The sequence below is a fragment of the Bradyrhizobium sp. 2TAF36 genome (genome assembly GCF_052114925.1).
GTDB lineage: Bacteria > Pseudomonadota > Alphaproteobacteria > Rhizobiales > Xanthobacteraceae > Bradyrhizobium > Bradyrhizobium barranii.
On sequence record NZ_JBFRFR010000042.1, the window covers coordinates 1 to 56,291 of the forward strand.

General features: G+C 64.6%; 54 protein-coding genes and 1 tRNA gene (1 of these 55 running past the window's edge). 29 read left to right on the plus strand and 26 right to left on the minus strand.

The annotated features are described in order from the left end of the window. Positions 1-302 precede the first annotated feature (302 nt). The 4 genes from AB4Z51_RS23785 (at position 303) to AB4Z51_RS23800 (ending at position 3,725) form a co-directional block, all read left to right on the plus strand. Entirely contained in the window at positions 303-791 is a 489-nt protein-coding gene (locus AB4Z51_RS23785) for a TerB family tellurite resistance protein (RefSeq protein ID WP_028151070.1), read from the plus strand. Between the two features lie 230 nt (positions 792-1,021). Continuing rightward, complete coding sequence (locus AB4Z51_RS23790) at positions 1,022-1,801, plus strand: SDR family NAD(P)-dependent oxidoreductase (RefSeq protein WP_441498091.1); 780 nt, start codon at positions 1,022-1,024, stop codon at positions 1,799-1,801. A 191-nt stretch (positions 1,802-1,992) separates the two neighbouring features. Further along, complete coding sequence (locus tag AB4Z51_RS23795; protein ID WP_135213913.1) at positions 1,993-2,787, plus strand: glutamine amidotransferase; 795 nt, start codon at positions 1,993-1,995, stop codon at positions 2,785-2,787. 125 nt (positions 2,788-2,912) lie between these two features. Next, the gene (locus AB4Z51_RS23800) at positions 2,913-3,725 is read left to right on the plus strand and encodes an enoyl-CoA hydratase (RefSeq protein ID WP_441498092.1); all 813 of its coding nucleotides are present in this window, start codon (positions 2,913-2,915) and stop codon (positions 3,723-3,725) included. Positions 3,726-3,963: 238 nt separating this feature from the next. On the opposite strand, the gene AB4Z51_RS23805 is transcribed toward AB4Z51_RS23800, so the two are convergent. Continuing rightward, positions 3,964-4,039 (minus strand) — tRNA-Ala (locus tag AB4Z51_RS23805). 184 nt (positions 4,040-4,223) lie between these two features. On the opposite strand from AB4Z51_RS23805, the gene AB4Z51_RS23810 reads away from it, so the two are divergent. From AB4Z51_RS23810 to folD, 3 genes are read left to right on the plus strand one after another with little or no spacing between them, the layout of a single operon-like run. Next, positions 4,224-4,514 carry a YggT family protein gene (locus AB4Z51_RS23810; protein ID WP_007598721.1) on the plus strand — a complete coding sequence of 97 codons (291 nt, stop codon included), beginning with the start codon at positions 4,224-4,226 and terminating at the stop codon, positions 4,512-4,514. A gap of 15 nt (positions 4,515-4,529) precedes the next feature. After that, positions 4,530-4,898, plus strand: coding sequence for a DUF167 domain-containing protein (locus AB4Z51_RS23815; protein ID WP_063980343.1), 369 nt, complete (start codon positions 4,530-4,532; stop codon positions 4,896-4,898). Between the two features lies 1 nt (position 4,899). Further along, complete coding sequence (gene folD / locus AB4Z51_RS23820; protein WP_135213911.1) at positions 4,900-5,784, plus strand: bifunctional methylenetetrahydrofolate dehydrogenase/methenyltetrahydrofolate cyclohydrolase FolD; 885 nt, start codon at positions 4,900-4,902, stop codon at positions 5,782-5,784. 71 nt (positions 5,785-5,855) lie between these two features. On the opposite strand, the gene ppa is transcribed toward folD, so the two are convergent. Both ppa and AB4Z51_RS23830 read right to left on the minus strand, forming a co-directional pair. Continuing rightward, positions 5,856-6,392, minus strand: coding sequence for an inorganic diphosphatase (ppa, locus tag AB4Z51_RS23825; protein WP_014490715.1), 537 nt, complete (start codon positions 6,390-6,392; stop codon positions 5,856-5,858). 178 nt (positions 6,393-6,570) lie between these two features. Next, on the minus strand, positions 6,571-7,080 hold the full coding sequence (locus tag AB4Z51_RS23830; protein WP_014490714.1) for a GNAT family N-acetyltransferase: 510 nt from the start codon (positions 7,078-7,080) through the stop codon (positions 6,571-6,573). Positions 7,081-7,341: 261 nt separating this feature from the next. Between AB4Z51_RS23830 and AB4Z51_RS23835 the strand changes: the two genes are divergently transcribed. The 4 genes from AB4Z51_RS23835 to AB4Z51_RS23850 are packed head-to-tail and all read left to right on the plus strand — an operon-like array spanning position 7,342 to position 10,495. Further along, the gene (locus tag AB4Z51_RS23835; protein ID WP_441498093.1) at positions 7,342-8,241 is read left to right on the plus strand and encodes a dienelactone hydrolase family protein; all 900 of its coding nucleotides are present in this window, start codon (positions 7,342-7,344) and stop codon (positions 8,239-8,241) included. Further along, entirely contained in the window at positions 8,238-8,705 is a 468-nt protein-coding gene (locus tag AB4Z51_RS23840; RefSeq protein WP_441498094.1) for a DUF2269 family protein, read from the plus strand. The genes AB4Z51_RS23835 and AB4Z51_RS23840 overlap by 4 nt, the downstream gene beginning before the upstream one ends. Positions 8,706-8,713: 8 nt before the next feature. Continuing rightward, positions 8,714-10,027 (plus strand): SDR family oxidoreductase, encoded by a 1,314-nt coding sequence (locus AB4Z51_RS23845; RefSeq protein WP_441498095.1) that lies wholly within the window; start codon positions 8,714-8,716, stop codon positions 10,025-10,027. A gap of 60 nt (positions 10,028-10,087) precedes the next feature. Then, positions 10,088-10,495, plus strand: a complete 408-nt coding sequence (locus AB4Z51_RS23850) for a thiol-disulfide oxidoreductase DCC family protein (protein WP_441498096.1) — start codon at positions 10,088-10,090, stop codon at positions 10,493-10,495. 7 nt (positions 10,496-10,502) lie between these two features. Here the strand turns inward: AB4Z51_RS23850 and AB4Z51_RS23855 are convergent, their stop codons facing one another. The 4 genes from AB4Z51_RS23855 to AB4Z51_RS23870 form a co-directional block, all read right to left on the minus strand. Next, the gene (locus AB4Z51_RS23855) at positions 10,503-11,336 is read right to left on the minus strand and encodes a DUF3883 domain-containing protein (protein WP_441498097.1); all 834 of its coding nucleotides are present in this window, start codon (positions 11,334-11,336) and stop codon (positions 10,503-10,505) included. A gap of 106 nt (positions 11,337-11,442) precedes the next feature. Next, positions 11,443-12,690: a flavin monoamine oxidase family protein gene (locus AB4Z51_RS23860; protein ID WP_441498098.1), complete on the minus strand. Its 1,248-nt coding sequence runs from the start codon at positions 12,688-12,690 to the stop codon at positions 11,443-11,445. A 216-nt stretch (positions 12,691-12,906) separates the two neighbouring features. Next, positions 12,907-14,733, minus strand: coding sequence for a translational GTPase TypA (typA, locus tag AB4Z51_RS23865; protein WP_135213907.1), 1,827 nt, complete (start codon positions 14,731-14,733; stop codon positions 12,907-12,909). 289 nt (positions 14,734-15,022) lie between these two features. Beyond that, positions 15,023-15,799, minus strand: a complete 777-nt coding sequence (locus AB4Z51_RS23870) for a Crp/Fnr family transcriptional regulator (RefSeq protein WP_135213906.1) — start codon at positions 15,797-15,799, stop codon at positions 15,023-15,025. A gap of 136 nt (positions 15,800-15,935) precedes the next feature. Here AB4Z51_RS23870 and AB4Z51_RS23875 point away from each other — a divergent pair, with 136 nt between their 5' ends. Then, the gene (locus tag AB4Z51_RS23875; RefSeq protein WP_441498099.1) at positions 15,936-16,370 is read left to right on the plus strand and encodes a response regulator; all 435 of its coding nucleotides are present in this window, start codon (positions 15,936-15,938) and stop codon (positions 16,368-16,370) included. 24 nt (positions 16,371-16,394) lie between these two features. On the opposite strand, the gene AB4Z51_RS23880 is transcribed toward AB4Z51_RS23875, so the two are convergent. After that, positions 16,395-17,936: an alkaline phosphatase D family protein gene (locus AB4Z51_RS23880; protein ID WP_441498100.1), complete on the minus strand. Its 1,542-nt coding sequence runs from the start codon at positions 17,934-17,936 to the stop codon at positions 16,395-16,397. 165 nt (positions 17,937-18,101) lie between these two features. Next, positions 18,102-19,547, minus strand: coding sequence for a TAXI family TRAP transporter solute-binding subunit (locus tag AB4Z51_RS23885; protein ID WP_085402976.1), 1,446 nt, complete (start codon positions 19,545-19,547; stop codon positions 18,102-18,104). Positions 19,548-19,698: 151 nt separating this feature from the next. On the opposite strand from AB4Z51_RS23885, the gene AB4Z51_RS23890 reads away from it, so the two are divergent. Together AB4Z51_RS23890 and AB4Z51_RS23895 are read left to right on the plus strand one after the other, a co-directional pair. After that, the gene (locus tag AB4Z51_RS23890; RefSeq protein ID WP_028152804.1) at positions 19,699-20,001 is read left to right on the plus strand and encodes a 4a-hydroxytetrahydrobiopterin dehydratase; all 303 of its coding nucleotides are present in this window, start codon (positions 19,699-19,701) and stop codon (positions 19,999-20,001) included. Positions 20,002-20,092: 91 nt separating this feature from the next. Then, positions 20,093-20,476 carry a YkvA family protein gene (locus AB4Z51_RS23895; RefSeq protein WP_441498101.1) on the plus strand — a complete coding sequence of 128 codons (384 nt, stop codon included), beginning with the start codon at positions 20,093-20,095 and terminating at the stop codon, positions 20,474-20,476. A gap of 253 nt (positions 20,477-20,729) precedes the next feature. On the opposite strand, the gene AB4Z51_RS23900 is transcribed toward AB4Z51_RS23895, so the two are convergent. From AB4Z51_RS23900 to AB4Z51_RS23910, 3 genes are all read right to left on the minus strand, one after another. Then, positions 20,730-21,884, minus strand: coding sequence for a TAXI family TRAP transporter solute-binding subunit (locus AB4Z51_RS23900; protein WP_441498102.1), 1,155 nt, complete (start codon positions 21,882-21,884; stop codon positions 20,730-20,732). A gap of 18 nt (positions 21,885-21,902) precedes the next feature. After that, the gene (locus AB4Z51_RS23905; protein ID WP_441498103.1) at positions 21,903-22,763 is read right to left on the minus strand and encodes a hypothetical protein; all 861 of its coding nucleotides are present in this window, start codon (positions 22,761-22,763) and stop codon (positions 21,903-21,905) included. Between the two features lie 395 nt (positions 22,764-23,158). Then, positions 23,159-24,133 (minus strand): NADPH:quinone oxidoreductase family protein, encoded by a 975-nt coding sequence (locus tag AB4Z51_RS23910; RefSeq protein ID WP_441498104.1) that lies wholly within the window; start codon positions 24,131-24,133, stop codon positions 23,159-23,161. 236 nt (positions 24,134-24,369) lie between these two features. Between AB4Z51_RS23910 and AB4Z51_RS23915 the strand changes: the two genes are divergently transcribed. The 8 genes from AB4Z51_RS23915 (at position 24,370) to AB4Z51_RS23950 (ending at position 33,253) form a co-directional block, all read left to right on the plus strand. Beyond that, a complete protein-coding gene (locus tag AB4Z51_RS23915; RefSeq protein WP_441498105.1) occupies positions 24,370-25,209 on the plus strand; it encodes an SDR family oxidoreductase in 840 nt (279 codons plus the stop codon). A 105-nt stretch (positions 25,210-25,314) separates the two neighbouring features. After that, positions 25,315-25,962, plus strand: a complete 648-nt coding sequence (locus AB4Z51_RS23920; protein WP_085402968.1) for an invasion associated locus B family protein — start codon at positions 25,315-25,317, stop codon at positions 25,960-25,962. A 225-nt stretch (positions 25,963-26,187) separates the two neighbouring features. After that, a complete protein-coding gene (gene rlmN, locus AB4Z51_RS23925) occupies positions 26,188-27,390 on the plus strand; it encodes a 23S rRNA (adenine(2503)-C(2))-methyltransferase RlmN (protein ID WP_071908693.1) in 1,203 nt (400 codons plus the stop codon). 169 nt (positions 27,391-27,559) lie between these two features. Beyond that, complete coding sequence (locus AB4Z51_RS23930; RefSeq protein WP_063980357.1) at positions 27,560-28,054, plus strand: hypothetical protein; 495 nt, start codon at positions 27,560-27,562, stop codon at positions 28,052-28,054. A gap of 54 nt (positions 28,055-28,108) precedes the next feature. Continuing rightward, positions 28,109-28,885: a phosphatase PAP2 family protein gene (locus tag AB4Z51_RS23935; protein WP_085402964.1), complete on the plus strand. Its 777-nt coding sequence runs from the start codon at positions 28,109-28,111 to the stop codon at positions 28,883-28,885. Between the two features lie 93 nt (positions 28,886-28,978). Continuing rightward, on the plus strand, positions 28,979-30,316 hold the full coding sequence (gene argG / locus AB4Z51_RS23940; protein ID WP_441498106.1) for an argininosuccinate synthase: 1,338 nt from the start codon (positions 28,979-28,981) through the stop codon (positions 30,314-30,316). A gap of 118 nt (positions 30,317-30,434) precedes the next feature. Then, positions 30,435-32,192, plus strand: coding sequence for an alkaline phosphatase (locus AB4Z51_RS23945; RefSeq protein WP_441498107.1), 1,758 nt, complete (start codon positions 30,435-30,437; stop codon positions 32,190-32,192). Positions 32,193-32,296: 104 nt separating this feature from the next. Further along, positions 32,297-33,253, plus strand: a complete 957-nt coding sequence (locus AB4Z51_RS23950; RefSeq protein WP_441498108.1) for a homocysteine S-methyltransferase family protein — start codon at positions 32,297-32,299, stop codon at positions 33,251-33,253. A gap of 54 nt (positions 33,254-33,307) precedes the next feature. On the opposite strand, the gene AB4Z51_RS23955 is transcribed toward AB4Z51_RS23950, so the two are convergent. From AB4Z51_RS23955 to sdhC, 10 genes are all read right to left on the minus strand, one after another. Next, positions 33,308-35,491, minus strand: a complete 2,184-nt coding sequence (locus AB4Z51_RS23955) for an OmpA family protein (protein WP_441498109.1) — start codon at positions 35,489-35,491, stop codon at positions 33,308-33,310. Positions 35,492-35,677: 186 nt separating this feature from the next. Then, positions 35,678-35,920 carry a hypothetical protein gene (locus AB4Z51_RS23960; RefSeq protein WP_441498110.1) on the minus strand — a complete coding sequence of 81 codons (243 nt, stop codon included), beginning with the start codon at positions 35,918-35,920 and terminating at the stop codon, positions 35,678-35,680. An 83-nt stretch (positions 35,921-36,003) separates the two neighbouring features. After that, entirely contained in the window at positions 36,004-36,390 is a 387-nt protein-coding gene (locus AB4Z51_RS23965; RefSeq protein WP_441498111.1) for a VOC family protein, read from the minus strand. 22 nt (positions 36,391-36,412) lie between these two features. Continuing rightward, entirely contained in the window at positions 36,413-37,237 is an 825-nt protein-coding gene (locus AB4Z51_RS23970; RefSeq protein ID WP_441498112.1) for an FkbM family methyltransferase, read from the minus strand. A gap of 165 nt (positions 37,238-37,402) precedes the next feature. Next, positions 37,403-39,361 (minus strand): ABC transporter ATP-binding protein/permease, encoded by a 1,959-nt coding sequence (locus AB4Z51_RS23975; RefSeq protein WP_441498113.1) that lies wholly within the window; start codon positions 39,359-39,361, stop codon positions 37,403-37,405. 52 nt (positions 39,362-39,413) lie between these two features. Continuing rightward, positions 39,414-41,570: an ATP-binding protein gene (locus tag AB4Z51_RS23980; RefSeq protein ID WP_441498114.1), complete on the minus strand. Its 2,157-nt coding sequence runs from the start codon at positions 41,568-41,570 to the stop codon at positions 39,414-39,416. Positions 41,571-41,761: 191 nt separating this feature from the next. Beyond that, complete coding sequence (locus tag AB4Z51_RS23985; RefSeq protein WP_441498115.1) at positions 41,762-42,544, minus strand: succinate dehydrogenase iron-sulfur subunit; 783 nt, start codon at positions 42,542-42,544, stop codon at positions 41,762-41,764. 25 nt (positions 42,545-42,569) lie between these two features. After that, positions 42,570-44,405 (minus strand): succinate dehydrogenase flavoprotein subunit, encoded by a 1,836-nt coding sequence (sdhA, locus tag AB4Z51_RS23990; RefSeq protein ID WP_063980368.1) that lies wholly within the window; start codon positions 44,403-44,405, stop codon positions 42,570-42,572. Positions 44,406-44,408: 3 nt separating this feature from the next. Continuing rightward, positions 44,409-44,813 carry a succinate dehydrogenase, hydrophobic membrane anchor protein gene (sdhD, locus tag AB4Z51_RS23995; RefSeq protein ID WP_028151915.1) on the minus strand — a complete coding sequence of 135 codons (405 nt, stop codon included), beginning with the start codon at positions 44,811-44,813 and terminating at the stop codon, positions 44,409-44,411. After that, the gene (sdhC, locus tag AB4Z51_RS24000; RefSeq protein WP_028151914.1) at positions 44,810-45,208 is read right to left on the minus strand and encodes a succinate dehydrogenase, cytochrome b556 subunit; all 399 of its coding nucleotides are present in this window, start codon (positions 45,206-45,208) and stop codon (positions 44,810-44,812) included. The genes sdhD and sdhC overlap by 4 nt, the downstream gene beginning before the upstream one ends. A 507-nt stretch (positions 45,209-45,715) precedes the next feature. Between sdhC and AB4Z51_RS24005 the strand changes: the two genes are divergently transcribed. Next, the gene (locus AB4Z51_RS24005; protein ID WP_441498116.1) at positions 45,716-46,576 is read left to right on the plus strand and encodes a sulfite exporter TauE/SafE family protein; all 861 of its coding nucleotides are present in this window, start codon (positions 45,716-45,718) and stop codon (positions 46,574-46,576) included. Positions 46,577-46,756: 180 nt separating this feature from the next. Here the strand turns inward: AB4Z51_RS24005 and AB4Z51_RS24010 are convergent, their stop codons facing one another. After that, a complete protein-coding gene (locus tag AB4Z51_RS24010; protein WP_441498117.1) occupies positions 46,757-48,286 on the minus strand; it encodes a malonate--CoA ligase in 1,530 nt (509 codons plus the stop codon). 94 nt (positions 48,287-48,380) lie between these two features. On the opposite strand from AB4Z51_RS24010, the gene AB4Z51_RS24015 reads away from it, so the two are divergent. The 4 genes from AB4Z51_RS24015 to AB4Z51_RS24030 all read left to right on the plus strand — a co-directional run bounded on the left by AB4Z51_RS24015 (position 48,381) and on the right by AB4Z51_RS24030 (position 51,680). Beyond that, entirely contained in the window at positions 48,381-49,142 is a 762-nt protein-coding gene (locus tag AB4Z51_RS24015; protein WP_135213890.1) for an SDR family oxidoreductase, read from the plus strand. A 316-nt stretch (positions 49,143-49,458) separates the two neighbouring features. Beyond that, positions 49,459-50,013: a fasciclin domain-containing protein gene (locus tag AB4Z51_RS24020; RefSeq protein ID WP_014490676.1), complete on the plus strand. Its 555-nt coding sequence runs from the start codon at positions 49,459-49,461 to the stop codon at positions 50,011-50,013. A gap of 182 nt (positions 50,014-50,195) precedes the next feature. Then, positions 50,196-50,825, plus strand: coding sequence for a cytochrome b/b6 domain-containing protein (locus tag AB4Z51_RS24025; protein WP_441498118.1), 630 nt, complete (start codon positions 50,196-50,198; stop codon positions 50,823-50,825). A gap of 72 nt (positions 50,826-50,897) precedes the next feature. Beyond that, positions 50,898-51,680 carry a molybdopterin-binding protein gene (locus AB4Z51_RS24030; RefSeq protein WP_063980374.1) on the plus strand — a complete coding sequence of 261 codons (783 nt, stop codon included), beginning with the start codon at positions 50,898-50,900 and terminating at the stop codon, positions 51,678-51,680. 98 nt (positions 51,681-51,778) lie between these two features. On the opposite strand, the gene AB4Z51_RS24035 is transcribed toward AB4Z51_RS24030, so the two are convergent. Continuing rightward, positions 51,779-52,981, minus strand: coding sequence for a YbfB/YjiJ family MFS transporter (locus AB4Z51_RS24035; protein WP_441498119.1), 1,203 nt, complete (start codon positions 52,979-52,981; stop codon positions 51,779-51,781). A gap of 131 nt (positions 52,982-53,112) precedes the next feature. Here AB4Z51_RS24035 and leuB point away from each other — a divergent pair, with 131 nt between their 5' ends. Together leuB and AB4Z51_RS24045 are read left to right on the plus strand one after the other, a co-directional pair. After that, entirely contained in the window at positions 53,113-54,225 is a 1,113-nt protein-coding gene (leuB, locus tag AB4Z51_RS24040) for a 3-isopropylmalate dehydrogenase (RefSeq protein WP_231143761.1), read from the plus strand. 140 nt (positions 54,226-54,365) lie between these two features. After that, positions 54,366-55,004 carry a DapH/DapD/GlmU-related protein gene (locus tag AB4Z51_RS24045; RefSeq protein WP_441498120.1) on the plus strand — a complete coding sequence of 213 codons (639 nt, stop codon included), beginning with the start codon at positions 54,366-54,368 and terminating at the stop codon, positions 55,002-55,004. Positions 55,005-55,077: 73 nt separating this feature from the next. On the opposite strand, the gene AB4Z51_RS24050 is transcribed toward AB4Z51_RS24045, so the two are convergent. Together AB4Z51_RS24050 and AB4Z51_RS24055 are read right to left on the minus strand one after the other, a co-directional pair. Further along, positions 55,078-55,464: a hypothetical protein gene (locus tag AB4Z51_RS24050; protein ID WP_028158592.1), complete on the minus strand. Its 387-nt coding sequence runs from the start codon at positions 55,462-55,464 to the stop codon at positions 55,078-55,080. A 157-nt stretch (positions 55,465-55,621) separates the two neighbouring features. After that, positions 55,622-56,291, minus strand: the 3' portion of a protein-coding gene (locus AB4Z51_RS24055) for a hypothetical protein (protein WP_441498121.1). 119 nt of this gene lie beyond the right edge of the window; the window shows 670 of its 789 coding nt (coding positions 120-789); its start codon lies beyond the right edge, outside the window; its stop codon occupies positions 55,622-55,624.

Sequence of the window (56,291 nt, forward strand, 5' to 3'; positions counted from 1 at the left end):
AAAGCCAGCCGCACAAACTCGTGGCGCTGATCCATCACTGACACCTCGCTCCAAGGCATGGACGGCCTCCCGAATCGGACCAATCCAGCCAATGTTGATGTGTCAGCTATGTCTCCGAACACCCGTCAGTGATCTGTCCGGGCTAAACAACTAGCCCGGTCATGACGGTAACCAGCTCGTCCAGATTGCAGAAAGGTAATGCCCGCGCGGAGCTGACGCACGTTGCGGCGGTTGGGTTTCCCGCTCATATAATGCTGGTGGCGGCCGCACTCCCGCGGCTTCATCGTTTTTGGTAGGATCCTATGCTCGACGGCCTGCGCCAATTCATCGCCGACATCGTGGCCCCTCATGCCGGGGATCGCGCATTCGGCGATGGCGATTACCGGCTTGCGGCCACCGCGCTGCTGGTTCACGTGGTCTCGCTGGACGGTCAGCCGACGGCGACCGAGCAGCGCAAGCTGCACAGCCTGATCGAAAGCCATTTCGGGCTGGATCGCGGTACCGCCGACCGCCTGATCGCGGACGCCACCCAGGTCGAGGGCGAGGCCGTCGACCTCTATCACTTCACCAGTGTCATCATGCGCTCGCTCGACGAAGAGGGCCGCAAGCGCATCGTCCAGATGATGTGGGAGCTGGTCTATGCCGATGGCCAGGTCTCCGAGTTCGAGGACAACGTCGTCTGGCGCGCCTCCGACCTGCTCGGGATCGCCCAGCGCGACCGGATCGACCTCAAGCATGCGGTCGCAAACCGCGCCGGTGGTCAGGTCAAGGACGGTGCCGTCGGGGGTTGAACCGTCTCGACGCGGTATTATCGGCGGTTGTGCTGACCACATGACGAAACTTTAATATACACCCGTCGGCCAGCCCGGCCCGGATTTCCCCGTAAAATCCGTGGTTTTCCTGCTTCCCTGTTGCCCGCTCAAGCAGCCATGCTGCCGGTGACGCTTGCCTGTCGCGCTCGGYCTATGCTCTCGTTCCGCCATTGCGGGGCCAAAAAACTTCAATTCAAGAGACTTCGATCGTGACTKAGCGGGTAACATTGATCACCGGTGCGTCGGCGGGCATCGGCACGGAGCTGGCGCGTGTGTTCGCCGCCAACGGGCATCGCCTCGCGCTGACGGCGCGACGGGCGGACCGGCTGGAGGCGCTTGCGAACGAGCTCGCCGCCAAGGGCGGCAAGAAGCCGATCGTGATCGCCTGCGACCTGCAGGAGGCAGATGCGGGTGACAAAATCGCCGCCGCGCTCGCCGCCGAAGGTGTCGAGCTCGACCATCTCGTCAACAATGCCGGCTTCGGCGTGTTCGGCGATGCGATCGAGCGCGACCGCGTCGAACAGGTCGGCATCGTCGATGTCAACGTCCGGGCTCTGACGGATCTGTCGCTGCGCTTTGCCGATCAGCTGATCAGGAACAAGGGCGGTCTTCTCAATGTCGGATCGGTCGCGGGCTTTCTGCCCGGCCCCGGCATGGCCGTGTACTACGCGTCCAAGGCCTATGTGATTTCCCTCACCGAGGCCCTGCGGGCGGAGCTCGCGCCGCGCGGCGTTCGCGTCACCGTACTTTGCCCGGGTCCGGTGCCCACCGAATTCCAGGCGCGCGCCGGCGTCGGGTCCGGGCATGACACAACTCTTCTCAACGTGTCTGCCGCCGATGTCGCGCAACAAGCCTATCGAGGCCTGATGGCCAACAAGCGGGCAGTGCTGCCTGGTCTCGGCATCAAGATCGTGCCGTTCGCGCTGCGTTTCTTCCCGCGCGGCTTCATCCTGTCCGCCACCAGCCGGTTCCAGAGGCAGAGGCACTGATTTCTTGTTTTGACGCGTTTTCTTGACGCGAACCGGTATCCACTTCGCTCGAAATCGCTTTGAAGAAAGCTCAAAGCTCCGTAGTGGCCCGGAGCTTGCTTCAATATCGGGACGTGTGTGCGCGAACTCACACGATGTTAACTACCGCTTAGCTATGCTGGCGGTCTGAACCGATAGCACTCGCAGAGGCCATGTCGTTCCGGACGGACAGGTTTGGTGGCGCAGAATTGGTGCCCTTCCCCAGAAGGACGCCGAGCGCCGCCGCCTCCGAAGCCCGGTTGCCGGTTCTGATCATCCTGCATCAGGAATCCTCGACGCCCGGCCGCGTCGGCAATGCGCTGCGCGCGCTCGGCCATCGCCTCGACATTCGCCGACCGCGCTTCGGCGATCCCCTGCCCGATACGCTCGATCAGCATGCCGGCGCTGTTTTTTTCGGCGGTCCGATGAGCGCAAACGATTCCGACGACTACATCCGTCGCGAGATCGACTGGATCGAAATTCCGCTCCGCGAACAGCGACCGTTCCTCGGCATCTGCCTCGGCGCGCAGATGCTGGCGATGCAGTTGGGGGCCCGCGTCGCGCCGCATGCGGAGGCGCTGACCCAGATCGGCTACTATCCGATCCGCCCGACCGCCGCGGGCCACGCGCTCTGCCCGAATTGGCCGGCGCAGGTCTATCACTGGCATCGCGAAGGATTTGAACTGCCCGTCGGCGCTGAGCTGCTTGCGGAAGGCGATGATTTTCCGATCCAGGCGTTCCGCACCGGCAATGCTTTCGGGGTGCAGTTTCATCCTGACGTGACCTGCGCGATGATGCATTGCTGGACCACGCGCGGCTATGACGGCCTCAGCGCGCCTGGCGCGCGCGAGCGGCATCATCATTTCGGGGACCGTGCCGTCTACGACGTTGCGGAGCGGGCCTGGCTCGATCATTTCATCGACGGCTGGCTGGCGCGCCGGCGGGTGCTGGCGCAAGCCGCCGAGTGATCGCGCCTCTGCGCAAGGCCTTCGCGCAAGGCCTTGGCACAAGCTCTTGCCTCACCGTTGGATATGCTAGGCTCGTTCCTAACGAGCGCGCGCGAACGCGTGCCGGCAGACACAGGGAGAGCGTCATGGCCTACGAACACATTCTGTATGAGGTGAGCGACAAGGTCGCGACCATTACGCTCAACCGCCCTGATCGCATGAATGCGTGGACGCCGACGATGGAGCGCGACGTGCGTCACGCAATGGAAGCATCGAGCGCGGATGACGATGTCCGCGTCATCGTGCTCACCGGCGCGGGCCGCGCCTTCTGCGCCGGCGCCGACATGGATGCGCTGAAGGGGCTCGACCCCAACGACGTCAGGCGTGCCTCGAACCTGCCGCCCTTCGACATGAACCGCCGGCCGGACTGGCAGACGCGCTACGGCTTCTATCCGTCGATCGGAAAGCCCGTCATCGCCATGCTCAACGGCGCGACCGCCGGCATCGGCCTCGTGCACGCGCTTTATTGCGACCTGCGCTTTGCCGCCGACAATACCGTCTTCACCACGGCCTTTGCGCGGCGTGGCCTGATCGCCGAGCATGGCATGTCCTGGATGCTGCCGCGCATCGTCGGCCACGCCAACGCGATGGATCTGCTGCTCTCGGCCCGGCGCGTGTCGAGCGACGAGGCGCTGCGGATCGGCCTGGTGAACCGGCTCTGCTCGCCCGAGAAGCTGCGCGAGGAGACCTACGCCTATGCGCGCGACCTCGCCGACATGGTTTCCCCGAGCGCGATGGCCGTGATCAAGCGCCAGCTCTACGAGGTGCCGTTCCAGACCCTGGCGGAGGCGACGATCGAGGCCAACCGCGAGATGATGGTCGCGCTGAACGGCAGCGATTTCCGGGAGGGGGTCGCGAGCTTCATGGAGAAGCGGCCGCCGAGGTTTACGGGGGGGTAGGGGGAGAGGTTTCCGGATGAAGCCCGCCGTCGCCCTGCGGGCTATGGCGTGGCAGCCTTCGCTCACTTCGCTACGGGGGAGCTTGGCTGGCTTGCCTTAGCGGTAGCTCGCGAATGTCAGTGATGGTGGATGGGGTCCGCCGTCGCCCTTCGGGCTATGGCGGGACAGCCTTCGCTCGCTTCGCTACGAGGGAGCTCGGCTGGCTTGCCTAGCCGTAGCTCGCGAAGCGAGCGAAGGCTGGTGGAGCCAGGCGGGATCGAACCGCCGACCTCGTCATTGCGAACGACGCGCTCTCCCAGCTGAGCTATGGCCCCGTTTGGCGGCCGCTCTGGTGAATGCGGCCGACAACCGGGCGCCATTTAAGTCCCCGCCAAGGTCAAGTCAAGGACGGGTGTGACCCGGTTTTAACCATCCCCGGCACCGACTTCCCTTGTTTGGGCCGGGGGGAACCGATATCTAGCAAAAAGCGTCAATCCCGACCGAAAGCCAGAGTCTTCAATGCGTGCCGTTCTCGACATCGTCATCATCGTGCTCGACCTCTACGTCTGGCTGCTGATCGCCTCCGCGATCCTGTCCTGGCTGATCGCTTTCAACGTCGTGAACACCCGCAACCAGTTCGTTTCGGCGGTGGCGGAGTTCCTGTACCGGATCACCGAGCCGGTGCTGGCGCCGATTCGCAATTTCCTGCCCAGTCTCGGCGGCCTCGATATCTCGCCGATCATCCTGATCCTGCTCATCATGTTCATCGAGCGGGTGATCCTGTATTACATCTACCCGAACGTGATCTAAGCAGGCGGGAGCGCCTTGGTTGCGAAAGAGGCCTTCAAGGAACCCTGGCGCTATTCGGTCGCAGGAATCAGCATCGCGCTGCGGGTGACGCCGCGCGGCGGCCGCGACGACATCGACGGGATCGAGCAATTGGCCGACGGCCGCAGCGTGCTCAAGGTGCGGGTGCGCGCGATCGCCGATGGCGGCGAGGCCAACAAGGCCGTTCTGGTGCTATTGGCGAAATCGCTCGGCGTCCCCAAGGCCAGTGTAAAGCTGCTATCCGGTGCCACCTCGCGGCTGAAGCAGATCGCGGTCGACGGCGATCCGGCGCGACTCGGCGAAGCCCTGCGCAAGCTCGCCCAAGCCAGATCGGCAGACGCCAAACCGACAGACCAAGGGAACTGACATGACGGCCAAGATCATCGATGGAAAAGTCATCGCTGCGGAACTCCGCGCGCGCGTCGCTGACGAGGTTGCCCGCGTCAAGCGCGAGCACAATCTGGTGCCGGGCCTCGCGGTGGTTCTGGTCGGCAACGACCCCGCCAGCGAGGTCTATGTCCGCTCCAAGCACACCCAGACCCAGGCGGCCGGCATGGCCTCGTTCGAGCACAAGCTGCCGGCCGACGTGTCGCAGGCCGATCTGCTGGCCGTCGTCGCCAAGCTCAACCGCGATCCGGCCGTGCACGGCATTCTGGTGCAGCTGCCGCTGCCGAAGGGCCTGAACACCGAGGCCGTCATCAACGCCATCGATCCCGCCAAGGATGTCGACGGCCTGCATCCGAACAATGCCGGCCGGCTCGCCGGCGGCTTTGAAGCGCTGTCGCCTTGCACGCCGCTCGGCTCGATCATCCTGACCAAGAGCGTCCACGCCTCGCTCGAAGGCATGAATGCCATCGTCATCGGCCGCTCCAATCTGGTCGGCCGTCCGCTGGTGCAATTGCTGCTCAACGAGAATGCCACGGTGACCATCGCGCATTCGCGCTCGCGCGATCTGCCCGGACTCGTGAAGCGCGCCGACCTCGTTTATGCCGCGGTCGGCAAGCCCGAGATGGTGCACGGCGACTGGCTCAAGCCGGGCGCGACCGTGATCGACATCGGCATCAACCGCATCCCGAAGGACGACGGCAAGACGCGTCTCGTCGGCGATGTCGCCTATCAGGAAGCACTCGCCGTTGCCGGCGCGATCACGCCGGTGCCGGGTGGTGTTGGCCAGATGACGGTCGCCTGCCTGCTGGTGAATACGCTGCGCGCGGCTTGCGCGATCGCCGGGCTGCCGAAGCCGGCGGTTTAACTCCAGGTCTCGCGCCCCGGACGCTGCGCAGCGCATCACTTCGTGATGCACCGCGTCCGGGACACGCAATCTCACGCCTTCTTTTTCTTCTCGCGCTCGATGCCTTCGAGGATCAGCTTCTGCGCGTCTTCCGGGCCGCCCCAGCGCAGAATCTTCACCCACTTGCCCTTCTCGAGATCCTTGTAGTGCTCGAAGAAGTGCTGGATCTGCTGCAGCGTGATGTCGGGCAGGTCGGAGTACGACTTCACCTTGTCGTAGCGCTGCGTCAGCTTCGACGACGGCACCGCGAGAATCTTCTCGTCGCCGCCGGCTTCGTCTTCCATGAACAGCACGCCGACCGGGCGCACGCTCATGACGGCGCCGGGGATGATGGCGCGGGTGTTGATGATCAGCACGTCGCAGGGATCGCCATCATCGGACAGCGTGTGCGGGATGAAGCCGTAGTTACCGGGGTAACGCATCGGCGTGTAGAGGAAGCGGTCGACAACGAGCGTGCCGGCTTCCTTGTCCATCTCGTATTTGATCGGTTCGCCGCCCACGGGGACTTCGATGATGACGTTGACGTCGTGGGGTACGTTTTTTCCGATCGAGACCGCATCGATACGCATTCAAGGCTCCGTTGTTGCCGAGGTTAAATCGCGCCCGGCAGCGATTTTGGCGCTGTCATACGCGGGCTTGGCGCGCCAATCCATCGTGTTTTTGTGAAATAATGAATCCAGCGACTACCGGCTCAAAAGGCAACGGTATCGACGGATGGGAAGCGCTGCCGGCTAGACTTTCAGCAGCTCAATTGGTCCAAGCGAAGGCAACCTTGTCGAGCGACTTCGGCCCGAAACGCTCGGAGGAGCGCGCCACCATGCGGCCGCCCAAGGCGCGGTAGAACTCGGTCGCCGGATCGTTGTCCGAGAGCGCCCACACGACCATGCTCTTCAGGCCGCTCTGCATCAGGTCGCGGCGGGCTGCGGTGAACAGGCGGCGGCCGAAGCCGAGACCCTGGAATTCCGGACGCAGATAGAGCTCGTAGATCTCGCCGTCGAAGTGCAGGCTGCGGGCGCGGTTGCGGCCGTAATTGGCATAGCCGGCGATCTTGTCGCCGAACACGAGCACGCTGACGCGGCTGCCTTTGCGAATCGCACTGTCCCACCACTGCGGACCGCGGCGGTTGATCAGCTTTTCCAGCTCGCCGCCGGGAATGATGCCCTGATAGGCGGAGCGCCAGGCTTCGTCATGGGTGGACGCCACCGCAGTTGCATCTGCAGCTTTGGCCGGCCGGACCTCGATCAGGGTTGTGCTCATGGAGACGATCAAACCAAGTCGCCGCGCCGGCGGCAAGACCTATCGTTAATTATCGGTTAACGTGTGGATTTTGTGCATCAGTATTTTAACCATGTTGTACCGAAAGAAGACAAGACGCCATCTCGAACGGCACCGGCCTGCCATTGCCGGTGCAAAACTGCCCTGCGGCAACCAATGAACCGCGATGGCAACGCAAAAAGTCCGCCGAAAATGATTCGTTCCTGCAGATCCGTTGCTGTCCGTGTTCGCCTGCGGCGATTCATGCGCCTCTTCAACATCTTCGCCCTCCTGCCTCTGCTGCCCTTGCTGATGGCGTCGCCTCTGTGCGCACAGGTCACGTTTGGGTCATCGGGTGAGGAGGGCGAGCCGTTTCGCCGGCAACAATGGCGCGTGCCATCGCCGGATAAAGACATTGCCGCGCATGCGCTGCTGTTTCGCCCCGTCGGCGCCGGTCCGTTCCGGCTTGCGGTGATCGCACATGCCTCGACGCAAAATGTGCTGCGCCGGGCGCAAATGCCGCAGCCTGAATACCGCGCGCTGGTCGCGTTTCTCGTCGCGCACGGCTTCGCCGTGCTGGTGCCGGAGCGGCTCGGCCATGGTGCGACCGGCGGCCGCTRTGTCGAGGACCAGGGCGGCTGCGACGAGGCGGATTACGCGCGTTCGGGCCGCGCGACGGCCGCCGAAATTTTGCTCACGCTGGATTTTTTGCGAAAGCAGGATTTCGTTCGTCAAGACTCGGTCGTCGTGCTCGGCCATTCGGCCGGCGGTTGGGGGGCGTTGGCGCTCGCGAACGCCGATCCGAACGCGATCTCCGCGATCATCGCGTTTGCGCCGGGGCGCGGTGGCCACGCCAATGATGAACCGAACCGGATCTGCGCGCCGCAGACGCTTCTCGCCGCGGCGGCCGAGTTCGGCAAGGCGGCGCGCATTCCCGTCACATGGCTCGTGGCGACCAATGACAGCTATTTCGCGCCGGCGTTCTCGCGGCAATTGGCGGATGCGTTTCGCGGCGGAGGCGGCAGGGTGGACTTCCGCACATTGCCGGTCGTCGGCAGCGAAGGGCATTGGATGATCGAGAGCGAAGCCGGCGTCAAAGCCGCCAGCCGCGAGCTCGGGCTTGCGCTGAACCAGTCCAAACCGGCGGCGGCCAAGAAGCCATGACGCTGTATCTCCTGGTCAAATACCTCCATGTGCTGGGCGCCATCGTCATTCTCGGCACCGGCACCGGCATCGCCTTCTTCATGCTGATGGCGCATCGCACGAACGACGCCGAATTCATCGCGCGCACCGCTTCGGTGGTGGTGATTGCGGACGCGATCTTCACGCTGTCGGCCGTGATCCTCCAGCCGGTGACGGGCGGCGTGCTGATGATGCTTTCGGCCATGCCGATCACGGAACGCTGGCTGCTGGCCTCGCTTGGGCTCTACGTCTTTGCGGGCCTGTTCTGGGTCCCCGTCGTCTTCATGCAGATCGAGATACGCGATCTCGCGCGCAAGGCGGCCGAGCAGCGCGGCGCTCTGCCTGAACGCTACTTCGTGCTCTACCGCCGCTGGTTCGCGTTCGGTTTCCCCGGCTTCGGCGCGACGATGTTGATCCTGTGGCTGATGATCGCGAAACCGTTTTGAGAGATGCGATGACCCAGCAAACCGTTTTGGTGCTCGGCGCCTCCGGCCTGATCGGGCGCTTCGTCACCGACGATCTGCGCGTGCGGGGATTTCGCGTGGTCGGCGTCGCGCGCAGCCTGTCGCCCGCGCAGAAGATGAGCGCGCTGGACATCGGGCAGCCGATCTTGTCGCTCGGTGCAGCCGCGCTGATGCGCCTCTTCAGCGAGCACGCCGTTGACGTCGTCGTGAACTGTCTCGGTGTGCTCCAGGACGGTCCCGGCAGCGACACCGGCGCAGTGCATCGCGATTTCGTCGCGCGTCTGCTTCAGGCGATCGCCGACAGCGGCCGCGCGATCCGGCTGGTGCACATCTCGATCCCCGGGACGGCGGAGGCGGATCGCACCGCCTTCGCGACGACCAAGCGCGCAGCCGAACGCCTGGTTGCAGCCTCCGGCATTCCCCACGCTGTCCTGCGGCCCGGCTTCGTCGTCGCACCATCAGCCTATGGCGGCAGCGCGATGCTGCGTGCGCTCGCCGCCTTCCCGCTCGATCTGCCGCAGAAGGAGATGTCGACGCCATTCCAGTCCGTCGCAGTCGAGGACATTTCGGCCACCATCGCCTGGCTCGCCGCGCGCGATATCGACGACGCCTCAGTCAAAGCCGTGACGTGGGACCTGATGCAGGCCGAGGCAGTCACCATGGCCGGCGTCATCAAACAGTTCCGCCACGCCTTCGGCACGGCCGGCTGGCCGCGCCTCGTGATGCCATCCTTCATGCTCGATCTCGGCGCGCAGATCGGCGATCTCGCCAATTATCTCGGCTGGATGCCGCCGATGCGCTCCACCGCCATCGCCGAGCTGCGCCGCGGCGTGACCGGCGATCCCTCCGCCTGGATCGCCGCCACGGGCATCGTGCCGAAGACGTTGACTGATACGATCGGGCGCCATCCCGCCACCATCCAGGACAAATGGTTCGCGCGACTATTCCTGATCAAGGCGCTGATCTTCGCCAGCCTCATTGCGTTCTGGCTCGTCTCCGGCTTCATCGCGCTGTTCGTCTCCTACCGCGCCGCCGCCGGCATCCTGACCGCGCACAATTTTTCGCCCGCGCTGGTCGATCCCATCACCATCGGCACCAGCCTGATGGACATGAGCATCGGCATGCTGATCGCCTTCCGCCGCACCGCGGCGATCGGTTTGATCGCAGGCATCGTCGCTTCGCTCGGCTATATGGTCGGCGCGGCGATCCTCACGCCCGACCTCTGGATCGAGCCGCTCGGCGCGCTGGTGAAGACAGGGCCGGCCATCGTGCTGATGCTGGTCGCGCTGCTGGATAATCGCTAGCGTTTTCGAGCGAAGTGGATCCCGGTTCGCGTGAGGAAAACGCGTAAGATAGAGAGACTGATGAGCAAATGGCCCGACGATGACGTGATCCTGTTCGACGGCGTCTGCATCTTCTGCTCGCGCTGGGTCCGCTTCGTCGCCAAGCGCGACACGGCGAGGCGGTTTCGCTTCACGCCGATCCAGTCGGATTACGGGGCGCGGCTCGCACGTACGTTTGGCATCGATCCTGACGATCCCGATACCAATGCGGTGGTCCATGACGGAAAGGTCTTTATGAAGTCCGACGCCGCGCTGACCGTGCTGTCGCATTTGCCGGGATGGCGTTGGGTGCGGATGTTGTTTGCCGTGCCAAAACTGCTGCGAGACCCCGTGTACAGCCTCATCGCGCGCAACCGCTACCGCATCTTCGGCAAGTATGACGCCTGCTTCGTTCCCGATGCGGATTTGCGGGTGCGGGTGATTGAGTAGGAGCTCGTCAGGAAAACGAAGCTTCGTAGTTGAGCGGCGAAAGGTGAACGAGCTTCTCCAGTGGCGGAGTTAATTCAAACATCCGAGGGTGCGCTGAGAAATCAAAAACGCGGCAAAGTCGAAAAGCTTCAGGGCGTTCTGAAGCCAGAGATAGTTCGTTTCTCGTGATGTAAAACGGTGTGACGTCTGCGCCAACCGTTGTCTTCACCTCAAGTAGGCGTTCTCTGCCTTGCGCATCAAATGAAAGTATGTCGTAACCAGCGCCGTCACCGAGCTCCTCCGATATCCATCTGATTTTCTTTACGAGGTCGGGCCGATCGAGCTGCTTGAGTCTTTGGCGCTCGTAGTGGAAGACCAGCTCTTCTCCATCGCGACCCAGTTTGCGATTGCGGAAATCGCGTTCAACCGGATTAAATTTGCGGACTAACCGCTCAATATTCGTCTTAGGCTGCGTGGCAGGCAAAAGAGGCGGTGGATTTCCAACAAAAAGCGCTTGCCGCTCCGCCAGCCCGTCGATGGCTCTCTCCGGGTGGAGAGCCATCGGATGCAAAGAAAGATAGCGGTCAATGGCTGCGATGATAGCTTGTTGGTAGTTGGCCGCAGGCAGATACCCCGCAATTCGCGGGAGACCGAGTTTGAGAAGTACCGCAGAAATGTTCTGATGCTTGAATTCGATAGAGCCCTCAGATCGGTCGATATGACCTCGAAGAAGACGATTGTGTTCGGCCTTGTTATAGGGCCTTCCAATGGCCTCGTCTTGGAGCATCAAGAAATAGTCGGCGACGATGAGATCGAGCTCTGTGTCGGTCCAGTTTCGCCGTTCCTTAGGCTCTTGTGGCATTGCCGCCTGTACCGTCCCCGCGGCCGTCTCGTTTTGTGATCATTCGCCCCAGCTCGATGCCATTGAGAATGGCTTTTTGGCGCGGCTCGCGCAAGCGGACCTAAGATTAAGTCTTGGTGGTTCTTGCCAGCGCTTCCCTCGCCGCCCGCTCCCCGCTGTCCCTGGCGCCATGCGCCGTCGTGAAGAAGCTTGGCGACGTCGCTTCTCCCGCGAAGAACAGCCGCCCATCCACCGGCGCTGCCAGCACCGCGCGGTCTCCAGCGTGCCCTGGCAGTGCGTGTGAATACGATCCTCTCGCGAAGGGGTCGTGGGCCCAGCGCGATTCGTACAGCGGCTTCAGCTTTCGCCTGATGTCGTTGCCGAGAAAGCCTGCGATCTCGTCGATGCTGTGCGCGGCGATGGCGCCGTCGCCGGCGTCTTCCAGCTCGCGGGCGAAGCTGCCGCCGAAAAAGCCCTCGATGCAGGGCTGGCCGAACGGGCGGATGTGGTAGGTGCCCATCTCGGTGCGCATGGTGGCGCCGCGCAAATTGCCCTCTTTCGGAAAGGCTTCTGCATCGTCGAGCGCCAGCGTCACCTTGTCGTCGACGCCGAGCGGCAGGCCGGCTGCCGCATCGACCTTGGCGGGCAGCGGCGGTGAGAAGCGGATCGCCTCATCGGCGATGAGATTGGTTGGAACGGTGACGATCGCCTTGTCGGTGGTCAGCGTACCCTGCGACGTCTCGATGCGGAGGCGCTGGCCGGAATGATCGATCAGCGTGACATTGCAGCCCAGGGCCACCGGGCAGGGGGCGCCATAGGCCGCGACCAGCGCGCCATAGCCACGGCGGACGCGCCAGTTGAGGTCGCTGTCTTCGTAGGCGTCCCAGTCCAGTGTCGACATATCCTTCAGTTCGCAGCCATTGATGTAGGTCGAGACCGCATCGATCACGGGATTCCAGCGATTGCCCGGATCGAGGCTCAGGCTCGCGGGCTCGTCCTTGCCCTTTTGCGCGGCCTGCCACAGCCGCTCGTAGAATCCGTCCATCGCGCGCATGAAATCGTCGCGCTCGGCCTGCGGAAACGCGTTGCCGAAGGCGCGCTCGCGCCAGGGCGGCAGGTCCTTGTTGACCTCGAAGCCGAGCTGCTTTGCGATTCCGACGAAGGAATTCTTGTCGGCCGAGTGCAGCCAGCCGCAGCCGACGTCGAAGGTCACCTCAGGCGAGGCCTGCACGGTCCAGGCGCGTCCGCCAATCCGGTCGCGTGCCTCCAGCACGATCATGGAGAGGCCGGAGCCATGCAGCGCATGCGCCGCGCCGAGGCCGGCTGCGCCGGCGCCGATGATCGCGACGTTGACGGAGGAGGGCAGGGAGGTCATCAGCGGGCTCTAGCACGTTCGCGAAGAGCGCTGAAGCCACCACAAAGTGAGGTGTCATCACCCGCCTTGTGCGCACGTTGTGCACTGGGGCGAGTGATCCATCTTCGTAGGGTGGGCAAAGGCGCTCTTGCGCCGTGCCCACCATTGTCGACCGGGATTTCAAGTGGTGGGCCCGCTACGCTTGGCCCACCCTACGGCACTACGGTATGGAGCGGCTTACGCCACCGCTTCCTTGGACTTTTCCGCGCGCTTGCGCTCGTTCGGGTCGAGGTGCTTCTTGCGCAGGCGGATCGACTTCGGGGTGACCTCGACGAGCTCGTCGTCCTCGATATAGGCGAGCGCCTTTTCCAGCGTCATGCGGATCGGCGGGGTCAGGCGCACCGCTTCGTCCTTGGACGTCGTGCGGATGTTGGTGAGCTGCTTGCCCTTGAGCACGTTGATCTCGAGATCGTTGTCGCGGGTGTGCTCGCCGACGATCATGCCCTTGTAGACCTTCCAGCCCGGCTCGATCATCATCGGGCCGCGGTCTTCCAGCTTGAACATGGCGTAGGCCACCGCTTCGCCCTGGTCGTTGGAGATCAGGACGCCGTTGCGGCGGCCCTGGATCTCGCCCTTGTACGGGGCATAGCCGTGGAACAGGCGGTTCATGATCGCGGTGCCGCGGGTGTCGGTCAGCAGTTCGCCCTGATAGCCGATCAGGCCGCGGGTCGGCGCGTAGAACACCAGTCTCAGGCGGTTGCCGCCGGACGGCTTCATCTCGACCAGCTCGGACTTGCGCTCGCTCATCTTCTGCACGACGACGCCGGAATGCTCCTCGTCGACGTCGATCACGACTTCCTCGATCGGCTCCATGGTGGCGCCGGTCGCTTCGTCCTTCTGGTACACGACGCGCGGGCGCGACACCGAGAGCTCGAAGCCTTCGCGGCGCATGGTCTCGATCAGGATCGCGAGCTGCAATTCGCCGCGGCCGGACACTTCCATCGCATCCTTGTCGGTGGCCTCGACAACGCGCAACGCGACGTTACCCTCGGCTTCGCGCAGCAGACGGTCGCGAATCATGCGGCTCGTCACCTTGTCGCCTTCAGTGCCGGCGAGCGGGGAGTTGTTGACGATGAACGACATCGACACGGTCGGCGGGTCGATCGGCTGCGCCGGCAGCGGCACCTCGACGGTCGGATCGCAGAAGGTGTCGGCGACGGTGCCCTTGGTCAGGCCGGCAATGGCGACGATGTCGCCGGCTTCGGCTTCATCGAGCGGCGTGCGCTCGAGACCGCGGAATGCCAGGATCTTGGTGATGCGCCCGGACTCGACCAGCTTGCCGTCGGCATGCAGCACCTTGACCTGCTGGTTCGGTTTGAGCACGCCCGACGAGATGCGGCCGGTGATGATGCGGCCGAGATAGGGGTTGGCCTCCAGGATGGTACCGATCATCCTGAACGGCCCTTCCTCGACCGTCGGCGGCGCGACGTGGCGCAGGATCAGGTCGAACAGCGGCTCCATGCCCTTGTCCTGCGGACCCTCGGGGCTCTCGGCCATCCAGCCCTGCTTGGCCGACCCGTACAGGATCGGGAAGTCGAGCTGCTCCTCGCTGGCGTCGAGCGCCGCGAACAGGTCGAACACCTCGTTGATGACTTCGGTCGGGCGCGCGTCGGGGCGGTCGACCTTGTTGATGACGACGATTGGCTTGAGGCCGACCTTGAGCGCCTTGGAGACCACGAATTTGGTCTGCGGCAGCGGACCTTCGGCGGCGTCGACCAGCACCAGGGCGCCGTCCACCATGTTCAGGATGCGCTCGACCTCACCACCGAAATCGGCGTGGCCGGGGGTGTCGACGATGTTGACGCGGGTGTCCTTCCACTGCACCGAGGCCGCCTTGGCCAGGATGGTGATGCCGCGCTCACGCTCCAGATCGTTGGAGTCCATGGCGCGATCCGTCACCTTCTGGTTCTCGCGGAACGTACCGGATTGCTGGAGGAGTTTGTCGACCAGGGTCGTCTTGCCGTGGTCGACGTGGGCGATGATGGCGACGTTACGGAGGTTCATGAGTGAGCTTCTTTGCGGTCGGACAATGGGTTAAGCGCGATCTCGCCGGTCGGACCGGGACCTCTTCTCGAAACAACGCTGGAAGACTGGAAACGGGCGCTTTCCGCCCAAAAAGGGCCGCCCGGCCATCTCGACCAGGCACCCTACGCGTTGCGGCGCAATATATGCAAAAACCGCCAAAAAACAATGTGTTCTTTGCTGGTTGGTTGACTGAATTTTGTCCGGGAATCTCCGGGGGTTAGGGCAAATTCAGCACCAAACCGGCCTTTGCTCGGGGACGGGGCCTCGATCAGCCCTGCGCCGAGCCGGGGCTGGTCTCCTCGGTCGGATAGACCCCGCGCAGCACCTCCTCGAAGTGCATCTTCACCGCGTCGTTGCACAGGCAGGCGCGCAGGCGCAAGCCGTCGAGGTTGCGGACCAGGATCGCGCCGCGTCTTGTATCGAGCACGCCCTCGGCCTTGAACGACTGGAGCACGCGGCTCGCATAGCTGCGGCCGACCCCGAGCAGCGTCGCGAGCTGCTCATGCGTCAGCGGCACGCTGCTCTCGTCGCCGGTCCGCTCCATCGCCGCAATGATCCACTTTGCCGTACGCTGTTCGATGGAGTGGATGGCGTTGCAGGCGGTGGACTGGAACATCTGCGCCAGCATGCAGTCGGCATAGCGGGCGAAGATGTTGCGCAGCGAGGCCGAGCGCATCTTGGCAGCGTCCAGCTTGGCGACGTGAATGCGCGCGAATGGTCCGCCGAATTTCACGCAGATGCGGGTATAGGCCGGCAAAAATCCCTCACTGACGATGCCGCCCACTGCGCCTTCGCGGCCGACCAGGATGGTCTCGACGTCGCGGCCGTCCTCATTGGGAACGAGAAATGTCGCGAGCGACGGCCCGCAGGGGAAGTGCACGACCTGGACATCGTCGCCGGGACTGTAGAGCAGCTCGTTGGCCCCGGCGGTGTCCAGGGTGACGTGCGGTGCCAGCAGCGCGTAGTCAGCCGGACTCAAGCGTCGCAGCAGATTGTTGGCCGGCCGGCTGCCGACTTCGGTTGTCTTGCTGATGCGCGCGTCCATCGTAAATCCCCTGCTCTCCTTTCAACACTAGCGAGGTCCGATCATGGGCTATGTGCACAAGTGGACAGACGTCAAAACTGTTCTGTGATGAGTTTCGTTCCGGGAACCCTCCGATGCGCTGGGCGCAGGCGTCGGGATGAGGCTGTCCTCGATCGGTAAGAACATGCAGCCCTCGATATCCACCATCATGATACCTGCTACCCCGGACGGCTCGACCGGCATGCCCGCCGATGTTCTGATCGTTGAAGACGATCCGATCATTGCGATCGATTTCGAGGATCGCCTGCTCGGATTTGGCGTGAGGAGCGTGCGCACCGTGGGGTCGGTGGCGCAGGCGCTGGCGGCGATCGCAGCGCGCGCGCCGGATTTCGCTCTGCTCGACGTCGAACTCGGCCGCGAGAAAAGCTTTGCTGTCGCCGACCGGCTGGCGGCGGCGCAAATTCCCTTCGTCTTCGTGACGGGCTACGGCGCCGAGGATCGGATCGCTCCCGAATTCAAGACGCGGCCGCGGCTGCAAAAGCCGTGYTCGAGCGAAGCGCTGGAGGCCGCGCTGCGCTCGCGCGGCGCCTGATCGCCCGTCGACGTTCTCCCGGCTTCAGGCCAATTTCGGATCGAGCGTGGTCGACCACAGCGCGACGTCGGCGCGGTCGCGCAAGGTCACCGTCATCTGGCCGGATGCGCCGTCGATCTTGACGTGACCGAAGAACTGCATGCCCGCGGACGGCGGCAGGTTCTGGTTGTCCTTGCCCGGCGCCTTGACGAAACGCACCTCGGGCCCAAAGGTGTTGTCGAGCGCATTTGGACCAAAGGTGCCCGCATGCAGCGGGCCCGAGACGAATTCCCAGAACGGCTCGAACTCCTGGAATTGCGCCTTGTTCGGATCGTAATAATGCGCGGCGGCGTAGTGCACGTCCGCGGTCAGCCACACCGTGTTGCTGATCGGCGCCATCTTGATGAAGCGCAGGATGTCGGCGATCTCGAACTCACGGCCGCGCACCGGGCCGTCGCCCTGCGCGATGGCTTCCGATCCGCCCTTCGGCGTGTCCGACACGACGAGACTGATAGGCATGTCGGAGGCGATCACCTTCCAGGTCGCGCGCGAATTCAGAAGGCCGCGCTTGAGCCAGGCGATCTGGTCCGGGCCGAGAAAATAGCTCGCGGGCCCGTAAGCGGTTTCGAGATTGGCGCCGTTCGGGCCGCGATAGCTGCGCTCGTCGAGCACGAACACGTCGAGATGCGGGCCGTAGGAGATCTGGCGATAGACGCGGCCCGGCTCAACGATGCTCTCCCGCATCGGATACATCTCGTGAAAGGCGCGGCCGGCGCGGGCTGCCAGCAGGGAGATGTCGCGCACCTTGTAGGACGCCGGCAACTCCTTCGACAGCGACCAGTTGTTGGTCACTTCATGGTCGTCCCACTGCACGAAGATCGGCACTTCGGCATTGAAGGCGCGGACGTTGTCGTCGGTGAGATTGTATTTGTGCGCGGCGCGGTACTCGTCCAGCGTCTCCGCGACCTTGGCCTTCTCGGGGATGGTGACGTTCTTCCAGATCTTGCCGTCGGCGAGCTTCACCTCGGATTCGATCGGGCCGTCGGCATAGATCGTGTCGCCGGAATGCAGGAGGAAATCCGGGCGATGCTTGCGCATCGCGGAGAAGGTGAACATGCCGCCGTCATCGGGATTGATGCCCCAGCCTTGCCCTGCGACGTCGCCGCCCCAGACAAAGCTGACGTCGCGACGATCGGCCGGCGCGGTGCGGAAGCGGCCGACCACCGGCTCGCCCTCGATCGCTGTATGCGAGAGATCGCGAAAGCGGACGCGATAGAAGATGTCCTGTCCGCCCGGCAGGTTCTCGATCAGCATCTTCGCGGTGAAGTCGCTCTCCGGCAGCGCCGCGATCGGCGGCAGCACGCGGGCATCCCTGAAGGACTCGGTCGTGGCCACCTCGACCAGCATCTGCGATGGCCGGTCAGTGCGCGCCCAGACCACGCCACCGTCGACCGTGACGTCGCCGGACTGCACGCCATGCGTAACCGCCGGCCGGTCGGCCGCTCGCGAGAGATGGGGCATCGCGATCGCGCCGACTGCGCCGGCGCTGGTGGTGAGGAAGCGGCGGCGGGAGAATTTGATGTTCATGGCGGCTTCGCTTTTTGTCTCGTGCGCATCTCGCGTCGTCATTCCGGGACGGTCCGAAGGACCGGACCCGGAATCTCGAGATTCCGGACTCGCGCTGCAGGCGCTCCGGAATGACAGCGAAAGCTATACTGAGACAGTATGACGCAGCAATAACGCGGCAGGCGTTTACGCGTTGCCGGCGGCCCTGAATTGCGCGCCTGCGCGCTGCAGGCTTTGCGGCATGGCAAACAGCACGGCCTTGCGGTCGGCGACGGCGGCGTGGAACTGGTCGAGCACGATGTTGATGGCGGTGAGCCCGCCCTCTTCGATCGCGCCGTGATCGAAGCAGCGCAGCGTGTCGCGCAGGATTTCGTCAGCCTCGGTTTGCATCTGGTCGAGCTCGTCGGTCGTCTCGCTCTTGCGCGCCGCCGCGATCAAGTCGAACAGGCGGTCGCGCAAATGGCTGTTGTTGTCGCGCTCGTCCTTCTTGAGGTAGCCCGCGAACCAGGCGCCGATCGAGCCCATCGCCGAGAGCGCCATCAGCGTCCACCAGATGTAATCGCTGTATTTGTCGAGGAAGGTCTTTTCCTCGCCGTCGACGAAGGCGGCGGCGCCCGGATGCACGGGGATCACCGCATCCTTGTCGGTGTCGGGCGTCTCGATCTTCGCCGCCATCGGGAATTCCGCCACCAGTTGCTGGCGCACGGCGAAGAGCTGGCGCGTGAACGCCGCGATGGTGGTATCGGACACACCTTTGCGCGCCACGATGTGGTGCGAGAAGCTGATGGTCTTGACCTCGTCATCGGGGCGATCGGGCGAGCCGCCATAGGTGCCGGCGGGAATCTCCGATGCTTCGTAGACGGGATGGTTTTGCGCGATCGCGTCCGCGGAATCGATCGCGAGGAACGTCGGCGTGCCGCTGTCCTTGGCGGAAGCCGCGATCGCATCCGACGTGATCTTGCTGTTGACGGGGCCGGCTGCGAGATAGGCATCGGCCTTCTGGGCCTTGATCGCCTCGGCGGCTTCATTGGCGGGGAACTGTATGACCTCGACCTTGGCGGGATCGACGCCGTATTGCTGGAGGATCACCTTGAGCAAATTGACGTTGGCCTGGGTTCGGCCGATCACCCCGACGCGATGGCCGGCGAGCTGCGCGATCTTGGTGATCTTCGCGCCCTTCTTCTTGCCCTTGCCGGGCACGGACCACAGCACCACGACGTTCTTACGCAGGGTCGCGACGGCTTGCGCGTTCTTCGGCACGTCGACGTCGCCGCGCACGATGGCGAGATCGACCTTGTTTTCCGCGAGCGCATCGGCGCTGGCGGTGGCACCGTCGGTCTGGATCGGGCGTAGCCGCACAAAGCTTTTGTGTTGCGCGAAAGCCTGCGTCAGCGCCTGCACCACCTTGAGGTCGTCGCTATTGGCCGGACCGACCGCGATCTTCAGCGTCACCGGCCGCATCGCGAAATAGTAGCCGCCGACGAGCGCGCCGATGATCGCAAGCACCAGCGCCAGAGACACGAGCGCCGTCTTCCGCGCCGCTGATCGCGGCGAAGGCGGGGTGGGCGCTTCGGCCAGGTCCAATCCCCCGGTCATCGATCTCCCAAACAGGCGCTTGAGGCTCAGTTTCATCTTGGCCGGCGATTTACACCTGCAATCATAGCAAATTTCTTGTCCTGCGGGGTTACATCTCCGTCATGGTTAGCGGATGGACCAAATCCGGTCTGAACCGGGGCCATATGCACGGTGTTAGGGTAAAGTTCCCCTGAAAATGGAGGCGATCATGGCAGAGCGGCTGACGCCGGAAGCACGCAAGCAGGCACTGGGCGCCATACCGGGCTGGACCGAGGTTCAGGGCCGCGACGCCATCGGGAAGACCTTTGTCTTCAAGGATTTCAACGAGGCGTTCGGGTTCATGACCCGCGCGGCGCTGGTTGCCGAGAAAATGGATCACCACCCCGAATGGCGCAACGTCTACAAGACGGTGGAGGTGGTGCTGTCGACCCATGACGCCGGCGGCGTCACCAAGCTCGACATCGAGCTCGCCAGGACGATGAACACGATCGCCAAGCTGACAGCCACCTGACACCTTGCGAGGATCGGCTGCATCCCCATGTTGTGATCAGCAGGAGATGCGGCCATCTGCCGCCCCTGGCTGAACGGGGAGTTTGTCGAACATGGCTGCCGAACACAGCGTCGGCTTCGAGCCGGCCGATCGGCTCGCGGAGGATCATGAGAGCGTGCGCCGCCGTTTCTGGCGCAAGCTGAAGCGTGTCGCCGTGCAATTGCCGTTCGCGGAAGACCTGCTCGCGGCTTATTACTGTGCGTTTGACCGGCAGACGCCGCGCCATGTCCAGGCGTCGCTGCTCGGAGCGATCGCCTATTTTATCATGCCGTTCGATTTCGTCCCCGACGTGATGCCGATCCTCGGCTTCACCGATGACGCCGCCGTGCTCGCCACCGCCATCCGCATGGTCGCCAGCCACATCACGACGGAGCACCGCGAAGCCGCCCGCGCCGTGCTGAAGCGCGGGGTGGATGGTGCGGAGGCGGCGCAGTAGGCGTTGTTGGCGACACGCCGTGGCCACGTCCACCGCTGTCATTCCCCGCGACCCGGCTACGCCAAGGCTTCGCCGGGGTTGCGGTCCAGGGCAGCCGAAGCTTTAGCGTAGGCGGCAGGCGGGGAATCCAGTACCCCGCGGCCTCTCGATTCAATCACTGACGTCACGGAGTACTGGATCGCCCGGTCAAGCCGGGCGATGACAGCGAGTGTGTGAGTGCCGCTTGCGACACCATCGGCCGCAATGCCGCTCGTTACTTCTTCTCCGCCCGCGCGTTCCCCGCGTCCCACGCCTGGAATTGCTTGAACAGCGCTTCCCTGTCTGCGTCGGACACCTTCTGGGCCGCGGGGTTCTGCTTGAGGAACGCCTCGAAGCGCTCCCGGGTCACCGGTTCGACGCCGTGCTTGTCGAGCCATTGCTGCGCCACCGGCAATCTGTTCCAGCCCGTCAGAGGTGCCGGGAGCGAGACTTCCTTCCACTTGGGATGGAAAGGCGGGTTCTGCAGGGTCGGGAATTTCGTGAAGAACGCATCCACGAACAGCGCAAGCTTACGGTAACGGTCGGTGTTGGGCGCCCAGTTGTAGGCCGCGAGCACCGCCGGCACCGCGATGGTGTCCACGTTCTCGCCTTCCTTGATCAGGTTCGGATAGTCTTTGGCGGTCAGCGTCGCCGGCAGATAGTCGCTCTGGAGCGGCTTTGCATAGTCGACCCCCGCGAGGTGGAAGCGGCCGTCATTGCTGAAGGTCGACACTGACTTGTACGGCTTGCCGCCGACCACGATGACGGCGTCGATCTCGCCGGCTTTCAGCTTCTCCATCGCGATGCGCTGCTCGACATAGACGAAGTTCGCCTTGATCCCGAGCCGTTCGAACACCGTCRGCGCGGTGACGAAGGTCCCGCCATTGGGCAGATCGACGCTGACCTTCTTGCCCTCGAGATCCTTCAGCGTCGCGACCGATTTCGGCGCGATCACCTGCATCTCTTCATTGTAGAGCTTGGTCACATAGGTGAACTGCTTCTTGATGTCCTTGGCAAAGCCCTTGCGCTCGAGATAGTCGAGCGTGTCCGCCCGCACGATGCCGAGATCGACGCCTTGCAGGAACAGAATGTCGGCGACGCTCTGCACCGAGCCGCGGCCGACGATCGGTAGCACGCGGATCTTGTTGCCGTCGTCGAGCACGGAGGCGAGGTCGGCGCCGAACTGCACGTAGGTGCCGCCGATCGTGCCGGTGATCAGCGTGACCGTATTGGCGTTCAGCGACTGCTTGGTCGAGGTCGAGCCGAACTGGAAGATGGCCTTCAGGCCGTCCGAGACCTTGGCCGGATCGTACTCGGTCTGCTCGGCGCGTGCCGCGAAGGCGCAAATCGTCATGATGGCGGCAACCGCCATTCCCAAAGCGTTACGCATGATACCCTCTGAAAAGTTCTAGTTCTGAAGCTGAGCGAGGCGCTGCCGCGCCTCCGCCGATCCGAGTGCCGCGGCCTTCTGGTACCAGTCACGCGCGACGGTCGCGTCGCCGGCGATGCTCCGCGCGTCGCTGGTGCCCAGCACGGCCGGGTCATAGGTCTGCGCCAGCAGAAACGCGGCCGTTGCATCCTGTGCATTGGCCGCGCGCTCGAGCAGCAGGCGGGCTGCAACAATATCGCCGATCCTCAACAGGCTCTTCGCGCGTGTCATCAGCCCGGCCAGCGTGTCGGCATCGAGCGTCTTGGCTAGCGTCTTGGCGGGCGGAGTGGGCGCCGGCGGCGCCGCGACGGGTGCGGGCGCAGATATGGGTGCCTGGGCTTGCAGCGCCGTCTGATAGGCGGTCGCGATCGCTTCGCGGCTCGGCGTTGACGGTGCAGGGAGAACCTGCGTGTCGGCGCTCGCCAGCGTCGTGTTGGTCGCGCGGTCCGAATCCTTCAGCGAGCTCTGCGTCATGGCCGGCGTGTTGGCCGACGCCATGGCTTGCTCCGGCGCGATGCCCATCCAGCTAACGGCATTGGCGGGGAAGAGGCCGCGAAAGTCGGACTGATACAGTGTGACCAGAATTGCCAGGGTGGATGCCGTCAGAACGGCCGCGAGAACGCGCGGGACAATTCTGGAGCGCACCTCAATGGGCGCATATTCGCCTGGGTCCGGCGCACCGAGCGGATCGGACAGGAAGAGTGGAATTGGATCGTCCTGCGAAAGATCGGCCCGCGCGGCGCGCGCACGGATAAAGGACGCGGTCGGCGGATGTGATGTGGCTCGATCGGAGTCGAACGCCTTCGACTCCTTCGACGGGCGATGTGCCGTCGTCTCCATGGTCATGCTCCCCATTACTAACGCAACGCAGGGGCAATTCGGCTTAAGTCTTCTTGCTTTTGTCCAAAGTGTCCCGCAAATGGAACCGGTAAAACGCAGTTGGAATCAGCCCAAAAAACGACGACGGTTTGCGCGAATTAGGAAATATTTGGGTTTGATTGAGGCGGAGCGGAGGAATGCACCACGATTTTGGCGGTGATGGTTGAGGAAGGTTTTCCTAGACTCCGCTGGCTTTGACCCCGGGGCATCCAGTGGGCCGCGGCGTCTCGGCTGAAATCTCTGGCGTCTCTGAAATCTGGACCGCCCGCCTCAGTACGCAATTGCGCAGAAGGCGGGCGACGACGGTCGCATATGTGGCGAGTGCGTGTGGCAGGCAAGCGCTGCGGCTCACACCATCACGGATGCAGGATCACCTTGCCCATGGCCTGGCGTCCCGCCAGAACCTTCAGTGCGTCGGCGGTTTGTGCCAGCGGGAAGGTGCGGTCGACATGCGAGGAAATCTTTCCTTCCGCGGTCCACTTCACGAGCTTCTCGAGATTGGCGCGGTTCTTGGCCGGGTTGAGTCGGGTCCACGCGCCCCAGAACACGCCGCGGATGTCGCAGCCCTTCAGCAGCGCGAGGTTCAGCGGCATCTTCGGAATGTCGCCGGCGGCAAAGCCGATCACCAGGAAGCGGCCTTCCCAGGCGATCGAGCGCAGTGCCTGCTCGGCATAGGCGCCACCAACCGGATCGAAGATGATGTCGACGCCCTTGCCGCCGGTGAGTTTGCGCAGGCCTTCTTTCAGATCTTCCTTGCCGTAGTTGAGCGTCAGCTCGGCGCCATGCGCTTTCGCGAATTCAAGCTTCTCGTCCGACGAGGCGCAGGCGATCACCTTCAGGCCCATCAGCTTGCCGAGCTCGCAGGCGGCCAAGCCGGTGCCGCCGGCCGCGCCCAGCACCGCGAGCGTCTCGCCCGGCTTCGGGCTCGCGCGGTCTTCCAGCGCATGCAGCGCGGTGCCGTAGATGATGATGATGCCGGCCGCGCGGTCATAGTCGAGATTGTCGGGAATCTTCACGATCGATGCCSCCGGCAGCGCGATCTTTTCGCGCGCGCCGTTGTGGCCGCAAGACGCGACGACGCGATCGCCGACCTTCAGATCAGTCACGCCGGGACCGATGCTCTCGATCACGCCGGCGACTTCGGCGGCGGGCGAGAACGGGAACGGCGGCTTGATCTGGTACTTGCCCTGAATCATCAGGATGTCGAAGAAGTTCAGCGCCGCCGCCTTGATCGCGATCACAGCTTCGCCGGGAGCTGCCACCGGATCCGGCACGTCGGCAAGCACGAGATCGTCGGGCTGGCAATATTGCGAGCAGAGGATGGCTTTCATGGCGGCACCTTCTTGAGAATACTGGGCGTTTCGAGGCGGAATTATAGTTGGTCCGTTTCTGCCGGATTTAGTGCGGTCCGACAATCCGGTTTCTTTGCGCAAGAGGATGCGCAGGCCTATCCTCGCGTCATTGCGAGCGCAGCGAAGCAATCCAGAATCCGTCCTGCGGAAATAGTCTGGATTGCTTCGCTGCGCTCGCAATGACGAAGCAAGAAGAAAAAAAGAGGATTCAAACGATGTTTGAAACAGGTCTGCTCAGGGACAAGCGCATCCTCGTCACCGGCGGCGGCTCCGGCCTCGGCGCCGCTATGGGACACCGCTTTCTCGCGCTCGGCGCCGAGCTCGTAATCTGTGGTCGCAAGCTCGACCGGCTGGAAGCAACGGCGAGCGAGATGCGCGCGCAGACCGGCGGCAAGGTCATCACGATCGCCTGCGACATCCGTGACGGTGGCGCCGTCGACGATATGATGGACGCGATCTGGCGCGAGGCGCCGCTCGACATTCTCGTCAACAACGCTGCCGCAACCTTCATCGCGCAGAGCGAGCATCTGTCGTTTCGCGCCGCGGACGCGATCCTCGCACCGACGCTGCATGGCGCGATGTATTGCACGCTCGCCGCCGGCAAGCGCTGGATCGACGGCAAGCATGGCGGTGTCGTGCTCTCGATCCTCTCGACCTCCACCATCACCGGCCGCGCCTTCACGGTTCCCTCGGCGATGGCGAAGTCGGCGGTGCTGGCGATGACCAGGAGTCTCGCGGTCGAGTGGGGCCCGAAGGGCATCCGCACCGTCGCGATCGCCCCGGGCCCGTTCCCGACCGCGGGCGCCTCGGGGCAGCTCCGTCCTGAGGGCCGCGACGAAGGCTGGACCGCCCGGAACCCGATGGGGCGTACCGGCGAGCACAGTGAACTCGCCGACCTCGCCAGCTTCCTGGTCTCGGACCGTGCCGGTTACATCAATGGCGAGATGGTCGTGATCGACGGTGGCGCCCATTTGCGCAGCTCCGGCGCCGAGGATTTGTTGCGCTGGACCGACGCCCAATGGGCCGAGCAGCGGGCTGCGCGATCCAAAGGCTAAGCCGCTAACTGCCTTCCCAAATTGGACTTTCCCGGTTATCCCTGCCGGGGGACAAAGCGCGGCCGGGCCATCTTCCAGTCACAATATTGAGGGAACCACTCCAGCATGTGGCGGGTGCTGATTTTAGCCTTGATGACGGGCGTTATGGCCGTGGGAATCACCGATTCCGCGCGGGCGCAGACGGCGCAACCGGCGCCCAAAGCCGCGCCAAAGGCGGCTGCACCGGCGGCCAATACAGCCCCAAAGACCGCAGCAAAGCCCGAGAGCAAGCCGGTGGCTCCAGCCACGGCGGTTGCGGGCGGTGCGGAGCCGACCCTGATCGGCCAGTTCGGCACCTGGGGCGCCTATTCGGCCACGCCCAACGGCAAGAAGGTCTGCTTCGCGCTGGCCAAGCCGTCGTCGTCGAAGACCAACCCGCCGAACCGCCCGCGCGATCCCGCCTATGCCTTCGTTTCGACCCGGCCGGCGGAAAAGGTGAACAACGAAGTCTCTGTCATGATCGGCTATGCGCTGAAGCCGGGCTCGGAATCCTCGGTCGAGGTCGGCGGCGCCGCTTTCGCGATGTACACGCAGGGCGACGGCCTCTGGATCAAGAACGCGGCCGAGGAAGAGCGGATGGTCGAGGCCATGCGCAAATCCGCCGATCTCGTGGTCAAGGGTGTCTCGGCCAAGGGAACGGAGACGACCGATACGTTTTCGCTGAAGGGCCTCGCCCAGGCGCTCGACCGGATCGCCCAGGATTGCAGGCGGTAGGACTGCGGACTGCCGGCGTTAAGCCTGAGGGCGGCATCACGGTCGCAATCGGCGGTTCCGGTTGCTATATAAGGGTATCCCAAAGGTGTAGCCGTCACGGCCGGGCTAAAGCGCGAAGCGCGTCTTCGCACCAGATGTCCCGGCCATCCACGCGCTAGCAACGGGCGGAATAGAACGTGGATGCCCGGGACAAGCCCGGCCATGACGAGAGATATCAGGCAACCAATGCAACCGACGACCGAGCCGCACAACGCAATCCTGGTGGAGAAGACTCCGCTCGAAACCTATGTGCCGCCGGCCAGGCCCTCGCTGATCGGCCTGTCGCGCAGCGAGCTTGCCGACCGCCTCGGCGAGATCGGCGTCGCGCCCGCGCAGCGCAAGATGCGCGTCCAGCAGCTGTGGCACTGGCTCTATTTCCGCGGCGCCCAAAGCTTCGACGATATGACGTCGATCTCGAAGGGCATTCGCGCCGAGCTCGCGCAGCATTTTACGGTCGACCGTCCCGAAGTCGTGGCCGAGCAGATCTCCAACGACGGCACCCGCAAATGGCTGCTGCGGCTGCCGAGCGGCGACAACGTCGAGCGCGCGCATGAAGTCGAGTGCGTCTACATCCCCGAGACCGATCGCGGCACGCTTTGCGTCTCCTCCCAGGTCGGCTGCACGCTGAACTGCTCCTTCTGTCACACCGGCACGCAGCGGCTGGTGCGCAATCTCACCGCCGGCGAGATCGTCGGACAGGTGATGGTTGCGCGCGACCGCCTCAATGACTGGGCCGATCGCGAGGACGGCACGCGCCGCGTCACCAACATCGTGATGATGGGCATGGGCGAGCCGCTCTACAATTTCGACGCGGTGCGCGACGCGCTGCTCATCGTCGGCGACAATGAAGGCATCGGCATCTCCCGCCGTCGCATCACGCTGTCGACGTCGGGCGTTGTGCCGAACATCGTGCGCGCGGGCGACGAGATCGGCGTGATGCTCGCGATCTCGCTGCATGCGGTGCGCGACGAGCTGCGCAACGAGCTCGTGCCGCTCAACCGCAAATATCCGATCAAGGAGCTATTGCAGGCTTGCCGCGACTATCCCGGCGCCTCCAACGCGCGCCGCATCACCTTCGAATATGTGATGCTCAAGGGCGTCAACGATTCGCTCGACGATGCGAAACTGCTGGTGAAGCTGCTCAAGGGCATTCACGCCAAGATCAATCTGATCCCGTTCAATCCCTGGCCCGGCACGGCCTATGAATGCTCGGACTGGGACCAGATCGAGAAATTCTCCGAATACATCTTCAACGCCGGCTATTCCTCGCCGGTGCGCACCCCGCGCGGCCGCGACATCCTCGCCGCCTGCGGCCAGCTCAAGTCGGAGACCGAGAAGCTCTCGGCCCGCGAACGTCAGGCGCTGCGCGCCATGGCGATGACGGATTGAGGATGCGTGCCCGCGTTCTCGCATCCCCGTCATTGCGAGCGCAGCGAAGCAATCCAGATTCCCTCCGCGGAGACAGTCTGGATTGCTTCGTCGTGGAGCCTGTCATCCGGCCCGCCGAAGGCGGGACCGGGTGGCTCCTCGCAATGACGGCGAGGTGAGCTTTCCCGTCATGTCCCTGATCGGCCGCCTCATCGTCATCTTCATCGGCTTTCTTGCCGCCTGTTTCGTCGGCGGGATGATCGTGGTCGTCGCGCTGTTGTTTCCGGAGTTTGCCGATCTCGGCGCCGGTCCGGTCGACCAGGGTGCGATCGACATTCTGCTCGGCTTCGGCTTCATCTTCGTCTCCGGCTTTGCGCTGGTTCCGGCGGCGGTGATCGTCGCGATCACCGAAGCGCTCTATATCCGCAGCGCGCTCGCTTATGCCGTGGGTGGCGGCGTAGTTGGCCTAGCCTGCTATCTCGGCCTCATTCCCTTTCATTCCGATACGCTCCAGTTCGAAGGCATCGTGCGGCGGCATCTGGAGATCATGACGGGCGCGGGCATCGTCTCAGGCGTGGTTTACTGGCTGATTGCCGGCCGCAACGCCGGCGCCTGGCGCAATCCGCCGCCCCCGCACAAGCCGCCTCCGCCGCTGCCGTCGAATTCGCGGCCGGATGCGCGATGAGTCGCGCCGCTTCCGGGGTTTTCATCTCCTCCCCACTCCGCTAAACCGCGCGCCATGAACCGGACTGGACTCTTCATCGCCCTGGCGCTGTGGCTCGTGATCGGCGTCGTTTTCGGCCTCTATCCCGAGCTCGATCTCAAGCTCGCCGCACTGTTCTTCGACCCCGAGACGAAGACGTTTCCGCTCAAGCTGAATGAGTGGGCGGGCGTCGCGCGCGACGCCGCCATGTGGGTCGCCTGGGCATTCGTGCTGCCGCCGCTGGTCGCGCTTGTGGTCAAGATGATCCGACCCGACCGGCCGCTGATGGTATCGGGGCGCGCGATCGTATTCCTGCTGGTCACCATCATCATGTCGGCAGGCATCCTCACCAATCTCACCTTCAAGACCTATTGGGGACGGCCGCGTCCGGTGGTGGTGACTGAGTTTGCCGGCGACCAGCAATTCGTGCCGTGGTGGGATCCGCGCGGCGATTGCGCGCGCAACTGCTCGTTCTTCTCGGGCGAGGGCGCGACCGCGTTCTGGACGCTGGCGCCGGCTGCGCTGGCGCCGCCGGCATGGCGGCCGCTCGCCTATGCCGGTGCGGTTGTGTTCGGCATGGTCACCAGCGGGCTGCGGATGGCCTTCGGCGGCCACTTCTTCACGGACGTCTCGATCGCCGGCCTCGTCACCTTCGTCGTGATCTGGTTCGCCTACGCGCTGATTTACCGCTGGCCGCGGACTCGGTTCTCGGACGAGGCGGTCGATGCCGCCCTGACCCGGCTGAACATGCCCGCCTACCGGCTCCGCCAGCGCCTGTTCGGCCGCAAGACAGGCCCCGAGCCGTCGATTTGAGCCATTAAATGCGTGCCGAGGCGTGCGAAATTTGATATTCGCGCGGTCAACCCACAAACGCCATCAGCCCCTTGAGACCCGATTGGAAGCCCCATGACCACGATCCTGAAAAGCCTGCCCAAGGGTGAGAAAGTCGGCATCGCTTTTTCGGGCGGTCTCGATACCAGCGCGGCGCTGCTCTGGATGAAGCAGAAGGGCGCGCGCTGCTACGCCTACACGGCCAATCTCGGCCAGCCCGATGAAGCCGACTACAACGAGATCCCGCGCAAGGCCGAGGCGTTCGGCGCCGAGAAGGCCGTGCTCGTCGACTGCCGCACGCAGCTGGTCCACGAAGGCATCGCCGCGATCCAGTCGGGCGCCTTCCACATCTCGACCGGCGGCATCACCTATTTCAACACCACGCCGCTCGGGCGCGCCGTCACCGGCACGATGCTGGTCGCGGCGATGAAGGAAGACGGCGTCAACATCTGGGGCGACGGCTCGACCTTCAAGGGCAACGACATCGAGCGTTTCTATCGCTACGGCCTGCTGACCAATCCATCCTTGCGCATCTACAAACCCTGGCTCGACCAGCAGTTCATCGACGAGCTCGGCGGCCGCGCCGAAATGTCGGCGTTCATGACCGCGCAGGGCTTTGCCTACAAGATGAGCGCGGAGAAGGCGTACTCGACCGACAGCAATCTGCTCGGCGCCACGCATGAGGCCAAAGATCTCGAGAGCCTCGACAGCGGCATCAAGATCGTCAACCCCATCATGGGCGTGCCGTTCTGGCGTGACGACTGCAACGTCAAGGCCGAGAAGGTCGTCGTGCGTTTCGAGGAAGGCCAGCCCACGGCGCTGAACGGCCAGACCTTCAGCGATCCCGTCGCCCTGTTCCTCGAGGCCAATGCGATCGGCGGCCGTCACGGCCTCGGCATGAGCGACCAGATCRAGAACCGCATCATCGAGGCGAAGAGCCGCGGCATCTACGAGGCGCCCGGCATGGCGCTACTGCACATCGCCTATGAGCGCCTCGTCACCGGCATCCACAACGAGGACACCATCGAGCAGTACCGCATCAGCGGCATGCGCCTCGGCCGCCTGCTCTATCAGGGCCGCTGGTTCGATTCGCAGGCGCTGATGCTGCGCGAGACCGCGCAGCGCTGGGTCGCGCGCGCCGTGACCGGCGAGGTGACGCTGGAGCTGCGCCGCGGCAACGACTATTCGATCCTCAACACCGAGAGCCCGAACCTCACCTATGCGCCGGAGCGGCTCAGCATGGAGAAGGTGGAAGACGCAGCATTCACGCCGGCCGACCGCATCGGCCAGCTCACCATGCGCAATCTCGACATCGCGGACACCCGTACCAAGCTGAAGCTCTACACGGATACCGGCCTGCTGTCGGGCAGCGAAGGCTCGCAGATCTTCCGGCTGGAGAACGACAAGAGCTGAGGCCTTTTTGGGCTGAGGCCTTTTGTCGCCCGACCGGGCGACGCGCGACTTAATGACGGTGTCATTCTCGATCGCTAGCTTTCCGTTCCTGTTGGGAACGGATTGCGGAGCATCGCGCATGGTCAAGGGATCGGCACTCGCCTCACTCATCGTCCTCTGTTGGACAACGTCGCTGTCGGCGCAGACGATCTATCCGATCGATCGTGCCGAGATCCTGGCTGGCGCCCGGTTCGACTTCAAGGTCGAGTTTCCCGGGCCGGTCGATCCGGCCAGGCTGAAGGTGACCGTGAACGGCGCGGACTATGCTGCCGCGTTCGGACGTAGCGGGACCTTCATCGATCGCGAGGACGGCAAGGACCAGTCGGCGCTGATTTTGCGCGACGTCACGCTGGCCAAACCCGGCACCGTCACGGTGGATGTCAGCGATGGCACGCAGCAGCGCAGCATCGCATGGACGGTTTACGACACGGGTCCCCGCAAGGCGAAGAACGTCATCCTGTTCATCGGCGATGGCATGTCGCCGGCGCATCGGGTCGCGGCCCGAATCCTGTCGAAGGGGATTGCAGAAGGCAAGAGTCGCGGCAAGCTCGCGATCGACGACATGCCCCACATGGCGCTGGTGGCGACCGCGGGCTCGGACTCGATCATTACGGACTCCGCGAACTCGGCCAGCGCCTATGCGACCGGCCACAAGAGCGCCGTCAACGCCCTGGGTGTTTACGCGGACCGCACCGCAAGCCCGTTCGACGATCCTCGCGTTGAAACCATCACCAGCCTCGCCAGGCGGCGGCATGGCATGGCGATCGGTGTCGTCACCAACACCGAGATCGAAGACGCGACGCCGGCCGCGATGGTTGCGCACACCCGCCGGCGCGCCGCCTATGACGAGATCGTCGAGCAGTTCTTCGCGGCGAAGCCGGATGTGCTGATGGGCGGCGGCAGCGCGAATTTTCTGCCGAAATCCGCGGCCGGCTCCAAACGCAAGGACGAAGCCGACTACATCGCGAAGTTCYGCGACGCAGGCTATCAGGTCGCGACGACTGCGAGCGAGCTCGGCGCTTCTGCCGCAAAGCCGGAGACAAGCAAGCTGCTCGGCCTGTTCGCGACCGGCAACATGGATGGCGTGCTCGACCGCAAATTCCTCAAAGGCGGCGGCGTGAAGAAATTTCCCGAGCAGCCTGATTTAACCGAGCAGGTGCAGGCGGCGCTGAACATCCTCTCCAAGAGCGAGACCGGCTTCTTCCTGATGGTCGAATCCGGACTGATCGACAAATATGCGCATCTGCTCGACATGGAGCGGGCGGTCTACGACACGATCATGCTCGACAATGCGGTGCGCCAGACGCGCGAATGGGCACGGGCGCGCGGCGACGACACCCTCATCCTGGTCCTGGCGGACCACAATCATCCCAACAGCCTTGTCGGCACGGTGAATGACGACATGGGCACCACGCCCAATGTGCCGCTGCGCGAGCGCGTCGGCGTCTACGAGCAGGCCGGATTTCCCAATTATCCGGCGCCGGATGCCGAGGGTTATCCGTCACGCGTCGATGTGAGCCGCCGGCTCGCCATCTTCTCGGCCAGCCTGCCCGATCACTACGAGACGTTCCGCCCGAAGCTCGACAATCCCAACGAGCCGACCGTCAAGGCCGGTGACGACGGGACCTTCAAGGCCAACGACAAATACAAGGACGTCCCCGGCGCAGTGCTGCGCCCGGGCAATCTGTCGGCAATGATCGGCGCCAGCGTGCATTCGGGCGAGGACGTCATCCTGACGGCGACCGGGCCGGGCAGCGAGCGCGTGCACGGCTCGATGGACAACACCGAGGTGTTTCGCGTGATGGTCGATGCGCTTGGACTCGCCGCAGGGCAGTAGGAGCAATCGCGTACCGCGCGACATTATGCGGCACCATCTCGCATGAGACCGGAAGGAGGTTGAAACGACCGAATGAGTGGGGCCTCGCAGCGACGGAGCGACCAATGGCGAAGTACAGAGACAATCTGCCTCAGCGCCGCGGCGGCATCTTCCTGACCGACGGCGGCATGGAGACCACCCTGATCTTTCACAAAGGTCTGGAGCTTCCTCACTTCGCTGCCTTCGTGTTGCTCGAGAGCGAGGCCGGCCGCTCGCATCTGAGGCAGTATTACGAAGCCTATCTTGCGATCGCGCGGCAGCATGGACTCGGCTTCGTGCTCGATAGTCCGACCTGGCGCGCCAATCCTGATTGGGGTGTCAAGCTCGGCTACGATATGGACGCGCTCACGGCGATCAACATGCGGGCAATTCGTTTTCTTGAGGAATTGCGCGGCACATGGGAGACCTCCGGCCTGCCCTGTGTGATCAACGGTGCGATCGGTCCGCGGGGCGACGGCTACAAGGCCGGCAACATGGATGTGACGGAGGCGATGGACTATCATTCGTCCCAGATCGCCTCCTTCGCCGAGGCCGGCGCCGACATGGTCACCGCGTTCACGCTGAACAGCGTCAATGAAGCCATCGGCGTGGTGCGTGCTGCAAAGATGCACGCGATCCCGGTTGCCATCTCCTTCACGGTCGAAACTGACGGTTGCCTGGTCAGGGGAGAGACCCTGCGGGAGGCGATCGAAATCGTCGATCGTGCAACGGAAAGCGCCTGCGAATATTTCCTGATCAACTGCGCTCATCCGACCCATTTCGAGAGTGCCCTCCAAGCCGGCGAGCCATGGGTCGAACGGATTCATGGCGTGAGGGCCAATGCGTCGGCCAAGAGTCATGCAGAGCTCGATGAGTCCGAGGTGCTCGACAGCGGCGATCCCGCCGATCTTGGCCGCCGTTATGTGGCGCTCAGGCGGGCATTCCCGCGCATGCAACTGCTCGGCGGCTGCTGCGGCACCGATCACAGGCATGCCGCAGCCATCTGCGCTGCCTGCGTGCCGCTTCAGGCAGCGGGCGCCTGATCCAAACAAAAATGGCCGGGATTGCTCCCGGCCATTTTGCATGTGTGCTTCGCCTCAGCGCGGCGGCGCGGTGCCGGGCGGGGGCGGCGGCAGCGAGGCCTGGCCACCGTTGAGCAGCGGCGTGATGTTGCGGACGGTGACGCGCCGGTTGATCAGGCTCGGTCCTTGCGTCTGCTCCTTCAGATACTGCTCGCCATAGCCCTGCGAGGTCAGGTTCTCCGCGGGCACCCCGAACTGCTGGGTCAGCAATTCGGCCGCGGATTGCGCACGGCGATCCGACAATGACAGATTGTCGACCTCGTTGCCGACCGCGTCGGTGTGTCCCTCGATCAGGAATACCGCACGCGGGTTGCGCTGGATCGCACGGTTGAGACCGTCGGCGATCCCCTGCAGCCGGGCCGCCTGGTCCGGCGGGATGGTCCACGAGCCCGTCTCGAAGGTGATCGTGTTGACGTCGATGCTCGGCATCTGCATGCGAACATTGGGGCTGTAGCGGATCTCGTCGAGCGTGTAACGCCGATCGATCCGCTGTACCGGCGGTGCCTCCATGGTCTGGTAGATCAGGTCCGGCGATGCTTCCTCGGCGTCGACGATGTAGCGATCGTAGGGAATGTTCACGACCGGCGGCGGCGCATCGACATAGAAGCCGCCGACCGACCGCGGATCGCGGTAGCTGTTGTCGATGATGATGATCTCGCGCCCGCCGGGGTCCCTGCGGATTCGCCGCAGCAACGAACCGTCGGGACCGACCACGGTGATGACCTCGCTGCCATCAGGACGGATCACGACCGTGCGGGTTTCGCCGCCGACGGTGTCGGTGCGGATGTCGCGGGCGCCATAGCGGAAGCGATAGAGGTCGTTGCCGCGGACATAGGCCTGCCCGCCCGGATCGCGGATGATGATGCGATCCGGTTCGGTGTAGACGGTGCGGCCGCCTTCGATGGCCTCGCGTCGCTGGTTGTGCAGGTCGGCAATGGTGGCTCCGATCACGACACCGGCCACCACGCCCGCACCGATCGCGAGCGGTGTCAGGTCACGCTGCGGCGGGCGCGGCGGAGGTGGCAGCGGTGCGACGACTGTCGGCCTTGCCTGGAAGGCAGGCGTAACTGTCGGCGGAGCGAATTGCGCCCGGTTGGGCGGCGGCGTTGCGGCCGCTGAGCCCGGGACTGTGCTCGGCGCAGCGGCACCGGCGGGCGCCGCGGGCCGCGGCGGGAGGCCGCCGGCCTGGGGCGGCGCAGCCGGAGTTCCGGCTGCGGGCGCGCCAGCAGGAGGTGTTCCACCCTGTTGACCAGGGGTCGGCGTCGCTGCCGGAGCTGTGCCGGGGGCGGGCGTCGGTCCTGCGCCGGGACGGCCGGGCGGCGGCGTTGGAGCACCTGGGGCCGGTGTGGCCGTCGGAGCGGGCGCGGCACCGGGGGCCGGTGTCGGTGATCCTGCAGCCGGAGGCGTGCCGGGACGTCCGCCGGGCGGCGGGGTGCCCGGGCGCCCAGTCGGCGGTGCGCCGGGCGTGGCGCCCGGTGCCGGCGTTGCCGTCGGCGCAGGTGTCGCCGTCGGAGCAGGCGTGGCGGTCGGAGCAGGCGTGGCGGTCGGTGCAGCCGCGCCAGGGCGGGCCGCAGGCGCGGCCGGTGAAGGCGACGGCGTAGCCGCAGGTGCCGGCGCCGGACGTGCGGGTGCTGCTGCGGGCGGCGTTGCTGCTGCCGGCGGAGTCGGAGCGGGACGCGCGGCAGGCGGAGCTGCGGCGGGAGGCGGTGTCGGCGTGTGCGGCTGCGCGGCCGGGGGCGGCGGAGTTGGCGCAGGCGCATGCTGCTGGGGTGCCGCAGCTGGAGGCGGCGACGGCTGCTTGGGAGCTGCCGGCGGTGGGGGTGGCGGCGGAGGCGGAGGTGCCGGACGTGCCGCAGGCGGAGGAGGCGGTGGTGGTGGAGTCGGGCGCGACGGCGCGGCGGCCGGCGGCGGCGGAGCGGGAGGATGCGGAGGTGCAGCCGCGGGCGGCGGCGCCGTGGGGCGCGCAGGAGCTGCGGGCGGTGCCGCGCCCGGAGGAGGTGGTGCGGCAGGACGTGCGCCAGGCGGCGGTCCCTTCGGTGCTTCCTTCGGAGGCTGCTTCGATTTGTCGGTCTCTGGTGGTTGTGTCTGCGCTTGCGCGACCACGAGCGGCGGCGCGCTTTGCGCATGCGATGCGGAGCTTGCGAATTGCATCGCGGTCAGAGCCGTCGTTGCAAGCAGCACGAAACGAAGGTTGGTCATGATGGTGAACTTCCCCGGAAGGTTCTTTGACGAAGTGTCGGGATGAACAGCTACGCGTTAGGCCGGAATGTGGCGGGCGAAGAGGTCGCGGGCCGATTTATTTCTGCACGCAAATCACCTCACTATGGTGACGTTCATTGYGCATTCAGACGCAGGTTGCAATTGCCTCACATGTGATGCTTCGCCTCACATGTGATCGCGCAGCGAACTTGCATCTGTCGCGGGATTCGGCGTGAGCGGTCCGTTCGGTCCGCGCGATGGAATCTCTTCCGGCACGTGGCCCGGCAATTCGTCGGGCCGTGGTGATTCGCCGGGTTCGCGCACCGGCGGCGCGATTTCAGGCTGCGGATTGCCCGGCGGAATTCCAGGCGGCGGCTCGGTGGGCGTGCCGGGCGTCGACGGTGGAATGTCGGGCGGTTCGATCGGCATCACATCATCGAGGTCAGTTGTCTGGAGAATGACAACGATGATGCCGCGCCGATGTTCCTTGTCGTGTCGTGCCTGAACGCGCGCTATTCCGGTGCGTGGCAGACAGCCTCGATGTTGTGTCCGTCAGGGTCGAGCACGAACGCGCCGTAATAGTTCGCATGATAATGCGGGCGGATGCCGGGCGCGCCGTTGTCGCGGCCGCCGGCGGCAATCGCTGCCTTGTAGAAGGCATCGACCGTGGCGCGATCCTTGGCGAGAATCGCGATATGCACCGGCTTGTTCATCGCGCCTTCCGCACCGAACCAGAGGTCCGGCTTGCCGTTGTCGCCGAAGCCGGCGGCTGCGGCGTGGCCGGTCTGCTCCGCCGTTACCTCCATGATCAGGCTGTAATCGAGCGGTGCCAGCGCCTTGGCGTAGAACGCTTTCGCGCGCTCATAGTCGGAGACCGAAAAACCCAAATGGTCGATCATCGCAAATCTCCCTTGCTCACGGTTAGCGCGACAGGAACGTATTGCTCCGCGTCTTGCGCGCGATCGCAAAGCCGCGCGCGACCATGTCAGCGATACAATCCTGCTGCCATTCGTTTTGTGACAGATGCTCGATCACCACCGCGCGCGGCCACAGCGATTGCGGCGCGTCGCGGAAGAAGCCGATCAGCACGCGGTCCTCGAAGCCCTCGACGTCGATCTTGAGCGAATCGACTTGGCCGACGCCGGCCTCGTCCAGAATGCGCGTCAGCCGCAGCGACGGCACCTTGATGGCCTCCGCGCTGGCCGTGCCGGTGACGACGTGCGTGGCGCCGAGATTGCCGCCGCCGCTCTCGATCAAGAGCTCGCCGTCGCTGTCACCGGCGGCAGCCTGCACCAGGCGCACCTGCGTCGTCTTCGACGCGGCGTGGTTGAACGAGAGCCGCCCAAACGTCATCGGATGCGGTTCGATCGCGACCACCTTGCCATTGGCGCCGACCTGCTGCGCCATCACCAGGGCAAAGGTGCCGACATTGGCGCCGACGTCGACGAACACGCCGCCTGCCGGGGTGTGCCGGCGCAGGAAGTCGAGCTCGTCGAGATTGTAGTCGGGATTGAACATCGCGCCGCGCTCGGTCGCGCTGCCCTGGTGATAGAAGCGGAACGAGGCGCCCTGGTACTGCACATCGATCGGCCCGCCGCGCATCAGGTTGACCAGCCGCGACATCCACGGGCGGAACGCACCGCGCTTCAGCCCCGACTGTTGCGCAAGGCGGATGATCGCAGCCTGCGCCGCGTTCGGCGCAAACGCGCCAAACGGCGCGGATGAAGGGGCGTTGTCGGGCGTCAAGCAGGTGGTCCTCGTTGCAAGCGGCGCATGCATAGCCGGTTTTGATGAGGACTCCAATGTTGCGGGAAAAGAATGTAGCCCGGATGGAGCGCAGTGAAATCCGGGGTTCTCGCCGCTCTGATGGACCGTCCCGGATTGCGCTTCGCTCCATCCGGGCTACGGACCTTACGCCGCCTTCTTTGGCGCCGCCTTGCGCTGCCTCAGGAATCGCCCAAGCAGCCTGCGCTTGCCCTTGCGCGGGATCAGGTCGATATCGCTGACGAGTTTTGCGCCGCCCTTGCGGCGTTCCAGCACGATCTTGCGGCTGTGGAAGGCTTCCAGCTCGACGCGATGGGCGACGCTGACGATGGTCGCCTTCGGCAACTCGTCGGTGACCATCTGCATCATCTTGTCCTGGCTCTTCTCGTCGAGCGCGGAGGTCGCTTCATCGAGCACGACGATGTCGGGGTTGTGCAGCAGCAGCCGCGCGAAGGCGAGGCGCTGCTTCTCGCCGCCTGACAGCGTCTGGTCCCACGGTCCCTCTTCCTCGATCTTCTCCTTGAGGTGGTCGAGGCCGACCTTGTGCAGGGCTTCGCCGATCTCCTCCACGGTCCAGTCGTCCTCGGCGCCGGGATAGGCGACGGCGCGGCGCAGGCTGCCGGACGGCACGTAAGGCCGCTGCGGCAGCATGAACAGGCGCCGGTCGGGATGGAAATTGACGCTGCCGCCGCCCCATGGCCAGAGCCCCGCGATGGCGCGCACCAGCGTGCTCTTGCCGGTGCCGGATTCACCGGCGACGAGCAGCCGCTCGCCCGGCTCGATCACCACCTCGGTCTCGCCGACCACGGCCGTGCCGTCGTCGAGCGTGACGGAGAGATCCTTCATCTCCAGCATGGCGTCGTTGCTGGTCTCGCCGCGCTTGATGCGGCCGAGGCCGTCGCCCTGCTCGGCGCGCTCGAGGCCGTCGAGCGACATCATCAGCGAGGCGATGCGACGCGCGCATGCGTTCCAGTCGGCGAGCCGCGGATAATTGTCGACCAGCCAGCCGAACGCGCTCTGCACGATGGTGAAGGCGGAGGCCGCCTGCATCACCTGCCCGAGCGTCATGCTGCCGTCGAGGAATTTTGGCGCGCAGAGCAGGAGAGGGACCACGGGCGCAACGAGGCTCGAGCCTTGGGAGACCAGCGTTGTGCGCATGTGCTGGCCGGCCAAGCGCGCCCACTGCCGCAGCACGTTGGTGAAATTGCGGTCGATGCCGCCGCGCTCCTCCTCCTCGCCGCCGAGCAGCGCGATGCTCTCGCCGTTCTCGCGCACGCGCGTCAGCGTGTAGCGGAAATCCGCCTCCGCCTGGTTCTTGTCCTCGGAGACCTGCACGAAGCGCCGGCCGATCACCAGGATCGAACCCGAGGCGATCGCGGCGTAAAGGATCGCGGCGATGACGAGGAAGCCAGGGATGGTGATGGTCGATCCTGCCAGCGTAACCGTGAGCGCGCCGCCGATGGTCCAGAGCACGATGATGAAAGTGACCGCCGACAACAGCGCCGATGTCACGCCGGCGAGGAAATCGACCGGGGAATCGGTCGCCACGCGTAGATCCTCGGCGATGCGATATTCAGGGTTCTTGTGGTCGCCGCCGACCAGGTTGAGCTGATAATAGCGCCCATTGGCCAGCCAGCGCGTCAGCACGCTTGCCGTGAGCCAGGCGCGCCAGCGGCGCTGAATTCCCATCCGCGCCAACACCTGCGCGACGCCGAGCACGATGCTGCCGATCGCGAGCGGGAAGAACACCGCGGTGAGATGGAAGACGGTGCTCGCCTCGCGCTTCTCGATGGCGTCGAAGATCGCGCGATTCCAGACGTTGATGCCGTATTGAAAGCCGACAGTGAGGACGATCAGCACGACGAGGCCGATCGAGTAGAGCCACGCCAGCCGGTCGCCGTTGCGGCCCCAGAAGCCGCGTGCGCTGATCCAGAAGCGCGTCAGCAGATAGTCCTTGCGAGCCTGTTCGGCTTCTTCGGGCGAGAGTGCAGGATCGGGCTCAATAACCTCCGGCGGCGGCGGCGTGACCTCGTCGCCGTTCTCGCCCTTGATTTCGACAATGGGGGGCTTCCTGCCCTGTTCGCGCTTTGCGGCCGGCTTGTGCATGAGCGGATAACGCGAACCAAATCAATCGGTTCCCGTTGGTTCCGTGCCAGCCTCACTCGGCGGCGCCGTCGCGGACCGGCCGGAGCCTCGCGGCCCGATGGAGAACCCGGGACAATTCCTCGATCGAATAGGGCTTTTGCACGAGATCGAAGCCGGCGGCGCCATCTTGTGACAGGGCCTGGCTGTAGCCCGTGGTCAGCACGATCGGCACGCGGATGCCGCGCTCGCGGATCGCCTGCGCCAGATCGAGCCCGGTCATCCCGGGCATCACCACGTCGGAGAACACGACGTCGAAGCGATCTGTGTCCACGGTGAGCTCGGCAAGCGCGTCGGTGGCGTTGTCCACCAAAGTGATGCTGTAACCGAGCTCGGTGAGGCCGTCGGCCGCGAAATTGGCGAGCTCGATATTGTCCTCGACCAACAGCACCGACATTCCGCTGCCGGCCACTGCCGGTGCGGTGTTGGGCGCCTGCCGCTGCGGCAGCAGGTCTGCCGGCACGCGCGGCAGATAGAGCGAGAAGGTGCTGCCCTGGCCGACCTCGCTCTCGACGGTCACCTCGCCGCCGGATTGCCGGGCGAAGCCGAACACCTGCGACAGGCCGAGGCCGGTGCCCTGGCCGACCTGCTTGGTGGTGAAGAACGGCTCGAAGATGCGGCCCAATCGTGCGGCGGGAATGCCGATGCCGGTGTCGCTGACGGCGACACTGACGAAACCATCGCCGCCTGCAAGATCATGGCTGCCCGAAACGTGCACCAATGTATCGGGTATGGTCGCCGCCGCCTGCACGGCGAAGGTGATCCTGCCTTTGCCCTGCATGGCGTCGCGCGCATTGGTCGCCATGTTGATCAGCGCCGTCTCGAACTGGCCGGCATCGGCCTTGACGAGGCAGGGCTCGGTCGGCAGCCGGATTCCGATCTCGATCGCCGGCCCGAGCAGCGTGGCGAGCATGTCGTGCAGCGACTGCATCCGCTCCCCGACGTCGAACACTTCCGGTTTCAGGGTCTGGCGCCGCGCGAACGCCAGCAGCTGCGAGGTCAGCTTGGCGGCGCGCGCGACCGCGTCCGCAATGGCATTGATGTAGCGCTGCCGCCGCTCCTCGCTCAGCTGCGGCCGGTTCAACAGGTCGACCGAGGCGCGGATCACGGTGAGGAGATTGTTGAAGTCGTGCGCGACACCACCGGTGAGCTGGCCGAGCGCTTCCAGCCGCTGGCTGTGCTTGAGCGCCTCCTCGGCCTCGCGTCGCGCCGTGGCCTCGGCGTGGAGATGCTGGGTGCGCCGGAACGCGAGCGCAAGCAGCAGAAACAGCAGGGCCGTCGCGGGAATGCCGAACACCAGATGCTGGCCCATGGTGGCGAGCCAGCGCGCGCGGATCGCCGAGGTCTCGAGCCCGGCGCTGACATAGATCGGATATTCGGCGACGCGCCTGTAGCCGACGCGCCGCTCGATTCCGTCCGAGGGCCAGGCGATGGTGATGAGTCCGTGCTCGGGGTGAGCGGCGATCTGCTGCCCGACCGGCCCGGTCGGATCGAGCCGGAAGTCGCGGTCGAGCCGGGGAAAATGGGTCAGCACCACGCCGTCCGTGCGTCCCATGGCGAAGAAGCTGCCGGGATCGGAGCCGATCCTGGCATAAAAGCTCTCGAAATATTCCGGCAGGACGGAGGCCTGGATGACGCCGATGAAGCTGCCATCGTCGGCTTCGCGGCGCCGGCTCATGCCGAAGAAGCGTGCTCCCTGATAGGGCGGACGCGGCGTCAGGGCCGCGCCGACGAACGTGCCAATGTTCTGGTCGACATGGGCGTAGAAGTAATCGCGGTCCGCAAAACTCAGATCCTGCGGCGGCGAGGCGAGGCTGTTGACCAGCGATTTTCCGTTCGCGTCGAAGATCCAGGCCGATTTGAGCTGCGGCAGCGCATCGGTCAGTCGTTTCAGGCGGCGGTGCAGCGCCGGTTCGCGCGAGCGGATGACCTCGTCGGGGAGGCCGCGCACGACCTCGTTGAGCTCGGCCAAGCTGCGGTCGATGGTCTCGAACACCTTGAGCGCGTGCTCATGGGCGACATCGAGCGTGCGCTCGATCTCGCGGTCGGCGATGTCCTTTGTCGATGTGTAGGAGATCGCGGAGGTGAAGACGAACAGTGCAATCGGCAGCGCCAGGGATGCCGCCATCATCCACTGCAACAGTCTCAGCGAGTTGCGTTGCGCACCCTGCACAGTCGCTCCGGTCCCTGACCGGAGAGCTTACTTGAAATTCCCGCTGGGAAGGAAGTGGCTTGTCGATGGAACCGGAGGTTGTAATTCGGACGTTCGCGCGTGGTGCGGGCTATGGCAAATTCTACTCAAACTGAGGTTGATCGTAGAATGCCCCGGCCGTCGCGGCCGGGGGGCCGTAGCATGAATGAGGCCTAGATCWGGCGCTCGACCATCTTGAGCTTGAGCTCGGCGATGGCTTCGGCCGGGTTGAGACCCTTCGGGCAGGCCTTGGCGCAGTTCATGATGGTATGGCAGCGGTAGAGGCGGAACGGGTCCTCGAGATTGTCGAGTCGCTCGCCGGTCGCCTCGTCGCGGGAGTCGGAGACCCAGCGGTTGGCCTGGAGCAGGGCGGCCGGGCCGAGATAGCGATCGCTGTTCCACCAATAGCTCGGGCACGAGGTCGAGCAGCAGGCGCAGAGGATGCACTCGTAGAGACCGTCGAGCTTCTCGCGATCCTCGTGGCTCTGGCGCCACTCCTTCTGCGGCGTCGGCGAGGTCGTCTTCAGCCACGGCTCGACGGAGGCATACTGCGCATAGAAATTGGTGAGGTCGGGAACGAGGTCCTTCACGACAGGCTGGTGCGGCAGCGGGTTGATCTTGACCGCGCCGTCCTTCACGTCGTGCATCGAACGGGTGCAGGCCAGCGTGTTCTGGCCGTCGATGTTCATCGCGCAGGAGCCGCAGACGCCTTCACGGCAGGAGCGGCGGAAGGTCAGCGACGGGTCGATGTTGTTCTTGATCCAGATCAGGCCGTCCAACACCATCGGACCGCAATCATGGGTGTCGACGTAATAGGTGTCGACGCTCGGATTCTTGCCGTCGTCAGGATTCCAGCGATAGACGCGGAATTCGCGAACGTCTGTCGCRCCTGCCGGCTTCGGCCAGGTCTTGCCGCCGGTGATCTTGGAGTTCTTCGGAAGTGCGAATTCAACCATTTCGATTAAGGCCTTCGCTGTTCGCTCAGTACACGCGCGCCTTGGGCGGGATGTACTGCACGTCGTTGGTCATGGTGTAGTCGTGAACGGGGCGGTACTCGATCTTGACCTTGCCGGCATCGTCCAGCCAGGCCAGCGTGTGCTTCATCCAGTTCTTGTCGTCGCGCGCGGAGAAGTCCTCGCGGGCATGCGCGCCGCGGCTCTCGGTGCGGTTGGCGGCGGAGTCCATCGTCACCACCGCCTGCGAGATCAGATTGTCGAACTCGAGCGTCTCGATCAGGTCGGAATTCCACACCAGCGAGCGGTCGGACACGGCGATGTCGGTGATGCCGCTGTGGACCTTCTCGATCAGGTTCTGGCCTTCGCTCAGGATGTCGCCGGTGCGGAACACCGCGCAATTGTTCTGCATCACGTGCTGCATGCCTTCGCGCAGCTTCGCGGTCGGCGTGCCGCCGGAGGCGTAGCGGTAATGGTCGAGGCGGCCGAGCGCGAGCTCGGACGAGTTCGCCGGCAGCTCCGGCTGCTTGGCGTTGGGCGTGAGCTTTTCGGCAAGACGCAAAGCGGCGGCGCGGCCGAACACCACGAGGTCGATCAGCGAGTTGGAGCCGAGGCGATTGGCGCCGTGCACGGAGACGCAGGCGGCTTCGCCGATCGCCATCAGGCCGGGGATAACGGCGTTGTCGTCGCCGTCCCGCTTGGTCAGCACTTCGCCGTGATAGTTCGTGGGGATGCCGCCCATGTTGTAGTGCACGGTCGGCACGATCGGGATCGGCTCGCGCGTCACGTCGACATTGGCGAAGATTTTTGCGGATTCGGAGATGCCCGGCAGGCGCTCGGCGAGCACCGCGGGATCGAGATGGTCGAGATGCAGGAAGATGTGGTCCTTCTTCTTGCCGACGCCGCGGCCTTCGCGGATCTCGATGGTCATCGCGCGCGAGACGACGTCGCGCGAGGCGAGGTCCTTCGCGGACGGCGCATAGCGCTCCATGAAGCGCTCGCCCTCGGAATTGACGAGATAGCCGCCTTCGCCGCGCGCGCCTTCGGTGACGAGACAGCCCGAGCCGTAAATGCCGGTCGGGTGGAACTGCACGAACTCCATGTCCTGCATCGGCAGGCCGGCGCGCAGCACCATGCCGCCGCCGTCGCCGGTGCACGTGTGTGCGGAGGTGCAGGACGCGTAGGCGCGGCCGTAGCCGCCGGTTGCCAGGATCACGGTCTGGGCGCGGAAGCGGTGCAGCGTGCCGTCATCCAACTTGAGCGCGATGACGCCGCGGCAGGTGCCCTGGTCGTCCATGATCAGGTCGATGGCGAAGAATTCGATGAAGAACTCGGCCGCGTGGCGCAGCGACTGGCCGTACATCGTGTGCAACATGGCGTGGCCGGTGCGGTCGGCGGCGGCGCAGGTGCGCTGCGCCTGGCCCTTGCCGTAGTCCATGGTCATGCCGCCGAACGGGCGCTGGTAGATCTTGCCGTCCTCGGTGCGCGAGAACGGCACGCCCCAATGCTCGAGCTCGTAGACGGCCTCGGGCGCGTTGCGCACCATGTATTCGATCGCGTCCTGGTCACCCAGCCAGTCCGACCCCTTCACGGTGTCGTACATGTGCCAGCGCCAGTCGTCCTTGTGCATGTTGCCGAGCGAAGCCGAGATGCCGCCCTGCGCCGCGACCGTATGCGAGCGGGTCGGAAACACTTTGGTGATGCAGGCGGTGCGCAGACCGGCTTCGCTGCAGCCGACCACGGCGCGCAGGCCCGCGCCGCCGGCGCCAACCACGACGACGTCATAGGTGTGGTCTTCGATCGGATAGGCTTTGCCGTTGGTGGCGGGAGCGCCGTTGCCCTTGCCATTCGTCGCTGTGGCCATGGGTTACACTCCGGATGAAAGCTTGAGGATCGCGTAGGTCGAGGCGAGCGCCACGGCGATCGAGAAGAAATTGTTGAGCATGATCGAGATGAGCTTCAGCTTCTCGTTATGGACGTAGTCCTCGATCACGACCTGCATGCCGATCTTCATGTGCCAGGCGCTGGCGGCGATGAAGAGCAGCAGGATCACCGCGATCGGCAGCGAGCCGAGGATCTGTGCGGCACCGGCCTGGTTGCGGCCGAGCAGCATCATGATGATCACGAGCACCGGAATCATCAGCAGCGTCATGGCGACGGCGGTGATGCGCTGGCGCCAGAAATCGGACGTACCCGAATGCGCCGCGCCGAGATTGCGGACGCGGCCGAGCGGGGTGCGCATGCTGCGCTTGGGCGTATCGGTCGCGCTCATCGTCCGCCTCCGATCGCATAGGCGATGATCCAGATCAGGACCGTGAGCACGATGCCGCCGATCAGCGCGCCCCAGGTCAGGGCCTCGCGCTCATTGGGCTTGAAGCCGTAGCCGAGGTCCCACACGAAGTGCCGGATACCGCTCAGCATATGGTGCATCAGCGCCCAAGTGTAGCCGAACACGATCAGCCGGCCGATGATGCTGCCGGTGAAGGCCTGGACGTGGGAATAGGCGGCGGGGCCGGAAGCCGCCGCGATCAGCCACCAGGCCAGCAGCAGGGTTCCGACGTAGAGCGCGATACCGGTGGCGCGATGGACGATGGACAGCGCCATCGTCAGCGTCCAGCGGTAGACTTGCATGTGGGGGGAAAGCGGTCGTTCGATCCGTGCGGTCATGGGCTTTTGATGTTTATTGCGGCCCAGCAGGGGGCACGCGGGGATCGCGAAAGGTCGGCTCTATTTACGGAGTCGATTTCGCCTGCGCAATCACCAAATCGCCATAAATCGAACCGCGGTTCAGCTCTAGAGCGTTGATGATGCAAGGCCAATCAGTGGCTTGGTATACCAGCACTTCTGTCCGCCAACGAAAAACAGAATATAAATTCATTTGTTCTGAAGGGACCGATGCGCGTTGAAATTGCTATTGGAACGCCTCTAAACGGACCATGCCGTCCAAACCTGCCCGGGGCCGGTCTTTTGAGCCGCTAACGCCATTTGGGCCGCACCAATCCGCTCCCGCTCCGGCCCGGTTTGCCGCTGTCTGGATATGCGCACCTTGCATTCCACCCCAGCCGCAAGACCTGGCGTGTCGACCGCGAGAATCAGATCGCCTAAAGCTCCGCACGCAGCTTTCCGAACCCATGTTTCGGAGAAGTTGCGACCAGTCGCCGGGGCAGGTCAGGGGTGATTGCAGGTCTTGATATCAAGGAGATCGTCGAGCTCGCGCTGTTGCTGATCGCAACCGGCGCGCTCTCGGGATTCTTGGCCGGCGTGTTCGGCATCGGCGGCGGCGCGATTCTCGTGCCGGTGTTTTACGAATGCTTCCGCATCGCCGGCGTGCCGCTCGAAGTGCGCATGCCGCTCTGCATCGGCACCTCGCTCGCGGTGATCATTCCGACGTCGATCCGTTCGTTCCAGGCACATTACAAGCGCGGCGCCGTCGACATGACGATCCTGCGCGTGTGGTGGCTGCCGATCGTGATCGGTGTCATCGCCGGCAGCGTCATCGCGCGTTACGCGCCGGAGAAGCTGTTCAAGATCGTGTTCGTCTGCGTCGCCTATTCCGCGTCGGCGCGTCTCATCTTCGCGCGCGAGGGTTGGAAGTTCGGCGACGATCTGCCCAAAGGGCCGCTGATGCGCGTCTACGGCTTCTGCGTCGGTATCCTCTCGACGCTGATGGGCATCGGCGGCGGCCTGTTCTCGAACCTGCTGATGACGTTTTACGGCCGGCCCATCCACCAGGCAGTGGCGACCTCGTCGGCACTCGCGGTCCTGATCTCGATCCCCGGCGCGCTCGGCTACATCTATGCCGGCTGGCCGGCGGCTGCGACCTATCCGGCCGTCGCAGCGCTGCAAATCCCGTTCGCGCTCGGCTACGTCTCGCTGATCGGCGCCGTGCTGGTGATGCCGATGAGCCTCGTCACCGCGCCGCTCGGCGTGAGAGCCGCGCATGCGATGTCGAAGCGAACGCTGGAGGTGGCGTTCGGGTGCTATCTGTTTATCGTCGGAAGCCGGTTCGTGATGAGCTTGGTGGGCGGGCAGTGATGGGCAGAGCCCTCGCCACATACTCCGCTGTCATCGCCCGCGAAGGCGGGCGATCCAGTATTCCACCAGCGCCGGTGATTGAGCCGCGAGGCCGCGGCGTACTGGATGCCCCGGTCAAGCCGGGGCATGACGGTGCGTTGTGTGGTGACGCCCCGTCGCAACAACTCTGCGACGGGTCTCTTATTTCTTCGCGTAAATATCCTTGTACGTATCGCGCAGCACGTTCTTCTGCACCTTGCCCATCGTATTCCGCGGCAGTTCGTCCACGACGAACACGCGCTTGGGCATCTTGAATTTTGCCAGCCGGCCGTCGAGCGCCTTCAGCACCGCGGCCTCAGTGACGTCGGCGCCCTTGTTGCAGACCAGAACCGCCGTGACGCCTTCGCCGAAATCGGCATGCGGCACGCCGATCACGGCGGATTCGACCACGCCCGGCATGGCGTCGAGCTCACTCTCGATTTCCTTGGGGTAGACGTTGAAGCCGCCGGAGATCACGAGATCCTTGCCGCGGCCGAGAATGTGGACGTAGCCCTTGTCGTCGATCTTGCCGAGGTCGCCGGTGATGAAGAAGCCGTCGGGCCGGAATTCCGACTTGGTCTTCTCCGGCATGCGCCAGTATCCCTTGAACACGTTCGGGCCCTTCACCTCGATCATGCCGATTTCGTCGCGCGGCAGCTCCTTGCCGGTCTCGGGCTCGGTCACGCGCACGGAGACGCCGGGGAGGGGAAAGCCGACCGCGCCGGGCACGCGCTCGCCGTCATACGGGTTCGACGTGTTCATGTTGGTCTCGGTCATGCCGTAGCGCTCGAGCACCGCATGTCCCGTGCGCGCCGACCATTCGCGATGGGTTTCGGCGAGCAGCGGCGCGGAGCCCGAGATGAACAGCCGCATGTGCTTTGTGGTCTCGCGCGACAGCGCGGAGTTCTGGAGCATCCGCGTGTAGAAGGTCGGCACGCCCATCAGCACCGTGGCGCGCGCCATCAGCTTGATGATCAGGTCCGGGTCGAGCTTCGGCAGGAAGATCATCGACGCCCGCGAAAACAGCGTGACGTTGGTCGCCACGAACAGGCCGTGCGTATGGTAGATCGGCAGCGCATGGATCAGTACGTCCTTGTCGGTGAAGCGCCAGTAGCCGACCAGGCTCAGCGAGTTCGACGCGAGATTGTCGTGCGTCAGCATCGCGCCCTTGGAGCGGCCGGTGGTGCCTGACGTGTAGAGGATCGCGGCGAGATCATCGTTTGCCCGCGAGATGGTTGCAAATTGGCTGCTGGCCTTGTCGGCGGCTTCCGTCAGCGAGCCCTTGCCGTCAGGCCCGAGCGTTTCGACCTTGGCCTTCACCTTGGCGGCGATCGGGGCGAGGCCGTCGGCCTTGGAGGGATCGCAGACCACCAGCGACGGCTCGGCGTCGCCGATGAAGTAATCGAGCTCGTTCAGCGTATAGGCCGTGTTCAGCGGCAAATAGACCGCGCCGGCCCGCACGGTGGCGAGGTACAGCACGATATTGGCGACCGATTTCTCCACCTGCACCGCGACGCGGTCGCCGGGCTTCACGCCGCGCGCGACCAGCACATTCGCCATCTGCCCGGCCCGCGCGATCAGATCGCCATAGCTGATACGGCCGCCGTCCTGCGTCTCGACCGCGAGGCGTTTGGGATCGTCCAGACCGTCGAACAGGCGGGAAAACAGGTTGGCGTTGGCAGCTTGGTTCATGCAAGATTTCCTCGACCGCAAGGCAACAAGGCCGGTCAAAACCGAGGGCTGGATTAGCAAAAACCGCCCCAATGAAGCAACGGAGACAGTTTGCATGACCAAAAACGGGAAACGCGTGGCCTGGGTCACGGGCGGCGGCAGCGGGATCGGGGAGGCCGGCGCCGAGGCGCTCGCGGCCGACGGCTGGATAGTCGTGGTCTCGGGCCGCCGCAAGGACGCCCTGGATACCGTGGTTGCCAGGATTGCCAAGGCAGGCGGGGCGGCCGAGGCCATTGCGCTGGATGTGTCCAACGCCGCCGAAGCCCAGAAAGCGGCCGATCAAATCGTCGCAAAGCATGGCCGCATCGACCTGCTCGTGAACAATGCCGGTATCAATGTCCCCAAGCGGAGCTGGAAGGACATGGAACTGGAGGGCTGGGACAAGCTCGTCCAGGTCAATCTCAACGGCGTGCTGTACTGCATGCGCGCAGTGTTGCCCACGATGCGCAAGCAGCAGGATGGCTCGATCATCAACGTCTCGTCCTGGGCCGGCCGCCACGTCTCGAAGATGCCGGGCCCGGCCTACACCACCACCAAGCATGCGGTGCTGGCGCTGACTCATTCCTTCAACATGGACGAATGCGTCAACGGCCTGCGCGCCTGCTGCCTGATGCCGGGCGAAGTGGCGACCCCGATCTTGAAGCTGCGCCCGGTGGTGCCGAGCGAGGAGGAGCAGGCCAAGATGCTGCAATCGGAAGATCTGGGCCGCACCATCGCGTTCATCGCATCGATGCCGCCGCGCGTCTGCATCAACGAGCTCCTGATCAGCCCGACGCATAATCGCGGATTTATCCAGACGCCGAACAACAGGGATTGAGCCTTGTAGGGTGGGCAAAGCGAAGCGTGCCCACCATGCCTATCTCAATCGAGCGAGAGATGGTGGGCACGGCGCATGCGCGCCTTTGCCCACCCTGCGGCTCCTGAGATGTGTGGCGCGCTCGCTCACACACGAACGTACCCCCGCTTAGTTTCACGCATCACAATAAATTATTTCCCGAAACCCCATCGCGAACCCTCCCGTAGTTCGGTCCAACGACGGCACTGCTGCTTCACGCCAAAAGGTCACAGGCGCCGTTGTTGCCCCAACGCAAACGCCGGCCATTGCCGGTCACAATTCAATCGGGAGACCCTCCATGTCGAAGCGTATTGCCTATCTCGCTGCCGCCGCCTTCAGCGCCCTGGCCATCACCGCGACCGTCGTCGCGCCTGTCCGCGCCGAGGAGAAGACTGTCATGGTCGGTGGCGCCGCGATGTTCCCGTCCAAGAACATCGTCCAGAACGCCGTCAACTCGAAGGATCACACCACGCTGGTGGCGGCGGTGAAGGCGGCCGGCCTGGTGCCGACGCTGGAAAGCAAGGGCCCGTTCACGGTGTTCGCGCCCACCAACGCCGCCTTCGGCAAGCTGCCGGCCGGCACCGTCGACAATCTGGTCAAGCCCGAGAACAAGGCGACCTTGACCAAGATCCTCACCTACCATGTCGTGCCCGGCAAGCTCGAGGCCTCCGACCTCACCGACGGCAAGAAGATGAAGACCGCCGAAGGCGAGGAACTGACCGTGAAGAAGCAGGACGGCAAGGTCTGGATCGTCGATGCCAAGGGCGGCACCTCGATGGTGACGATCTCCAACGTCAACCAGTCGAACGGCGTGATCCATGTGGTCGATACCGTGCTGATGCCGGCGACGTAACACCGCCCACCCCTGTTTCATCCCCGAACAGGATGCTTTGAGACGGCGAGCCGGGGGCACCCGGCTCGCTTTATTGTGACCACGGTCGCCCGCAGACTCGATTCGCCGTCGTGCGGGGGCGTAACGAAAGCGGAAGTATCGGCGTATATTCGGTGTCAGACGACCTTCAGGACGGAACCATCATGTCGAGCCTCACAGTCAGCGACGAGCAGGTCAGCGCCACCCCCGCCAAAGTGATCCAGCCGGCCTGGGTCCGTGTCATGCACTGGACCAATGCGGTCGCCATGATCCTGATGATCCTGTCGGGCTGGCAGATCTACAACGCCTCGCCGCTGTTCGGCTTCAGTTTCCCGCGCGAATATACCCTCGGCGGCTGGCTCGGCGGCGGCCTGCTCTGGCACTTTGCGGCCATGTGGCTCTTGATGATCAACGGCCTCGCCTATCTCATCACCGGCTTCGCCACCGGCCGCTTCCGCAAAAAATTGCTGCCGATCACGCCGTCCGGTGTGCTCCACGACGTCAGGGCTGCCCTGACCTTCAAGCTCGGTCATGACGATCTCAGCGTCTACAATTACGTGCAGCGCATACTCTACGCCGGCATCATCGTGGTCGGCGTGCTGATCGTGCTGTCGGGCCTGTCGATGTGGAAGCCGGTACAGCTCTATTATCTCGTGATGCTGTTCGGCGACTATCCGACCGCGCGCTACGTGCACTTCTTCTGCATGGCCGCGATCTGCGCCTTCCTCGTCATTCACGTCTTGCTCGCGCTGCTGGTGCCGAAGAGCCTGCGCGCGATGATCATTGGTCGCTGAGAGCATGATCCGGAAAAGTGGGAACCGGTTTTCCGACAAGATCATGCTCAAGATAAATATGTGAGACCCGTTATGGCCAAGCGCTCATTCCTCATCCCCGGCGTCGACAAGCGGCTGCTGATCAAGGACTCCATCAAGTCCATGCCGGACTTCACCCGCCGCCGCTTCATCGCCGGCGGCGCCAGCCTCGGCGCGCTGACGCTGCTCACCGGCTGCGACGTCGTCGATTCCTCGTCGGCCGACACCCTGCTGGCGAAGGTCTCGAAATTCAACGACGCCGTGCAGGCCTGGATGTTCAATCCGGATGCGCTGGCGCCGACCTTCCCCGAGAGCGCGATTACAAAGCCGTTCCCGTTCAACGCCTATTACGATCTCGACGATGCGCCTGATGTCGACGGCGCCGACTGGAAGCTCGAGGTGCGCGGTCTCGTCGACAACAAGAAGTCCTGGACGCTGGACGAGCTCTACAAGCTGCCGCAGGTCACGCAGATCACCCGCCACATCTGTGTCGAGGGCTGGAGCGCGATCGGAAGCTGGACCGGCACGCCGCTCCGCGATTTCCTCAAGCTGATCGGCGCCGACACGCGCGCAAAGTATGTCTGGTTCCAGTGCGCCGACAAGGACGGCTACAACTCGCCCCTGGACATGCGCAGTGCGCTGCATCCGCAAACCCAGATGACGTTCAAATACGCGAACGAGATTTTGCCGCGCGCCTATGGTTTCCCGATGAAGATCCGCGTGCCGACAAAACTCGGCTTCAAGAACCCGAAATACGTGGTCTCGATGGAAGTCACCAACGACTACAAGGGCGGCTATTGGGAAGACCAGGGGTACAATTCGTTCAGCGGGAGCTAGCTCCGCTGCCGTAGGGTGGGCAAAGCGAAGCGTGCCCACCAATGCTGTATCCGCGACAACGGTCATGGTGGGTACGGCGCTTTGCGCCTTTGCCCACCCTACGGCACCGGTTCTTTGGCCGGCCCCACCTTGCGCTGGCACAACGCGGCCACCGCCCCCAGCGCCAGCAGCGCCGCCGACACATTCAATGCGTAACTCAGACTCCCCAGCGCATCCGTGATCGCGCCGACCACGATCGGGCCGAGCGTCTGCCCGACTCCGAACGAGATCGTCATCGCCGCGATCGCTGTGGGCCACGCCTCCGGCGGGTAGTTGAAGCGCACGAAGGCCGTGGTCGAGCCGACCACGGCGAAGAAGGCGACGCCGAACACCACCGCCGAGACCGCAAGCCACGCCGGCGAATGCCCCAGCATCGGCAGGGCCGCGCCGAGCGCGTTGGTGCCGAGGATGATCGCGGTGGCCAGTCCACCGCGGTCGAGCGCCAGTACGCCGCGCCAGACCCAGGGTGTGACGAAGGCGCTGAGGCCGATCAGGCTCCAGAATGCGGCCTGCGCCGCGGCGCCGCCGCCGCCGTCGCGCACATAGGCGATCATGAAGGTCATGTAGGCGATGTAGCCGGCGCCAAACAGGAAGTAGCCGGAGAGATAGATCAGCACGGGCAAAATCGCGAAGGCGGCGTGGCTGCCTTCCGAGAAACGCACCCCGCTCTCGATGCGGATCAGGAACAGCGGCACGGTCATCACGACGGACAGCAGCGTCAGCGCCCACCACACCAGCCACCACGAGCCCGGCCCGAAATATTGCAGCGTGAACGGGGCGATCAGCCCCGAGGCGAGAATCCCGATGCCCGGCCCGGCATAGAACAGGCTGAGCAGGAAATTGGCCCGTTCCGGGCGCGACTGCGCGATGGCCGCGGCCAGCGCGCCGCCGGCGACGAAGCCGGCTGCCGCCCCTAAGCCCAGCACGAGGCGTGCGAGGCTCAGCGCAACGAAATTGCCTGTCAGCGCGCAGGTGGCGAGCGCTGCGACGCAGGCGAGGGTTCCGCCGCGGATCGCCGCCGACCAGCCGACGCGCTGGATCAGCCGGGACGCGACAAGCGCGCCCACGAGGTAGCCGACGGCATTGATGGTGTTCATGAAACCGGCCGCCGAGTAGGACCAGCCGAGGTCCTCCCGCATATCGGGCAGCACCAGCGCATAGGCAAAGCGGCCGATGCCGAGCCCGACCGTCGCCGCCAGCGACAGGGTCAGGATCAGCCGCGCGGGGTGTGCGTCGGGCGGGGGACGATCAGGGGCGCGCAAGGGATACTCCGGCGCGTGCAGTGTGGCAGGCCCTGCGGGCCTTGCACAGCCGCGAGGCGGCAATGGTGTCTTGCCAAGCGCGCAACGCCGCTCTAGCACTCCGGCCGAATTCGATCTCAGAGGAAACGACCATGGCGACCCACAAATTGCTGCTGCTCCCCGGCGACGGTATCGGCCCCGAGGTGATGGGCGAGGTGAAGCGGCTGATCGACTGGCTCAATTCGGCAGGGATCGCCAAATTCGAGACCGATACCGGCCTGGTCGGCGGCTCCGCCTATGACGCCCACAAGGTGTCGATCTCCGAGGGCGACATGGCCAAGGCGCTGGCCGCCGACGCCATTATCTTCGGCGCGGTCGGCGGCCCGAAGTGGGATGCCGTTCCTTACGAGGTGCGCCCCGAAGCCGGCCTGCTCCGCCTGCGCAAGGATCTCGCCCTGTTCGCCAACCTCCGCCCCGCGGTGTGCTATCCGGCGCTGGCCGATGCCTCCAGCCTGAAGCGTGAGGCGGTCGAGGGTCTCGACATCGTCATCGTGCGCGAGCTCACCGGCGGCGTCTATTTCGGCGAGCCCAAGACCATCACCGATCTCGGCAACGGCCAGAAGCGCGCCGTCGATACCCAGGTCTACGACACCTATGAGATCGAGCGTATCGGCCGCGTCGCCTTCGAGCTTGCCAGGAAGCGCAAGAACAAGGTGACGTCGATGGAGAAACGCAACGTCATGAAGTCGGGCGTGCTCTGGAATGAGGTCATGACGGCGGTCCACAAGCGCGAATATCCTGATGTCACGCTCGAGCACCAGCTCGCCGATTCCGGCGGCATGATGCTGGTGAAGGCGCCGAAGCAGTTCGACGTCATCGTCACCGACAACCTGTTCGGCGACATGCTCTCCGACATCGCGGCAATGCTCACCGGCTCGCTCGGCATGCTGCCCTCGGCTTCGCTCGGCGAGGTTGATGTGAAGAGCAAGAAGCGCAAGGCGCTGTACGAGCCCGTGCACGGTTCGGCACCCGACATCGCAGGCCAAGGCCTCGCGAATCCCATCGCGATGATCTCGTCCTTCGGCATGGCGCTGCGCTATTCCTTCGACATGGGCGATCTCGCCGACAAGGTCGATGCCGCGATCGCCGCGGTGCTGGCGAGCGGCCTGCGCACCGCCGACATCAAGTCGGAAGGCACCACGGCCGCCTCGACCACGCAGATGGGCGAAGCGATCCTGAAGGAATTGCAGAAGCTGCACGCGTAGCCACAAACACCGCAATCGTAGGGTGGGCAAAGCGATCGCGTGCCCACCATTTCGATCGCGATTGCCGCGAGATGGTGGGCACGGCGCTTCGCGCCTTTGCCCACCCTACGGCTCTGCCGACGACCTCAGGAAGCCAACTCATGGATGCCTCGCCCCGCCCCAAGATCGCGGAAACCATCATCCATGAAACGGTGCGCCAGCGCGAAGCGCAGATCGGGCGGCGCTGCGAAATCCTCGCCAACACCCGCATCGAATATGCCTCGCTCGGCGACTACTCCTATCTCGGCGAGAACTGTGAGGTCGCCGACGCGGTGATCGGAAAGTTCACCGCCATCGCCAATTCGGTGCGCATCGGCGCGCCCAATCATCCGATGGGCCGTCCGTCCCAGCATCGCTTCACCTATGTCCCGGAATATTACGAGGCGAGTGCGACGCGTGACCGCGACTTCTTTGCGGATCGTCGCGGAGATCGCGTCATCGTCGGCAACGATGTCTGGATCGGGCACGCCGCCATCCTGCTGCCGGGCGTCACGGTCGGCGACGGGGCGGTGATTGCCGCGGGCGCGGTCGTCAGCCGCGATGTCGAGCCCTACACGATCGTCGGTGGCGTTCCCGCGCGTGCCATCCGCAAGCGCTTTGACGATTCGGTCGCGGCAAGCCTGCGCCGCATTGCCTGGTGGGATTGGCCGGACGAACTCATCTTCGAGCGCCTGGGCGATTTCCGCTCCGAGGCGATCGAAGAATTTTGCAGGCGCTACGACCCGGCAGCCAAAGCCTGAAGCGGACGTATCTCTCACAAACAAAAATGGCCGGGCGCGAGCCCGGCCATTTTGATTCGGTCGATGATTCCGCTCAGTACAGCGGGAAATTCCGTGGATAGCCGCCGACGTCGGCCGGCGTGCTCAGCGGCTGGCGATCGATCGGGCGGTTGTTGTTCTCGCGGGCGAAGGTCGGATAGCCGATCGCCGGCGGGAAAGCGTAATCGGAGAACTTGCGGTCGCCAGGATTGACCTCGGTGCCGCCGTCGAGCCAGGAGCGCTTGCTCACATAGAGGCGGGTGCGGCCCTGCTGATAGACCGCGTTGGGGCCACTCGGACCGTAATAGGGCCGGCTGTTGTCGTAACGTTGCTTCTTGGTGTCTGCCGAGGCGGGTGTCGCGAGGGCTGAGGACATGGCAACCACGGCGCCGGCCGCAAGCCACATCGCCAGTTTGTTCGCGGCGGAGAAATTCGAGCTCATCACGTCCCCTTCAGGCGGCAAGCCGCCAATCGATTTCATCCCCATACTAGCCCGGCAAGGGTGGCCGCAACTAGGTCTATTGGGTCACACCAGCCCGGAATAATCGTGCGCGCTGGCAAAAGTTGCATCAATACCAGCCACTTGAGCTTGATGCCGGTTAGAGCGCCCCGCGCAATTGCGCGTTCGCCGCGCCCAGCAGCCAGTCCGACGAACCCTGGGGAGCGCAGGAGCGGCGCTTCAGCTCCGCATGGGCGAACAATTCCGCCAGCTTCGGCTCGTTGCCCGAGGTCAGGAGCGTCAGCCGGTTCAGCGTGCAGGCGATCGCCGCGCGCCGGGCGGGCAGGGTGTCGCCCTGGCAGGAGAAGCCGGAGATCTGGAGCGCCGGCTCCTCGCTGCGCTTGAGGTAGCCGAGGCACGCCCGCGCGGCCTCCGCCGTGCCGGTGGGCCGGAACAGGGCGACGGGACCGAATTTCGTGTCGATCAGGCCGGCCTGCTCGAGCGGCGTTGCTTCACCCAGGCCCATGTGGACCGCCAGGTCCGCTGTCGCCGGGCGGGCCACGTCGAATTCGCCGCCTTCGCGGTAGATCTCGAGCTCCGCCACGGGCTTGTCCGCCTCGCCGGTCCAGCGCATCACGTCCCTGCGGCCGCCTTCGGGATGCCTGAGAATGACGTAAGAGGCTGTTTTTTCTGATGAATCGAGCCGACTGAGGGCGAAGGCCGGTTGCGAGCGATCGGCCACGCTCCACCCCGGCTTCTCCGCGGGCTCTTCGTCACGCAGGCTGGGCAGCTGGTCGAACGCCGCCAGCGCGAGGATGGCAAACAGGGCC

Coding starts and splice junctions, on each gene's coding strand:
- AB4Z51_RS23955 (WP_441498109.1), bottom strand. CDS start 35,491: ATGACCAACCTTCGTTTCGTGCTGCTTGCAACGACGGCTCTGACCGCG.
- AB4Z51_RS23975 (WP_441498113.1), bottom strand. CDS start 39,361: ATGCACAAGCCGGCCGCAAAGCGCGAACAGGGCAGGAAGCCCCCCATT.
- AB4Z51_RS23880 (WP_441498100.1), bottom strand. CDS start 17,936: ATGAACATCAAATTCTCCCGCCGCCGCTTCCTCACCACCAGCGCCGGC.
- AB4Z51_RS23850 (WP_441498096.1), top strand. CDS start 10,088: ATGAGCAAATGGCCCGACGATGACGTGATCCTGTTCGACGGCGTCTGC.
- AB4Z51_RS24010 (WP_441498117.1), bottom strand. CDS start 48,286: ATGAACCAAGCTGCCAACGCCAACCTGTTTTCCCGCCTGTTCGACGGT.
- AB4Z51_RS24025 (WP_441498118.1), top strand. CDS start 50,196: ATGTCGAGCCTCACAGTCAGCGACGAGCAGGTCAGCGCCACCCCCGCC.
- AB4Z51_RS24045 (WP_441498120.1), top strand. CDS start 54,366: ATGGATGCCTCGCCCCGCCCCAAGATCGCGGAAACCATCATCCATGAA.
- AB4Z51_RS23905 (WP_441498103.1), bottom strand. CDS start 22,763: ATGGAGACGACGGCACATCGCCCGTCGAAGGAGTCGAAGGCGTTCGAC.
- AB4Z51_RS23965 (WP_441498111.1), bottom strand. CDS start 36,390: ATGATCGACCATTTGGGTTTTTCGGTCTCCGACTATGAGCGCGCGAAA.
- AB4Z51_RS23860 (WP_441498098.1), bottom strand. CDS start 12,690: ATGACCTCCCTGCCCTCCTCCGTCAACGTCGCGATCATCGGCGCCGGC.
- AB4Z51_RS24030 (WP_063980374.1), top strand. CDS start 50,898: ATGGCCAAGCGCTCATTCCTCATCCCCGGCGTCGACAAGCGGCTGCTG.
- AB4Z51_RS23795 (WP_135213913.1), top strand. CDS start 1,993: ATGTCGTTCCGGACGGACAGGTTTGGTGGCGCAGAATTGGTGCCCTTC.
- AB4Z51_RS23830 (WP_014490714.1), bottom strand. CDS start 7,080: ATGAGCACAACCCTGATCGAGGTCCGGCCGGCCAAAGCTGCAGATGCA.
- AB4Z51_RS24050 (WP_028158592.1), bottom strand. CDS start 55,464: ATGAGCTCGAATTTCTCCGCCGCGAACAAACTGGCGATGTGGCTTGCG.
- AB4Z51_RS23915 (WP_441498105.1), top strand. CDS start 24,370: ATGTTTGAAACAGGTCTGCTCAGGGACAAGCGCATCCTCGTCACCGGC.
- folD (WP_135213911.1), top strand. CDS start 4,900: ATGACGGCCAAGATCATCGATGGAAAAGTCATCGCTGCGGAACTCCGC.
- AB4Z51_RS23890 (WP_028152804.1), top strand. CDS start 19,699: ATGGCAGAGCGGCTGACGCCGGAAGCACGCAAGCAGGCACTGGGCGCC.
- typA (WP_135213907.1), bottom strand. CDS start 14,733: ATGAACCTCCGTAACGTCGCCATCATCGCCCACGTCGACCACGGCAAG.
- AB4Z51_RS23845 (WP_441498095.1), top strand. CDS start 8,714: ATGACCCAGCAAACCGTTTTGGTGCTCGGCGCCTCCGGCCTGATCGGG.
- sdhC (WP_028151914.1), bottom strand. CDS start 45,208: ATGACCGCACGGATCGAACGACCGCTTTCCCCCCACATGCAAGTCTAC.
- AB4Z51_RS23785 (WP_028151070.1), top strand. CDS start 303: ATGCTCGACGGCCTGCGCCAATTCATCGCCGACATCGTGGCCCCTCAT.
- ppa (WP_014490715.1), bottom strand. CDS start 6,392: ATGCGTATCGATGCGGTCTCGATCGGAAAAAACGTACCCCACGACGTC.
- AB4Z51_RS23960 (WP_441498110.1), bottom strand. CDS start 35,920: ATGCCGATCGAACCGCCCGACATTCCACCGTCGACGCCCGGCACGCCC.
- AB4Z51_RS23895 (WP_441498101.1), top strand. CDS start 20,093: ATGGCTGCCGAACACAGCGTCGGCTTCGAGCCGGCCGATCGGCTCGCG.
- AB4Z51_RS23870 (WP_135213906.1), bottom strand. CDS start 15,799: ATGGACGCGCGCATCAGCAAGACAACCGAAGTCGGCAGCCGGCCGGCC.
- AB4Z51_RS23930 (WP_063980357.1), top strand. CDS start 27,560: ATGTCCCTGATCGGCCGCCTCATCGTCATCTTCATCGGCTTTCTTGCC.
- AB4Z51_RS23810 (WP_007598721.1), top strand. CDS start 4,224: ATGCGTGCCGTTCTCGACATCGTCATCATCGTGCTCGACCTCTACGTC.
- AB4Z51_RS23885 (WP_085402976.1), bottom strand. CDS start 19,547: ATGAAACTGAGCCTCAAGCGCCTGTTTGGGAGATCGATGACCGGGGGA.
- AB4Z51_RS23855 (WP_441498097.1), bottom strand. CDS start 11,336: ATGCCACAAGAGCCTAAGGAACGGCGAAACTGGACCGACACAGAGCTC.
- AB4Z51_RS24020 (WP_014490676.1), top strand. CDS start 49,459: ATGTCGAAGCGTATTGCCTATCTCGCTGCCGCCGCCTTCAGCGCCCTG.
- AB4Z51_RS23935 (WP_085402964.1), top strand. CDS start 28,109: ATGAACCGGACTGGACTCTTCATCGCCCTGGCGCTGTGGCTCGTGATC.
- leuB (WP_231143761.1), top strand. CDS start 53,113: ATGGCGACCCACAAATTGCTGCTGCTCCCCGGCGACGGTATCGGCCCC.
- AB4Z51_RS23920 (WP_085402968.1), top strand. CDS start 25,315: ATGTGGCGGGTGCTGATTTTAGCCTTGATGACGGGCGTTATGGCCGTG.
- AB4Z51_RS23840 (WP_441498094.1), top strand. CDS start 8,238: ATGACGCTGTATCTCCTGGTCAAATACCTCCATGTGCTGGGCGCCATC.
- sdhA (WP_063980368.1), bottom strand. CDS start 44,405: ATGGCCACAGCGACGAATGGCAAGGGCAACGGCGCTCCCGCCACCAAC.
- AB4Z51_RS23950 (WP_441498108.1), top strand. CDS start 32,297: ATGGCGAAGTACAGAGACAATCTGCCTCAGCGCCGCGGCGGCATCTTC.
- AB4Z51_RS24015 (WP_135213890.1), top strand. CDS start 48,381: ATGACCAAAAACGGGAAACGCGTGGCCTGGGTCACGGGCGGCGGCAGC.
- rlmN (WP_071908693.1), top strand. CDS start 26,188: ATGCAACCGACGACCGAGCCGCACAACGCAATCCTGGTGGAGAAGACT.
- sdhD (WP_028151915.1), bottom strand. CDS start 44,813: ATGAGCGCGACCGATACGCCCAAGCGCAGCATGCGCACCCCGCTCGGC.
- AB4Z51_RS23800 (WP_441498092.1), top strand. CDS start 2,913: ATGGCCTACGAACACATTCTGTATGAGGTGAGCGACAAGGTCGCGACC.